57 protein-coding genes and 3 pseudogenes (1 of these 60 only partly in view) are annotated in these 56007 nt (G+C 71.9%); 39 read left to right on the top strand and 21 right to left on the bottom strand.

Translation table 11 applies throughout. The features are described 5' to 3' along the window. The 3 genes from RIN75_RS23685 to RIN75_RS23675 all read left to right on the top strand — a co-directional run. Positions 1-832, top strand: the 3' portion of a protein-coding gene (locus RIN75_RS23685; protein ID WP_309114190.1) for a geranyl diphosphate 2-C-methyltransferase. It extends 41 nt beyond the left edge of the window; 832 of the gene's 873 nt are visible here — the last part of the coding sequence; its start codon lies beyond the left edge, outside the window; its stop codon occupies positions 830-832. Positions 833-894: 62 nt separating this feature from the next. Continuing rightward, on the top strand, positions 895-1983 hold the full coding sequence (locus RIN75_RS23680; protein WP_309114189.1) for a family 2 encapsulin nanocompartment cargo protein terpene cyclase: 1089 nt from the start codon (positions 895-897) through the stop codon (positions 1981-1983). 66 nt (positions 1984-2049) lie between these two features. Further along, a complete protein-coding gene (locus RIN75_RS23675; RefSeq protein WP_309114188.1) occupies positions 2050-3453 on the top strand; it encodes a serine hydrolase in 1404 nt (467 codons plus the stop codon). Here the strand turns inward: RIN75_RS23675 and RIN75_RS23670 are convergent. After that, complete coding sequence (locus tag RIN75_RS23670) at positions 3434-3994, bottom strand: 3'-5' exonuclease (protein WP_309114187.1); 561 nt, start codon at positions 3992-3994, stop codon at positions 3434-3436. The two genes, RIN75_RS23675 and RIN75_RS23670, sit on opposite strands and share 20 nt — an antisense overlap. A gap of 31 nt (positions 3995-4025) precedes the next feature. Here RIN75_RS23670 and RIN75_RS23665 point away from each other — a divergent pair, with 31 nt between their 5' ends. Beyond that, a complete protein-coding gene (locus RIN75_RS23665) occupies positions 4026-4712 on the top strand; it encodes a hypothetical protein (protein ID WP_309114186.1) in 687 nt (228 codons plus the stop codon). Between the two features lie 253 nt (positions 4713-4965). Here the strand turns inward: RIN75_RS23665 and RIN75_RS23660 are convergent. Together RIN75_RS23660 and RIN75_RS23650 are read right to left on the bottom strand one after the other, a co-directional pair. Beyond that, positions 4966-5034, bottom strand: a pseudogene (locus RIN75_RS23660) (hypothetical protein); the annotation flags it as partial. Positions 5035-5274: 240 nt separating this feature from the next. Beyond that, entirely contained in the window at positions 5275-5478 is a 204-nt protein-coding gene (locus RIN75_RS23650; RefSeq protein ID WP_309114203.1) for a hypothetical protein, read from the bottom strand. A gap of 121 nt (positions 5479-5599) precedes the next feature. Here RIN75_RS23650 and RIN75_RS23645 point away from each other — a divergent pair, with 121 nt between their 5' ends. After that, a complete protein-coding gene (locus RIN75_RS23645; protein WP_309114185.1) occupies positions 5600-5818 on the top strand; it encodes a hypothetical protein in 219 nt (72 codons plus the stop codon). 5 nt (positions 5819-5823) lie between these two features. Here RIN75_RS23645 and RIN75_RS23640 read toward each other — a convergent pair whose 3' ends face one another. Then, entirely contained in the window at positions 5824-6303 is a 480-nt protein-coding gene (locus RIN75_RS23640) for a nuclear transport factor 2 family protein (protein WP_309114184.1), read from the bottom strand. Positions 6304-6392: 89 nt separating this feature from the next. Between RIN75_RS23640 and RIN75_RS23635 the strand changes: the two are divergent. The 3 genes and pseudogenes from RIN75_RS23635 to RIN75_RS23625 form a co-directional block, all read left to right on the top strand. Beyond that, positions 6393-6569 (top strand): annotated as a pseudogene (locus RIN75_RS23635) (LysR family transcriptional regulator); the annotation flags it as partial. After that, positions 6488-7264, top strand: coding sequence for a LysR family substrate-binding domain-containing protein (locus RIN75_RS23630; protein ID WP_309114202.1), 777 nt, complete (start codon positions 6488-6490; stop codon positions 7262-7264). The pseudogene RIN75_RS23635 and the gene RIN75_RS23630, both read left to right, overlap by 82 nt. A gap of 60 nt (positions 7265-7324) precedes the next feature. Beyond that, positions 7325-8605, top strand: a complete 1281-nt coding sequence (locus RIN75_RS23625) for an RICIN domain-containing protein (protein WP_309114183.1) — start codon at positions 7325-7327, stop codon at positions 8603-8605. A 6-nt stretch (positions 8606-8611) separates the two neighbouring features. On the opposite strand, the gene RIN75_RS23620 is transcribed toward RIN75_RS23625, so the two are convergent. Continuing rightward, on the bottom strand, positions 8612-9922 hold the full coding sequence (locus RIN75_RS23620; protein ID WP_309114182.1) for an MFS transporter: 1311 nt from the start codon (positions 9920-9922) through the stop codon (positions 8612-8614). A 160-nt stretch (positions 9923-10082) separates the two neighbouring features. On the opposite strand from RIN75_RS23620, the gene RIN75_RS23615 reads away from it, so the two are divergent. The 7 genes from RIN75_RS23615 to RIN75_RS23585 all read left to right on the top strand — a co-directional run bounded on the left by RIN75_RS23615 (position 10083) and on the right by RIN75_RS23585 (position 18209). Beyond that, on the top strand, positions 10083-10652 hold the full coding sequence (locus RIN75_RS23615) for an NAD(P)H-dependent oxidoreductase (protein ID WP_309114181.1): 570 nt from the start codon (positions 10083-10085) through the stop codon (positions 10650-10652). Between the two features lies 1 nt (position 10653). Beyond that, positions 10654-11637 (top strand): zinc-binding dehydrogenase, encoded by a 984-nt coding sequence (locus tag RIN75_RS23610; RefSeq protein WP_309114180.1) that lies wholly within the window; start codon positions 10654-10656, stop codon positions 11635-11637. 2 nt (positions 11638-11639) lie between these two features. Next, a complete protein-coding gene (locus tag RIN75_RS23605; RefSeq protein WP_309114179.1) occupies positions 11640-14294 on the top strand; it encodes an AAA family ATPase in 2655 nt (884 codons plus the stop codon). 87 nt (positions 14295-14381) lie between these two features. Beyond that, positions 14382-16151 (top strand): family 20 glycosylhydrolase, encoded by a 1770-nt coding sequence (locus tag RIN75_RS23600; RefSeq protein WP_309114178.1) that lies wholly within the window; start codon positions 14382-14384, stop codon positions 16149-16151. 44 nt (positions 16152-16195) lie between these two features. Beyond that, a complete protein-coding gene (locus tag RIN75_RS23595; protein ID WP_309114177.1) occupies positions 16196-16765 on the top strand; it encodes a TetR/AcrR family transcriptional regulator in 570 nt (189 codons plus the stop codon). A 254-nt stretch (positions 16766-17019) separates the two neighbouring features. Continuing rightward, entirely contained in the window at positions 17020-17538 is a 519-nt protein-coding gene (locus RIN75_RS23590; protein WP_309114176.1) for a hypothetical protein, read from the top strand. Next, on the top strand, positions 17526-18209 hold the full coding sequence (locus tag RIN75_RS23585) for a nitrilase-related carbon-nitrogen hydrolase (protein ID WP_309114175.1): 684 nt from the start codon (positions 17526-17528) through the stop codon (positions 18207-18209). The genes RIN75_RS23590 and RIN75_RS23585 overlap by 13 nt, the downstream gene beginning before the upstream one ends. On the opposite strand, the gene RIN75_RS23580 is transcribed toward RIN75_RS23585, so the two are convergent. Together RIN75_RS23580 and RIN75_RS23575 are read right to left on the bottom strand one after the other, a co-directional pair. Beyond that, complete coding sequence (locus RIN75_RS23580; protein ID WP_309114174.1) at positions 18164-18979, bottom strand: hypothetical protein; 816 nt, start codon at positions 18977-18979, stop codon at positions 18164-18166. The two genes, RIN75_RS23585 and RIN75_RS23580, sit on opposite strands and share 46 nt — an antisense overlap. Positions 18980-19047: 68 nt before the next feature. Then, positions 19048-19293 (bottom strand): hypothetical protein, encoded by a 246-nt coding sequence (locus RIN75_RS23575; protein ID WP_309114173.1) that lies wholly within the window; start codon positions 19291-19293, stop codon positions 19048-19050. Between the two features lie 350 nt (positions 19294-19643). Here RIN75_RS23575 and RIN75_RS23570 point away from each other — a divergent pair, with 350 nt between their 5' ends. From RIN75_RS23570 to RIN75_RS23540, 7 genes are all read left to right on the top strand, one after another. After that, positions 19644-20621, top strand: a complete 978-nt coding sequence (locus RIN75_RS23570) for an XRE family transcriptional regulator (RefSeq protein WP_309114172.1) — start codon at positions 19644-19646, stop codon at positions 20619-20621. Beyond that, positions 20618-21796: a hypothetical protein gene (locus RIN75_RS23565; protein WP_309114171.1), complete on the top strand. Its 1179-nt coding sequence runs from the start codon at positions 20618-20620 to the stop codon at positions 21794-21796. The genes RIN75_RS23570 and RIN75_RS23565 overlap by 4 nt, the downstream gene beginning before the upstream one ends. 233 nt (positions 21797-22029) lie before the next feature. Next, a complete protein-coding gene (locus tag RIN75_RS23560) occupies positions 22030-23154 on the top strand; it encodes an acyl-CoA dehydrogenase family protein (protein ID WP_309114170.1) in 1125 nt (374 codons plus the stop codon). Then, the gene (locus RIN75_RS23555) at positions 23154-24164 is read left to right on the top strand and encodes a s-methyl-5-thioribose-1-phosphate isomerase (protein WP_309114169.1); all 1011 of its coding nucleotides are present in this window, start codon (positions 23154-23156) and stop codon (positions 24162-24164) included. Before RIN75_RS23560 ends, RIN75_RS23555 begins: the two co-directional genes overlap by 1 nt. Next, positions 24157-24822 carry an acireductone synthase gene (gene mtnC, locus RIN75_RS23550; protein ID WP_309114168.1) on the top strand — a complete coding sequence of 222 codons (666 nt, stop codon included), beginning with the start codon at positions 24157-24159 and terminating at the stop codon, positions 24820-24822. Before RIN75_RS23555 ends, mtnC begins: the two co-directional genes overlap by 8 nt. Beyond that, a complete protein-coding gene (gene mtnB / locus RIN75_RS23545) occupies positions 24819-25412 on the top strand; it encodes a methylthioribulose 1-phosphate dehydratase (RefSeq protein WP_309114167.1) in 594 nt (197 codons plus the stop codon). The genes mtnC and mtnB overlap by 4 nt, the downstream gene beginning before the upstream one ends. After that, entirely contained in the window at positions 25409-25972 is a 564-nt protein-coding gene (locus tag RIN75_RS23540; protein ID WP_309114166.1) for a cupin, read from the top strand. The genes mtnB and RIN75_RS23540 overlap by 4 nt, the downstream gene beginning before the upstream one ends. On the opposite strand, the gene RIN75_RS23535 is transcribed toward RIN75_RS23540, so the two are convergent. After that, positions 25956-28643, bottom strand: coding sequence for a BTAD domain-containing putative transcriptional regulator (locus tag RIN75_RS23535; RefSeq protein ID WP_309114165.1), 2688 nt, complete (start codon positions 28641-28643; stop codon positions 25956-25958). The genes RIN75_RS23540 and RIN75_RS23535 overlap by 17 nt on opposite strands. A gap of 463 nt (positions 28644-29106) precedes the next feature. Here RIN75_RS23535 and RIN75_RS23530 point away from each other — a divergent pair. Further along, a pseudogene (locus tag RIN75_RS23530) lies at positions 29107-29400 on the top strand (iron chelate uptake ABC transporter family permease subunit); the annotation flags it as partial. Between the two features lie 76 nt (positions 29401-29476). Beyond that, positions 29477-29830 (top strand): iron chelate uptake ABC transporter family permease subunit, encoded by a 354-nt coding sequence (locus RIN75_RS23525; RefSeq protein ID WP_309114164.1) that lies wholly within the window; start codon positions 29477-29479, stop codon positions 29828-29830. Between the two features lies 1 nt (position 29831). Here RIN75_RS23525 and RIN75_RS23520 read toward each other — a convergent pair whose 3' ends face one another. From RIN75_RS23520 to RIN75_RS23510, 3 genes are read right to left on the bottom strand one after another with little or no spacing between them, the layout of a single operon-like run. After that, positions 29832-30434: a hypothetical protein gene (locus RIN75_RS23520; protein WP_309114163.1), complete on the bottom strand. Its 603-nt coding sequence runs from the start codon at positions 30432-30434 to the stop codon at positions 29832-29834. Continuing rightward, positions 30370-31755: a HAMP domain-containing sensor histidine kinase gene (locus tag RIN75_RS23515; RefSeq protein ID WP_309114162.1), complete on the bottom strand. Its 1386-nt coding sequence runs from the start codon at positions 31753-31755 to the stop codon at positions 30370-30372. Before RIN75_RS23515 ends, RIN75_RS23520 begins: the two co-directional genes overlap by 65 nt. Continuing rightward, a complete protein-coding gene (locus RIN75_RS23510) occupies positions 31752-32432 on the bottom strand; it encodes a response regulator transcription factor (protein ID WP_309114161.1) in 681 nt (226 codons plus the stop codon). Before RIN75_RS23510 ends, RIN75_RS23515 begins: the two co-directional genes overlap by 4 nt. A gap of 333 nt (positions 32433-32765) precedes the next feature. Here RIN75_RS23510 and RIN75_RS23505 point away from each other — a divergent pair, with 333 nt between their 5' ends. The 4 genes from RIN75_RS23505 (at position 32766) to RIN75_RS23490 (ending at position 37584) form a co-directional block, all read left to right on the top strand. Continuing rightward, complete coding sequence (locus tag RIN75_RS23505; protein ID WP_309114160.1) at positions 32766-33485, top strand: hypothetical protein; 720 nt, start codon at positions 32766-32768, stop codon at positions 33483-33485. 310 nt (positions 33486-33795) lie between these two features. Further along, positions 33796-35583 (top strand): cytochrome c oxidase subunit I, encoded by a 1788-nt coding sequence (gene ctaD / locus RIN75_RS23500; RefSeq protein ID WP_309114159.1) that lies wholly within the window; start codon positions 33796-33798, stop codon positions 35581-35583. 76 nt (positions 35584-35659) lie between these two features. Then, positions 35660-36886, top strand: a complete 1227-nt coding sequence (serB, locus tag RIN75_RS23495; protein ID WP_309114158.1) for a phosphoserine phosphatase SerB — start codon at positions 35660-35662, stop codon at positions 36884-36886. A 14-nt stretch (positions 36887-36900) separates the two neighbouring features. Then, entirely contained in the window at positions 36901-37584 is a 684-nt protein-coding gene (locus tag RIN75_RS23490) for a peptidyl-tRNA hydrolase (RefSeq protein WP_309114201.1), read from the top strand. A 10-nt stretch (positions 37585-37594) separates the two neighbouring features. Here the strand turns inward: RIN75_RS23490 and RIN75_RS23485 are convergent, their stop codons facing one another. From RIN75_RS23485 to xrtP, 8 genes are all read right to left on the bottom strand, one after another. Further along, positions 37595-38215: a hypothetical protein gene (locus RIN75_RS23485; protein ID WP_309114157.1), complete on the bottom strand. Its 621-nt coding sequence runs from the start codon at positions 38213-38215 to the stop codon at positions 37595-37597. 94 nt (positions 38216-38309) lie between these two features. Then, positions 38310-39104 (bottom strand): ABC transporter permease, encoded by a 795-nt coding sequence (locus RIN75_RS23480; protein WP_309114156.1) that lies wholly within the window; start codon positions 39102-39104, stop codon positions 38310-38312. Continuing rightward, the gene (locus tag RIN75_RS23475; protein ID WP_309114155.1) at positions 39097-39861 is read right to left on the bottom strand and encodes an ABC transporter permease; all 765 of its coding nucleotides are present in this window, start codon (positions 39859-39861) and stop codon (positions 39097-39099) included. The genes RIN75_RS23480 and RIN75_RS23475 overlap by 8 nt, the downstream gene beginning before the upstream one ends. Beyond that, positions 39861-40778, bottom strand: a complete 918-nt coding sequence (locus RIN75_RS23470; RefSeq protein WP_309114154.1) for an ABC transporter ATP-binding protein — start codon at positions 40776-40778, stop codon at positions 39861-39863. Before RIN75_RS23470 ends, RIN75_RS23475 begins: the two co-directional genes overlap by 1 nt. A 104-nt stretch (positions 40779-40882) precedes the next feature. Beyond that, positions 40883-42817: an ATP-dependent DNA helicase gene (locus tag RIN75_RS23465; RefSeq protein WP_309114200.1), complete on the bottom strand. Its 1935-nt coding sequence runs from the start codon at positions 42815-42817 to the stop codon at positions 40883-40885. A 364-nt stretch (positions 42818-43181) separates the two neighbouring features. Continuing rightward, positions 43182-43754 (bottom strand): biotin transporter BioY, encoded by a 573-nt coding sequence (locus RIN75_RS23460; protein ID WP_309114153.1) that lies wholly within the window; start codon positions 43752-43754, stop codon positions 43182-43184. 89 nt (positions 43755-43843) lie between these two features. Then, on the bottom strand, positions 43844-45154 hold the full coding sequence (locus RIN75_RS23455; protein ID WP_309114199.1) for a glycosyltransferase family 2 protein: 1311 nt from the start codon (positions 45152-45154) through the stop codon (positions 43844-43846). Between the two features lie 59 nt (positions 45155-45213). Further along, complete coding sequence (gene xrtP, locus RIN75_RS23450) at positions 45214-45732, bottom strand: exosortase P (RefSeq protein WP_309114152.1); 519 nt, start codon at positions 45730-45732, stop codon at positions 45214-45216. A 340-nt stretch (positions 45733-46072) separates the two neighbouring features. Here xrtP and RIN75_RS23445 point away from each other — a divergent pair, with 340 nt between their 5' ends. The 4 genes from RIN75_RS23445 (at position 46073) to RIN75_RS23430 (ending at position 49982) form a co-directional block, all read left to right on the top strand. Further along, entirely contained in the window at positions 46073-46831 is a 759-nt protein-coding gene (locus tag RIN75_RS23445; protein ID WP_309114151.1) for a choice-of-anchor P family protein, read from the top strand. 12 nt (positions 46832-46843) lie between these two features. Next, positions 46844-47011: an LPXTG cell wall anchor domain-containing protein gene (locus RIN75_RS23440; protein ID WP_309114150.1), complete on the top strand. Its 168-nt coding sequence runs from the start codon at positions 46844-46846 to the stop codon at positions 47009-47011. A gap of 983 nt (positions 47012-47994) precedes the next feature. After that, complete coding sequence (gene wecB / locus RIN75_RS23435) at positions 47995-49155, top strand: non-hydrolyzing UDP-N-acetylglucosamine 2-epimerase (protein WP_309114149.1); 1161 nt, start codon at positions 47995-47997, stop codon at positions 49153-49155. Positions 49156-49325: 170 nt separating this feature from the next. Then, a complete protein-coding gene (locus RIN75_RS23430; protein ID WP_309114148.1) occupies positions 49326-49982 on the top strand; it encodes a hypothetical protein in 657 nt (218 codons plus the stop codon). A 242-nt stretch (positions 49983-50224) separates the two neighbouring features. Here the strand turns inward: RIN75_RS23430 and RIN75_RS23425 are convergent, their stop codons facing one another. Continuing rightward, a complete protein-coding gene (locus RIN75_RS23425) occupies positions 50225-50794 on the bottom strand; it encodes an isochorismatase family protein (RefSeq protein WP_309114147.1) in 570 nt (189 codons plus the stop codon). 10 nt (positions 50795-50804) lie between these two features. Continuing rightward, positions 50805-52079 (bottom strand): nicotinate phosphoribosyltransferase, encoded by a 1275-nt coding sequence (locus RIN75_RS23420; protein WP_309114146.1) that lies wholly within the window; start codon positions 52077-52079, stop codon positions 50805-50807. Positions 52080-52169: 90 nt separating this feature from the next. Between RIN75_RS23420 and clpS the strand changes: the two genes are divergently transcribed. Genes clpS through RIN75_RS23385 form a run of 7 tightly spaced genes read left to right on the top strand, consistent with a single transcriptional unit; the run spans position 52170 to position 55903 of the window. Beyond that, a complete protein-coding gene (gene clpS / locus RIN75_RS23415; protein ID WP_121222535.1) occupies positions 52170-52469 on the top strand; it encodes an ATP-dependent Clp protease adapter ClpS in 300 nt (99 codons plus the stop codon). Then, positions 52466-53023 carry a DUF2017 domain-containing protein gene (locus RIN75_RS23410; RefSeq protein ID WP_309114145.1) on the top strand — a complete coding sequence of 186 codons (558 nt, stop codon included), beginning with the start codon at positions 52466-52468 and terminating at the stop codon, positions 53021-53023. Before clpS ends, RIN75_RS23410 begins: the two co-directional genes overlap by 4 nt. Beyond that, positions 53023-53577, top strand: coding sequence for a P1 family peptidase (locus RIN75_RS23405; RefSeq protein ID WP_309114144.1), 555 nt, complete (start codon positions 53023-53025; stop codon positions 53575-53577). Before RIN75_RS23410 ends, RIN75_RS23405 begins: the two co-directional genes overlap by 1 nt. 15 nt (positions 53578-53592) lie before the next feature. Continuing rightward, the gene (locus RIN75_RS23400) at positions 53593-54108 is read left to right on the top strand and encodes a DUF2231 domain-containing protein (RefSeq protein WP_309114143.1); all 516 of its coding nucleotides are present in this window, start codon (positions 53593-53595) and stop codon (positions 54106-54108) included. A gap of 51 nt (positions 54109-54159) precedes the next feature. After that, positions 54160-54615: a M67 family metallopeptidase gene (locus RIN75_RS23395; RefSeq protein WP_309114142.1), complete on the top strand. Its 456-nt coding sequence runs from the start codon at positions 54160-54162 to the stop codon at positions 54613-54615. 59 nt (positions 54616-54674) lie between these two features. Continuing rightward, complete coding sequence (locus RIN75_RS23390; RefSeq protein WP_309114141.1) at positions 54675-54947, top strand: MoaD/ThiS family protein; 273 nt, start codon at positions 54675-54677, stop codon at positions 54945-54947. A gap of 5 nt (positions 54948-54952) precedes the next feature. Beyond that, the gene (locus RIN75_RS23385; RefSeq protein ID WP_309114140.1) at positions 54953-55903 is read left to right on the top strand and encodes a cysteine synthase; all 951 of its coding nucleotides are present in this window, start codon (positions 54953-54955) and stop codon (positions 55901-55903) included. Positions 55904-56007 lie beyond the last annotated feature (104 nt).

Here is a 56007-nt window from a genome sequence, read left to right as displayed (position 1 = left end):
GCTGCGCAGCGCCTACCAGCGCTCGGTCGCCGAGTACTGGAACCAGGAGAAGGACCCGGTCAACATCAAGCTCGGCGAGGTCGACGGGCTGTACCACCACCACTACGGCATCGGCGCCTACGACCCGTCCGTGCTGGAAGTCCCGGCGGGCCAACGCGACCAGGCGATCATCGCCGAGCTGCACCGGCTGGAGACCGCGCAGGCCGACGTCCTGCTCGACCACTTCGGCACCGTCGTCGGCCGCGGCGACCGGATGATGGACGGCGGCTCGGGCCGCGGCGGCACCAGCTTCATGGCCAACCAGCGGTTCGGCGCGCGGGTCGACGGGGTCAGCATCTCCGAGGCCCAGGTGGAGTTCGCCAACGACCAGGCCCGCAAGCGGGGCGTGGACGACCAGGTCCGGTTCCACTTCAAGAACATGCTCGACACCGGGTTCGAGACCGGTTCGATGCGCGGCATCTGGACCAACGAGACCACGATGTACGTGGACCTCCAGCAGCTCTACGGCGAGTTCAGGCGGCTGATCGCGCCCGGCGGCCGGTACGTGTGCATCACCGGCTGCTACAACGACGTCACCGGCGGCCGGTCGCGCGCGGTCAGCCAGATCGACCAGCACTACATCTGCAACATCCACCCGCGCAGCGAGTACTTCCGGGCGTTGGCGGACAACGGTTTCGTGCCGATCAACGTGGTGGACCTGACCGCCGCCACCATCCCGTACTGGGAGCTGCGCGCGAAGTCCTCGGTCGCGACCGGCATCGAGGACCCGTTCCTCACCGCTTACCGCGAGGGCAGCTTCCACTACCTGCTGATCGCCGCCGACCGCATCTGACCGCCGTGGCGCGGGGGCGGAGCGCACCCGTCCCCGCGCCCGAACCCAAGGGGCGCAAGACGATGACGGAGACCGTTGCCGCGGACTGGACCGTGCCGAGCGGGCTGGGCACGTCCGCCGCGCGGGTCGTGGCGGAGCTGACGAAGGTCGAACAACCACCGCCGGAGCCGGGTTACCTGGAACGGCCGTGGGGCGACGGGACCGCGTCGCCGCTGTACGTCCCGGTCGCCGAGCGGATCGACGACGCGCTCACCGAGGTCGTCGAGGACGGCCTGGCCGCGTGGGCGGAGGAGATCGGGTTCGAGGGCGACGACCTCGACCACATGCGCCGGGCCGGGTTCGGCCGGCTGGCCGTGCTGACCCACGTCGACACCGCGGACCCGGACCGGCTGCTGATCGCGGCCAAGCTCAACGCGGCCTGGTGGGCCGCCGACGACCTGTACGCCGACGACAGCGGCATGGGCGCGGAACCCACGCAGCTCCCGCCGCGGCTGGCGATCGCGATGGCGGCCATGGACCCGCTGCCCGACGCGGGCGAGTTCTCCGCGCCGCTGGACGAAACCCTCGCCTCGGACGTGGTGCTGCGCGCGCTGCGCACCGGCATCGACCACCTGACCCGCTACGGGACCCCGTCCATCGTGCAGCGGGTGAACTACTCGACGTTCGCCATGTTCGTCAGCTGGACCAGCTACGCGGCCTGGCGGCACACCGGCGAGTACCCGCCCGCGTGGAAGTACCTGGCCACCCGCCAGCACGACACGTTCTACACGTCGATGACCCTGATCGACGCCGTCGGCGGGTACGAGGTGCCCGCGAACCTGTACTACGAGCCGAACGTCCGCCGCGCCGCGTTCCAGGCCGGCACGGCGTCCGTGCTGGTCAACGACCTGCTGTCGGTGAAGAAGGACGCGGCCGACGAGAAGCCCGTGGTCAACATGGTGCTCCAGGTCGCCGCCGACCGGGGCATCTCGCTCGAAGAGGCCACCGAGGTCGTGGTGGAGCTGCACAACAAGGTCGTCCGCGACTTCGAGGAGCTGCACCGCTCGCTGCTGCCGCTGCCGTCGCCGGAACTCCAGCGGTTCCTGCGCGGCCTGAAGTCCTGGATGGGCGGCGGTTTCGAGTGGCACAACACCAACCCGCGATACCGGTAGTAACGCATCGGTCACTTATGCACTAACTTCCCTCTCATTGCGTTGTTTTCCGATGGGGGAGTGTGCATGAGACTGCTCAGGTTCGCGGCCGTCCCGGCGCTGGCGGCGCTGGTCGCGGCGACGGTCACCCCGGTCGCCGCGGCCGACGCGTCGGGCGATCGGGCGGCCCGGCTCGCCGAGGCCGTCCGGCAGGCCGTGGTGGCGCAGGACTTCAAGGACGTCATCGACCTGACGCCGCCGGAGCCGGGCCTGACCGCGCGGTCGGCCGAGCCGGTGGAGAAGTACGACGGGTACCCGGCGGCTTCTGCCCGACTGGCCGCCGCCGCGGGCAAGCCCTTGCACCAGACGCCGAACCTCGACGTCGCGGTGATCGAACTCGACGACGCCGGCCGGCCCCGCGCCATGGCCGACGTGCTGCTCAGCCCGCAGTACCCGCAGGGCGTCGTGGTGCCGGTGGACCGGCGGACGCTGTCCACCGACCAGGTCCGCTACCGGTGGTGGGACGACACCGAGTGGGACGTCAACGGCGGTCGCGGCACGCGGGACGTGCTGGCCGGCCGGGAGGGCGCGCCGATCGACTTCTCCTCGCCCTACCCGGCGTCGGTGCTCAAGCTGATGGTCGGCTTCGGCGTGCTGCGGCTGGTCGACCAGGGCCGGGTCGCGCTGGACGGCGACTACGTCTACGACCCGACCGTGCCGCGGCCGGCGTGCGGCGGCAAGCAGACCAAGACCGTGCGGCAGTTCTTCGACGAGATGATCACCAAGTCGCAGAACGAGTCGACCTGCGCGTTGATCAAGATGATCCACGACCTCAAGGCGATGGACGAGCTGAACAAGTCGTTCGTGGACCTCGGGATGCCGACCCTGATGATCACCGGGACGCTGCCGGAGAACGGCGGCCGGTGGATCGGCTCGAACATGAGCGGCATCGACACCGCGAAGCTGTTGCTGCTGGTCAACGGTGGTCCGGGTGTGCTGTGGAAGACCGGGTCCGGCAAGGCCGTCACGCGGGAGGCGTTGAGCTGGTCGTCGCGGAAGTTCTTCCTGAAGACGCTGGGCGACCAGGGGCACAACGAGATGCTGTCCACGACCAACTGGTGCGGGCGGGACTACCCGGCCCAGGGCATCCCGCAGCGGACGCCCGCGCGGTGGGTGCAGCCGGACGGCACGGTGACCGTGGGCGACGCGGTGTACGGGCAGGACGTGCGGCCGTGCGACGCGCGGGCCGAGGTGACCTACGCGCACAAGAACGGCTGGGTGGACACCACCGGCAGTGACGCCGGCATCGTGAAGTCGTTGCGCGGCAAGGACAAGCGCAACTACATCGTGGTCGTGTTCGGCAACCTGGGCACGGACTACGTGGACACGTACCGGCCCGCCGACCCGCCCGGCCTGTTCCCGGTGCTCTACACCGAGAAGTACGCCAAGCTCGGCAAGGCGATCGACGGGATCATGACGGACCTGCGCTGACCCAGGCGCCTCCGTCCCGCAGGTGCAGGACGAGGGCGGCGATGTTCCACGCGTCGTCCTCGCCACTGTGGTGCCGTCCCTCCAGCGGGAGACCGGCGATCTCCAGCGCCTGCGCCATTCCCGGGCGCTTGCGCAGGCCGTGGGCTTCGGTGAAGACCAGTTTGGCGTTGGTGTGGTCGTGGCTGAACGGGTACGCGACGCCGGTCGCCTTGCACTGGCGCGTGAACTGGTTGCGGTCGTAGTCGCCCCAACTGGTCCACGGCAGGCGGTTGGCGTTGTGCTCGGCGGCGAGGATCTTGCACGCCTGCGCGAACGTGACGCCGGTGTCCACCTCGGCTTGGGTGAGGCCGGTGAGTTCGGTGCAGAACGGGCTGACCCGGCTGCGCTGGGGCCGCACCAGGATGCGGTGGCGGGCGGTGCGGACGCCTTCGGCCAGGTCGACGACGGTGAGGCCGATCTCGATGATCTCGTTGGTCTGGCCGGGCGGCGGGGTGCCCTCCCAGCAGGTCGCCTCGACGTCCACCACGTTGATGATGCTCACGACGGCACGGTAACCCGCCTAGCATCGCCGCATGGTGGGGATTTCCGCGGTGGTCGAGGTGGACGGTCGCGGGTTGCGGCGGTTGGTGGCGGACGGGGCGGAGTTCTGGACCCGGTGGTGTGCGGTCGGGTTCGGCGCGGACGGGGTCGCCGAACTGCCCGGCCGGCGCGGGCTGCGGCTGGTGCGGGGACGGCACCTGGCCGTCGGGTCGCGGTACTCGGTGGAGATGGCGAACCCGTACCTGGTCGACGTCGTGAGGGCCGACCGGGACTTGGTCGAGTACCTCGTCGAGGGGCCGGACTCCGCGATGACCCTGCGCGTCCATGACCCGGACTTGCCCGGCGAGGTGCACATCGGGTTGCGGGGCGAGGTGCGCGAGTTGCCGGTCATGGGGTCGGACTACACCTTCACCGGGTCGGTCTTCCCGTCAGCTTTGCTCTCCGGTGGTCGGGCGGTCGTCGGCCGACTGCGGTTCAAGCGGGTGCGCTGCCGGGTCGAGGTCGGCGTCGAGGTGCGCGGGGACGTGTCCGTGCTGGACGTCCGGGTGTCGGGGTCGCCGCGGGGTCTGCTGCTGCCGGTGCTGGCGGTGTGGCCGTTCGTGCGCGGGCAGGTGGAGAAGGGTTTCCACCAGGAGTTGGCGGAAGCGGTCCGGGACCTGCCCGAAGGGCTCTGGGACGACTTCGTGGAGAACTTGGCGAACTCGACCGCAGCGGCGTGAACGTGGCTGTCGTGCCTGTGGGTAGGCCGGTTGCCGTGAAGTGGACCTTTTGCGGTGAGCCGGCGGTGGTCGTGCTGCCGCCCGCCGCCGTCGTGCTGCCGCCCGCCTGCGCGGTGCCCGCCGCCGGGTTCAGCGCCAGGCTGAAGTCGTCCACCGGCACCGGGGTGCACGTCGGCTCACCGGACTGCGCCGGCACGCTCACCGCGTTCCACGCCGCCCTCACCGCGTTGTACTGCTTGCACGTCGGGTCGAGGTTCTTGGCCGCCGTCAACGTGGCGATGCGGTACCTGAAGTGCGTCATCCCGGACGTCTTGAGCAGCATGGCGTTGTAGAACACCCGGCCCGCCGCCTGGACGCCGATGCCGCTGCTCAACAGCAGACCATCGCCGAGTTGGCGCACGAGGTGACCATCGTGATCGTCACGCACAACATGCAGCAGGCGGCGCGGGTGTCCCACCAGTGCGCGTTCTTCCTGGCGGAGCAGGGGACGCCGGGCGTGATCGTGGAGGCGGGGGGCGACGAAGACGATCTTCGAGTCCCCATCCGACCAGCGCACCGCGGACTACGTGCACGCCGACCGCTCGCGGTGGCAGGTCGACGCGCCCGCCGGGTACCGGCTGGAGCGCTGGACCGGCATTACGCCCGAGCACCTGGTGGAGTCCTCGGCGCGGGCGCGGGCGGCGATCCACGACGCGCCGACCGGGGACAGCGAGTCCGCGAGCCGGAGTGGACCGCGCAGCGGGTGCGGGAGACCGAGGCGGAGCACCGGGCGTCCCGGGTCGAGCAGCGGGTCGTGGCGGTGGTGTTCGAGGGCGAGGTGGTGGGGCTGACCGAGGTGATCCAGCTCGTCCCGGCCCGACGAGTTCTACCAGGGCTACACCGCCGTGGTGGCCGCCCACCGGGGCCGGCGGATCGGGGCGTGGCTCAAGGGCGAGTTGCTGCGGTGGATGGCGGAGGACCCGGCGGCGGTCCGGGTGTCGACGGCGACCGAGAGCGACAACCACCACATGATCCGGGTCAACCGCGAGCTGGGCCGGCAGGACCTGCCGACGGAACTGGTGCTTGCGCACGACACCGCGGCACTGGCGGCGCGGGTTCAGCTGTAGCGGGTTCAGCTGTAGCGGCCGATCACGTCCCGGATGAGGCCGTCGCGGACCAGGAACTCGTAGTAGAAGACCTCGCGCGCACCGCTGCGAGTGGTGAAGGTGTAGTCGACGCGGTAGCGGTCGCCGTTCCACCGGGTGCCGGTGACCTCGTACCGGCCGCCCGCGTCGATCACCTCGGGGTCGAGGAACCGGTCCATGATGTCCCGGCGCGACGGGTAGATCCGGCCGACGCTGTCGAACCGGGCGTCCTCGGCGAAGGTGGCGGCGACGGCGGCCGAGTCGCCCGCGTTGGCCGCGTCCACGAACCGCTGCGCGACCTGGGGAGCCGCCGCACGATCAGCCTCCGACAGGTTCTCCGACCGGGGTGCCCCGGTCGACGCCGGTGCCTGGGTCGAGGTTGCCCGGGTCGACGGCGGGGTCGAGGTGCCGCACGCGGTGGCGAGCGCGAGGAGTGCGGCGGCGGTGAGGCGCTGGTAGGTCCGCATGGTTCCCAGGAGACACGCGATCCCCGCTCCACGTCCAAGACCTCCGGCCATACCCTGGGCGCATAGATCGCACCGAGGGGGCCGAACCGGTGGACGTCGACACCCGCGTCCTGCGCTACTTCGTGGCCGTGGCGGAGGAGCTGAACTTCACCCGCGCCGCCGAGCGCCTGTTCGTGTCGCAGCCATCGCTGAGCAGGCAGATCCGGCGGCTGGAGGAGGACCTGCGGCTCACCCTGTTCGAGCGGACCAGCCGCGAGGTCCGGCTGACCGCCGCCGGCGCCGCGCTGCTGCCCGCCGCCCGGCGCGTCATCGAGGACTGGCAGGCCGCGCAACGCACCGCGCGCGGTGTCGCGTCGGTCCTGCGCATCGGGTTCGAGGCGACCGGCGCGGGACCGCTGACCACCAGGGCGCCGAGTTCAGCGCGCGCCACCCGGAGGTCGTCGTCGAGCCCAAGCGGTTCGACTGGGGCGGCGAGGTCGACGCGCTGCGGGACGGCGTGGTGGACACGGCGTTCGTCTGGCTGCCCGCCGACACCTCGGGCCTGCGCACCGAGGTCGTCGCGCTCGAGCACCGGCTGGTCGGCGTCGCGGCGACTCACCCGCTGGCGGCCCGGTCCGCGGTGACCATCGCCGACCTCCGCGACGAACCGCTGGTGTGGACGAGGAAAGCGCCCCGGCACTGGGTGGACTGGTGGGCGGTCAACCCGCGCCCGGACGGCTCGGAACCGGTGTGGGGCCCGGAGAACGACAACGTCGAGGAGATGCTGGACCACGTGGCCGCCGGCGCGGCGGTGTGCATCGGCCCGGCGTCGATGGCCGCCTACTACGCCCGCCCCGACCTGGCGTGGCGCCCGATCACCGACATCCCGCCGCTGCGCATCGCGCTGGCCCGGCCGGTCACGTGCACCAACCCGCTGGTGACCGCGTTCACCGAGGTGGTCCGCGAACTGGCCGGCACCTGACCGCCCACGGCCGTCCGCCGGTTGTGCCATGATCTGCGGCGCACCTTGGGGGAGGGATCAGTGGAGTCACACCACTTGAGGCCGCCGGAGGCTGAGGACGCGGCGGAGTTCGTGGCCGCCATGAGGGCGCTGCGCGTGCGGTCCGGGTACAGCTTCAGGGTCTTGGAACGGCGTGCGGCGAACCTGGGCGAGGTCCTGCCGACGTCGACGCTGAACTCGGCTTTGTCGCGTTCGACGTTGCCGCGCGAGCAGATCGTGGTGGCGTTCGTCCGGGCGTGCGGCGGGGATGAGGAAACCGCTGCGGCGTGGGCTCGGGTACGCGCCGACCTGGCGGCGGCCGAGTTGGATGCGGCGATCCCGGACACCGAGCCGAAGCCCGGGGAACCGGTAGCGGCCGAACCCGAACCCGAGCAACCGGCCGAACCTGCGGAGCCGGCAGCCGCCGAGCCTGAGAAGGCGGCAGCCGCCAAGCTTGAGCAGCCGAAAGCCGCCGAGCCCGAGGAGCCGAAGGCCGCCGGGCCGGAGCAGCCGGCAGCCGCCGAGCCGGAGCGCCCAGTTGCGCCCGAGCCGCCGCCGGCACCGGTGGCTCCAGCCGTCTCGACCCCTGCTGTCGTGCGCCGGAGCAGGGCGGTGGCGGTCGTGTCGGGTGTCGCGGCGGTCGTGCTGGCGGCGGTCCTGGTGGCGGTGCTGACCAACTCGCCCCCGTCCGCCGCGCCGAACGCCGCCCCCACCCCGACCACCACGACCACCCCCACCACCACGGCCGAGATGACGACGTCCACCACCACGTCCACCGCCCCCGCCGAAAACCTCGCACCCGCCCCGCAGCACCCCAACCCGCAGCCACCCGCGCCCACCACCGTCCCCACCACGGAGAACCGCCCCCAACCGCCACCCAACCGCGGCCCCCGGGACGGCATCCAGCGCATCCGCCTGGGCCACACGGGCCTGTGCGTCGGGGAAGGCCAGGAGGCGTTCACCACCAAGCCACGGATCGTCCTGGGCCAGTACGACTGCGCCACCGCCACCCCGCCCACCGAGCTGGAGCGCCTGCCGGACGGCTCGTTCCGGATCAAGCTGCACAACATCCAGTACGGCGTCGGCTGCGCGACCGTGGACTACGAGGGCACCGACGTGGGCGTCCTCCTCGCGGGCGACACCTGCGCCGACCGCGCCGACCAGAAGTTCACCCTCGAACCGGTCGCCGCCGGGTACCGCCTGCACTCGGTGCCGGGTGCGCGCTACTGCATCGGCGTGTACGGCGGCAGTCGGCAGGCGGGTGTCCAACTGATCCAGGACCCGTGCGACGGCGGCGCCCACCAGATCTTCCAACTCGGCTAGCCCGGGTCAGCGGCTGCGGGCGGGGAGCAGTGCGGCCCCGCCCAGCACCACGACGACGGTGAGCACGGCGACCCCGGTCCGGAACCCGGCCCCGCTGTCCGCGGCCTGCGACACCACCAGGGCCGCGACCGCGGGTCCGACCGTCGAGCCGACGGTCCGGGCGGTCGCGCTCAAACCACCCGCCGCGCCCGCCATGCCCTCGGGCGCCATGGACATCAGCAGCGTGTTGATGGCCGCGTTGAACAGGCCCTGACCCAGGCCCATGACGGCCAGCCGCCACGACAGGTCGACCATGCCGGTCACCGGCGGCAGCAACAGCACCAGGCCCACGATCGTCACCGCGAGACCGACCACGGCCACCAGCCACGGGCCGTACCGGTCGGCCAGCGAACCCGCCACCGCCGACAACAGGCCCACTCCGGCGACGAACACGAGCAACGCCACGCCGACGTCCTCCGGGGTGCCGGCCAGCACGTCGGTCACGAAGTACGGCAGCAGCAGGAAGAGCAGCCCGCCGGACATCGCGACCAGGGTCAGCGTCAGCAGCGGCAGGGCGAACACCCGTTGCCGCAGAAGGCCCAGCACCGGCCGGGACGCGGGCAGCCTGCCCCAGGCCACGCCGAGCACCACGGCCACCGCGACCAGCCACGGCATGTCCTCGAACGCCAGCAGCACCGCCGTGATCGCCCCGCCCAACAGCAGCGACTCCAGCCACAGGCCGCGGTCCGGCATCGCCAGGCCCCGCCCGTCGCCCCGCAGCGTCCGGAACGCCATCCACAGCACCACGACCAGCACCGGCAGCTTCATCAGGAACACCGCCCGCCAGCCGAACGCGCCCACCACGACCCCGCCCAGCGGCGCGCCGGCCAGCCCGCCGACGGTCATGATCGTGATGACGTACCCGATCGCCCGGCCGCGCTCGGTCGGACCGACCGCATCCAGCACGATCGGCATGTACGCGGCCAGCACGAGCGCCGCCGCCACGCCCTGCACCACCCGCCCCGCCACCAGCACCCAGAACACCGGCGCGGCGGCCGTCAGGACGCTCGCCACCCCGATGCCGAGCAACGCCAACAGGAACGCCGACCGCACGTCGATCCGGTCCACCCACCGCCCGGCCGGGATGGCGATCGCGGCCATCGGCAGCGTGTACGCCAGCAGCACCCACGCGGTCGCGGCCGGGCCGACCGCCAGTTCGGCGCCCATGCTGGGCAGCGCGACCGCCGCCACCGTCATCTCGGTGGCGACCACCAGCATGGCCAGCGCGAGCGTCACCACCGGTGTCCACCGGGTCTTGACCTGCACATTCGTCGTCATGATCGGCAACCTACGGAGCGCACCCGCCCGCGCGAATCAGTCGCGTGACCGGTCGTCCCGGTCGGTCGTGATGAGCCGGTCGACCAGTCACCTGACAGATGCCCGGCCGGTCGACCGGCTCCTAGCGTCGGTGCCACCGAACGAGGAGGGAACTCGGATCATGATCAAGCTCGCGGTCATCGTCGGCAGCACCCGCAAGGGCCGTTTCGCGCCGGTCGTGGCGAACTGGTTCGCCGCGCAGGCCGGGCAGCGCACCGACATCGAACTGGACGTGCTGGACCTGGCCGACGTCGGGCTGCCGGACGTGCTGCACGGGTTCGGCGAGGAGCCGGCGGACGAGGTGAAGGCGGTCTCGCCGCGGCTGGCCGAGGCGGACGCGTTCGTGGTGATCACCCCGGAGTACAACCACAGCTTCCCGGCCCCGCTGAAGAGCGCGATCGACTGGCACTTCACCGAGTGGCAGGCGAAGCCGGTCGGGTTCGTGTCCTACGGCGGGCACGGCGGCGGGCTGCGCGCGGTGGAGCAGTTGCGGCTGGTCTTCGCCGAGCTGCACGCCGTCACGATCCGGGACACGGTCAGCTTCCACGGCGCGTGGGCGCGGTTCGACGACGAGGGCGACCCGGTGGACGCGGAAGGCGTCAACGGGGCCGCGAAGACCATGCTGGACCAGCTGGTCTGGTGGGGCACCGCGCTCAAGGACGCCCGCGCGAAGCAGCCGTACGAGGTCTGACGTGCACGCCATCCGCCTGCGCGGGTTCGGTCCCGCCGACGTCCTCGAACCGGTCGAGGTCGAGGACCCGAAGCCCGGTCCCGGGCAGCTCCGGATCGCGGTGCGGGCCGCCGGGGTGCAGCTCGTGGACACCGCGGTCCGGCGCGGCGACGGCCCGTGGCGGCCGGAACCGCCGTTGGTGCCGGGGAGCGAGGTCGCCGGGGTTGTGGACGCGGTCGGGGCGGGGGTGCCCGACGAGTGGCTGGGGCGGCGGGTCGTCGCGCAGCTCGGGCTGGCCAGCGGCGGGTACGCGGAGCTGGCCGTGCGGGAGGCCGACGCGGTCCACGTGGTGCCGGAGGGGTTGTCGTATGGCGCGGCCGTGGCGATGGTCTGCACGGGGGCCACGGCTGTCGGTGTGCTGGACGCGGCGGCGCTGCAACCCGGCGACGTGGTCCTGGTGACGGGGGCGGCGGGCGCGGTGGGGCACCTGCTGGTGCAGGGCGCGGCGCGGTCGGGTGCGTTCGTCGTGGGGGTCTCGGGGTGCGGGGAGAAGCGGCGGACCGTGCTGCGGTCGGGTGCGGCGGTCGCCGTGGACTACCGGGAACCGGGGTGGGAGGACCGGGTGCGGTCGTCGCTCGGTGGTCGGGAGGTGGGGGTCGTGCTGGACGGGGTCGGCGGCGCGGCCGGGCGTTCGGCGCTGGAGCTGGTCGCGCCGGGCGGTCGGGTGGTGATGTTCGGCACGTCCTCGGGTGAGCCGACGTCGGTGTCCACTTCGGACCTGTTCGAGCGGGGGTTGAGCGTGACGGTTGCGGTGGGGCCGCACGTGGCGCGGCGGGCCGGTGGGGTGCGGGCGTTGGAGGCTCGTGCGCTGGCCGAGGCCGCCGCGGGCAGGTTCACGCCGGTGGTCCAGAGGTTCCCGCTCGCCGAGGCCGCCGCCGCGCACGCCGCTCTGGAGGACCGGAGGACAGCCGGCAAGGTCGTCCTCGTGCCGGGGTTAGGGTCGTGAGCATGCTGTACGGACGCTCGGCCGACTTGGCGCGCCTGGAAGAACTGCTCGCCGAGGCGCGGGCGGGGCGCAGCGGTGCGCTTGTCGTGCGTGGCGAGGCGGGGATCGGCAAGTCGGCGTTGCTGGACCAGGTCGCGGAGCGCGCCTCGGACTTCCGGGTGTTGCGGGCGACCGCCGTCGAGTCGGAGTCGGTGGTGCCGTTCGCCGGGCTGAACCTGTTGCTGCGGCGGGAAGTCGGCGCACTTGATCGGTTGCCGGTCAAGCAGGCGGGGGCGTTGCGGTCCGCGCTGGGGTTGGCCGCGCCGGACGGCGGCGACTGCTTCCTGGTCGGCCTGGCCGTGCTGACCCTGCTCGCCGACCTCGCCGAACGCGGGCCGGTGCTGTGCCTGGTGGACGACGCGCACTGGCTCGACCCAGGGTCGGCCGACGCCCTGCTCTTCGCCGCGCGGCGGCTGGACGCGGACGGGGTCGCGCTGGTCTTCGCGGCCCGCGATCTGCACGCGCCACCGTTCCCGGCACCCGGGCTGCCCGAGTCGCGGCTGACCGGGCTGTCGGCGGAGGACTCGGCCGTGCTGCTGGACGAGCACGCGGGCGACCTGCCCCGGTACGTGCGGGACCGGATCGCCGACGAAGCGCGCGGCAACCCGTTGGCGCTGCTGGAACTGCCCGCCGCGCAGCGGGAGGGGCACATCCCGGCCGCGCACGGCCTGCGGGTGGCCGCGCTGCCCACGCACAGCCGCATCCAGCAGACGTTCGCCGACCGCATCGGCACCCTGCCGCCCGCCACCCGCGACCTGCTGCTGGTCGCCGCCGCGGACGACACCGGCGACCCGGGCGTGGTGTTCAAGGCGTCCGAGCTGCTCGGGGCGGGGGTGGGCGACCTGGAGGCGGCCGAGCAGCGGCAGTTGCTGCGGTCCGACGAGGGGCGGCTGGCGTTCCGGCACCCGTTGATCCGCGCGGCGGCCTACCAGAGCGCGCCGCTGGTGCGGCGGATGGCGGTGCACCGGGCGTTGGCCGAGGTGTCCGAGGACGCCTACCGCGCCGCCTGGCACCTGGCCGCCGCGGTGACCGGGCCGGACGAGGAGGTCGCGCGGGCGTTGGCGCGGTCGGCGGAGGACGCCCGGAACCGGGGCGGGTACGCCGCCGTGGCCGCCGCGTACCAGCGGGCGGCCGAGTTGAGCCCGTCGGTGGTGGACCGCGGCAAGCGGCTGACCGAGGCCGCCCGCGCGGCCTTGGACGCGGGCCAGTACGACCGCGCCGCCGCGCTCGCCGACCAGGCGGGCGACCTGCTGGACCAGCCGTTGGAACACGCCCGCATCGCGCGGGTCCGGGCGACCGTGGCAGCCGAGCGCGGACGGTCCGGGGAGGCCGCCGCGGTGCTGGCGCGGGCCGCTCACTGCGCCGCGGAGGGGGACCCGGTGCTGGCCGGCGACCTGTTGTTCGCCGCCGCGAGCAGCGCGTGGAGCGTCCGCGACCTCGACGCCGTGCGGGCCATCGCCGACCAGGCCGCCGACCTGCCCGGCGCCGCGGACGTGCGGGCCGTGGCGCGGGCCGCCACCGGGCTGGACGGCGGTGACCTGGCGGACGCGCTGGACGCGTTGCGCACGCTGGTGGCCGGCCGCCGCGTCGACCACGCCCAAGCCGCCTGGTGGCTGCTGGTCCTGGGCGACGACGAGGCCGCGTACGAGCAGGCGGCGGCCGTCGAACGGGAGAGCCGCGCCACCGGCCGGCTGGGCACGCTGCCCCGCGCCCTGGCCTACCTGGCGCGGGGGCGGCTGCACCTGGGCCGGCTGCGCGACGCGCGGGCAACCGCCGAGGAGGGGCTGCGGATCGCCGCCGACATCGGGCAGGTGTTCAGCGTCGGCTACCTGCACAGCGTGCTGTCCGAGCTGGCGGCGGTCGAGGGTGACGAGGAGCGGTGCCGGGTGTCGGTCGCGATGCTGGTGGGCGACGCGCCGCGGTCGATCCGCGCGGCCTGTGCGCTGGCCCTGCTGGACCTCGGGTTCGGCCGGTACGACGCGGTCCTGGACCGGTTGGCGGACGTGGCTTCGGGCGCGCACCGGCTGTACGCGATCTCCAGCCTGCCGGACCTGGTCGAGGCGGCCGTGCGGACCGGAAACCCCGACGCGGCAAGGGATTCGTTCGACTGGTACGAGAAGTGGGCGGAGCACTCGGGTCGGCCGTGGGCGCGGGCGGTGGCGTTGCGCTGCCGGGCGTTGATGACCGACGAGGAGCGCTGGTACGCGGAGGCCGTCGAGCTGCACCGCACCGACAGCAGGCCGTTCGAACGGGCCAGAACCGAGCTGCTGTACGGCGAATGGCTCCGCCGCGCCCGCCGCCGCAACGACGCCCGAACCCACCTGCGCTCGGCCCTGGACGCCTTCGACCGGCTGGGCGCGGCGCCGTGGTCCGCGCGCGCCCGAACCGAGCTGCGGGCGACCGGCGAGAGCCGCGCCCTGCCCGGCCCGGACCCGTTGAGCGCCTTGACGCCGCAGGAGTTGCAGGTGGTGCGGCTGGCCGCGGAGGGCCTGAGCAACCGGGACATCGGGGCGCAGCTCTTCCTGAGCCCGCGCACCGTCGGCTACCACCTCTACAAGGCCTACCCGAAGCTCGGCGTGGCCTCGCGGGTGGAGCTGGGCAAGCTCGACTTGGGCTGAGGTGGTCTAGACCCATTGACACGGGTCGCCGGGATGCCGACGCTGGACGCCAAGTGTGGCCGCCGCCCGCTTCCCGAGGAGGTCCACGTGAAACTCCGAGCGAGGGTGGCCCGCGCGCTCGCCGTCCTGGCGCTGCTGCTCGGCGCGACCGTCGTGTGGCACGCCGCGTCCGCGCCCGTCACCGCGACGGCCGCGGAGCCGTTGCAGAGCATCGTGCCCGTGCCGGTGTCCGTGCAAACCAACGCCGGTCAGTCGCACACCCTGACCGCGTCGACGAAGATCCGCACCACGCCGGCCGCGCACGCCGTGGGCGACTACCTGGCCGGCGTCCTGCGCCCGTCCACCGGCTACCCGCTGCCGGTCGAGGACACCGCCGGGACCCCGACCGACGGCATCGCCCTGCTCATCGGCGGCGCACCGGCCAGTGTCGGCGACCAGGGCTACCAGCTGACCGTCACCACCGGCGCGGTCACGTTGCGCGCCAACACCCCCACCGGCCTGTTCGCCGGCGTGCAGACCCTGCGCCAGTTGTTGCCCGGCAAGGTCGAGAGTTCGTCGCCGCAGACCGGCCCGTGGACGATCCCGGGCGCGACCATCACCGACCACCCGCGCTTCGGCCACCGGGGCGCGATGCTCGACGTGGCCCGGCACTTCCACCCCGTCGCCACGGTCAAGCGGTACATCGACCAGCTCGCGCTGTACAAGGTCAACTACTTCCACCTGCACCTGACCGACGACCAGGGCTGGCGGATCGTGATCGACAGCTGGCCGCGGCTGGCCACCTACGGCGGCAGCACCCAGGTCGGCGGCGGCCCCGGCGGGTACTACACCAAGGCCCAGTACCAGGAGATAGTGGCCTACGCGGCGGCCCGGCACATCACCGTCATCCCCGAGGTGGACCTGCCCGGTCACACCAACGCGGCGCTGGCCAGCTACGCCGAGCTGAACTGCAACGGCGTCGCCCCCGCGCTGCGCACGGACATCGCCGTCGGCTACAGCTCGCTGTGCGTGGGCAAGGAGATCACGTACCGGTTCGTGGAGGACGTGATCCGCGAGATCGCCGCCCTCACGCCCGGTCCGTACTTCCACATCGGCGGCGACGAGGCCAACGCCACCACCGACCAGGAGTACCAGACCTTCATGAACCGGGTCCTGCCGCTGGTCGGCAAGTACGGCAAGAAGGCGATGGGGTGGCACGAGTTCGTCAAGACCACCACGGACACCACGGCCGTCCCGCAGTACTGGGGCACGACCACGTCCAACGCGGTCGTGCAGGCCGCGGCGGCGCGGGGCAACAAGGTGCTCATGTCCCCGGCCAACAAGGCGTACCTGGACATGAAGTACAACTCCAGCACCCCGTTGGGCCTGAGCTGGGCCGGGTACATCGAGGTCCAGGACGCGTACAACTGGAACCCCGGCACCCACTTGTCCGGTGTCCCGGAATCGGCCGTGCGCGGTGTCGAGGCTCCACTGTGGACGGAAACCATCGTGACCCCCGCCCACATCGACTACATGGCCTTCCCGCGCTTGGCGGTCATCGCCGAGTTGGGCTGGTCCCCGTGGTCGACCCACAACTGGGACGCCTTCAAGGTCCGCTTGGGCGCCCAGGCCCCGCGCTGGACCGCCCTGGGCATCGAGTTCTACCGCTCACCCCAGGTCCCGTGGGACAACGGCGGAACCACCACCACCACGACCACTACTTCCAACCCGCCTTCCGGCACGTGGGCACCTTGGGTGAGCTACGCGACCGGTGCCCAGGTCACGTACAACGGCTCCACCTACCGCTGCCGCCAACCGCACACCTCGCAACCGGGCTGGGAGCCCCCGAACGTCCCGGCCCTCTGGGAACGCGTCTAGTCACCTGGTCTACACCGTACACCTCATCGGTGTACGGTGTAGACATGACTGCGGAAAGCACCGCCGCCCGCCTGGCTCTCGCGGCGGCCCGGATCCTCCGCGAGGAGGGCGCCCAAGCCGTGACCATGCGGCGCGTGGCGGCCGAGGCCGGCGTCACCGCCATGGCCACCTACCGCCACTTCCCGAACCGGGAAGCCCTGCTGCGGACCGTCGTCGACCAGGCCGTAGCCGAGGTGACGGCGGATTGGGGGAAGCGGCGCGCCCGGACGTTCCGGAGCCGGATCGACTTCTTGACGGACGAGTTCCTGGACTTCGCGCTGGGGGAGCGCAACCTCTACGCGTTCGTCATGGCCGAACGCTGGGAAGGCGCCCGGCGGCTGGACGACTTCGCCGACTCCCCGGCGTTCCGCCCGGTCTTCGAGGCCGTGCGGCAGGGCATCGAGGACGGCGTGCTGCGAACCGGCGATCCACTGGAAATCACTTTGGCCGTGACCACTCCGGTGCTCGGCTTGGTCCAGCTCTACCACGGTGGACGCATCGAACTGTCCGAAAAGGACTTCAGGGGACTGTGCAAGCGCACGGTGGGGAGGGTTCTCGATGGTGTTGCGGCTTAGCGCGACGGCGGCTTCGGCGGTCTTGTTCTACTTCGGGACGGGATGTCGGCGTTACCCGCGTTGACGTGGCTGGCCCCGTTACCGGTGCTGTTGCTCGCTTCCCGGACGAAGTGGGCGCCGGCGTTGGCGTTCGTGGCATACCTGCTGGGCACCACCAACAGTTGGGCGTTCCAGCTGCGCTCGCACGACGTCCCGATGGTCCCCGCCGGACTCTTGATCAACGTCGGCGGATCGGTCACCTTCGCCCTGGTGGTGTGGGTGTTCCGCCACCACATGACGCGGGCAGGCCACTCCTGGCTTCCCTTGCCGCACCCGCGCTCTGGAACGGCGTGCTCTACGTGGTGTCGTTGCTCAACCCGATGGGCGTCTCGGGAACGTTCGCGAACGACGTCGCCGACCTGCCGGTGGTGATGCAGGCAGCGGCCGTGACCGGCATGTGGGGCGTCGAATTCCTGGTCCTCTACCTCCCCGCCGCCCTAGCCGCCACCACCACAACCCCGCCCCAGCCCGCGCCCCAGCCCGCGCCCGCCCCGACTCCCGCCCGGGTCCGCCTCCACCTCCGCCCCGCCGCCGTGGCCATCGCGGTAGTCGCACTGGTCCTCGGAGGCGGCCTGATCCGGTTGTCAGCCGACCCGGGACAGGTTCGGAAGGTGGCCGCCATCGCCACCAACCAGAAGCAATGGGCGCCCGACCTGGCGACTCCGGAAACCCGCGACCTCGTCACCACCTACGTCCGCGAGATCGAAGCCTCCCACCGGGCGTGGACACCGTAGTCCTCCCCGAAGGCACCATCGGTTCCCGCGAAGCCAACCCACCCGCCCTGGTCGACCCGCTGCGCAAGGTCGCCGCCGACCGCGACCTGGACATCGTCGTCGGCTACATCCACCGCACCGACAAGGCCAAGTACAACTACGCCCTCGTCATCCCGAAGGACGGCGGCGAGCCCTTGACCTACCTCAAGCACCACGACAGCGCCAGCCCACCCGGCCGCGCCCTCCTGGTCGGCGCGGACGCCGCCATCGCGATCTGCGCCGACGTCAACCTCCCCGACCCGATCCGCGACTACGCCGCCACCGGCACCGGCCTGGTCCTCGTGCCCGCGTCCGACGAGACCGAGAACGGGTGGCAGCACAGCCGGACCCTGCTGATCCGGGGCGTGGAGCACGGCCAGGCCACCGCGTGGTCGGCCCGCACCGGCACCTTGATGATCGCCGACGGATACGGCCGGGTGAAAGCCGAAGCGAACACCGGCGGTCCCGGCCCGGCCACCACGATCGTGGCCGACGTGCCCACCGGACCGGGCGCGACGCCGTACACGCGGCCGGGTGACTGGTTCGCCTGGCTCTGCCTGATCCTGGCCCTCGGCGGCCTGCTCGCCGACCGACTGACCCGCGGCCGTCAGACGATGCGCGCGGCGGAGACCGGGCGTTCGGCGAGCGAGTAGGTGCCCGCCGAGTTCGTGTTCACGCTCCACCGGTACCGGGTGAACTCACCGGTCTCGTCCGAGGCGTAGAACATCATGTGGCCGTAGCCCGCGCCGTCGGTCGCCGCCGTGGCGTTGAAGATGCGGCTGTCCGGGAACGCGAAGTAGCTGCCCACGCCGTGCAGGCCGTGCGGTTCGGCGGTGCAGTCGACGACCTCGACCGCGTACTGGGTCTCGCCGGGGAAGTTCAGCCCGCCGGACGGCGCCACGTACGTGCCGCGCAGCGAGCGGACCATGACGATGTGGCCGGTGTTGGTGTCCTGGTCGTTGTCGTAGTCGATGGCGATCAGGTCGCCGGGCCGCAGGTCGGCGACCCGGGTGATGCGCTGGAAGTGCGGCACGTCGTCCCGGGCGAACGCGGCCTGGTAGTCCCGGGCGAACGGGCTGGCGAGCCCGAAGTGGGTGGCGAAGAACTTCGACGTGGCCCACTTGTAGGTGCGCTTGAGGACGGCGGTCTGGAAGGAGGCGCACTGGCTCTGGTTCACCCAGGTCGACGCGTCGCCGGGCGAACCCCAGGTCACCACGTTGGGCTGGTCGGGGGTCTTGTACCGGTTGTTGGCCAGCGGGCACGTCGGCAGCGACAGGTAGCCGACGAGCTGCTCCGCCTCCAGCAGGTGCGGTGTGGACGTCCGGTGTGGACGCGGCTCGCGGCTCGCGGTCGTCCCCGGAGCCGCGGCGACTTCCACCGCGACGGCGGTCGCCCCGGAGAACGATCTGCGGGACAGGTCCATCGTGCGACTCCCCCCTTCGATACGGGCCCGCACACCGTAGTCGAAGGGACCCGGCCGCACCCGTCGGTTCAGCGGGCGTACACCAGGACGAGAGTGGTCAGTGCGGTGCACATGGCGAGCATGGTCGCGATCCCGGTCATGGCCGCGCCCGCCGACAGCAGCACGCGGGTGAGCATGCCGAGCAGCCTGCGCAGCAGCCGGGCCAGGCCCAGGACCAGCGCCATCGCGCCCATGAGGAGGATCAGGACCAGCGGGGTCCACTCGGTGGTCCCGGCGGATTGAGCCGATTGAGCTAAAGCGGTGAGCGTGTTCATGGTTACCCCCGGATGGCTTCCTGGGTGAACTTCACTTAGCTCACTGAAGTTGACTGAACCTCAGCAAGGTTCAGAGTAGGGGGAGGGTTCCGGCCTGACAAGAGGTGCAATGGGCGTATCGGGTTCAACTAGGGGTGTGTCGACTTCGGCTGGCGATTGCTCGTCGTGTATGTTGCCCTCTTCAGCTTGTATGCTGAAGTTAACTGAAGGGCGCGGGCAACGTGGTCGGTTCGGATGACACCTTTGCGCTCGCGCACCGCCTCCGGGCGTTGCGCGAAGAGCAGTGGCCGGACAAGGTGATCACACAGAGTGATCTTGCGGATGCGTTCAGTACCGAGAAGCGGGCCAGCGTGCCCCTGCTGTCGTCGTGGGAGAGCCGGACCCACCCCAAGGCGCCGCCGCTGACCAGGCTCGCCGCGTACGCCACGTTCTTCGCCACCCGGCGGTCGGTGGTCCGCTACCCGTACCGGCTGCTGCCGTTGAGCGAGCTGACCCCCGAGGAGTCGCAGCGCCGCGAGGAACTGCTCGCCGAGCTGACCGAGCTGCGCGCCGCCGCGCTGCGCAGCGCGCGACCGGAGAGCGGAACGGTGTCCGAACCGGACCGACCCGGCCGCGACGACTTCTGGTTCTTCCCGGACCGCAACAACATCACCATCGTGGTCGCCCAACTGCCCAAGGCTATGCGCGACCAGATGCCCTACGCCGACCCCACCAAGCCGGACTACGTCGAGCTGTACACCTACGCCGACCTGGACGCGCTGATCGAGCTGCACGGCCACATCCGGGCGCTCAACCCGCGCAGCCGGGTGCACTTCCGCATCGCCTCCGGCCTCGCGCCCGACGACTACACCTCCCACCTGGTCCTGCTCGGCGGCGTCGACTGGAACGTCGTCACCCGCGAGCTGCTGGAACGGGTGGACCTGCCGGTCCGCCAGGTCACCCGGCACGACGAGTCCGAGTCGGGCGGGTTCGTCGTCGGCCACGGCGGCGACCAGCGCGTGTTCGCGCCCAAGCTGGGCACCTCCGGCGAGCACGAGGTGCTCCAGGAGGACATCGCGCACTTCTACCGCGGACCGAACCCGTTCAACCACAAGCGGACGGTCACGATCTGCAACGGCATGTACGGCCGGGGAACGCTCGGCGCGGTCCGTGCCCTCACCGACGAGCGGTTCCGCGACCGCAACGCGGAGTACCTGCGGAAGACCTTCGCCGGGCTGGACGCCTACAGCGTGCTGACGCGGGTCACCGTGGTGAACGGGCGGGTGGTCACACCGGACTGGAACCTGCCGGAGTCCCGTCTCTACGAATGGCCGGAGGGCCGGCGTTGAACCCCACCGCATCGGTGGCCGACGAGCAGCACCAGGCCGCTGAGCACCACGAGTCGCACGACAAGCTGCTCATGGCCGTCGAGCCCGACGTCCGCGCCCACGTGGACGCGATCATCGTGCCCACCAACCGGGAACCCGCGTACCTGGCCGAGGCGGTGTCCCTGGCCCGCCGGCTGGGTTCAACGCTCGTCGTGCTGTGCAGCGGGGACGCATCACCCGGGGCGACCAAGGAGCTGGCGGCGGGCCTGGACCTGGTCGTGGTGGACGTGACCGGGCTGCCCGCCCGCGTCCTGCCCGACTTCGCGACCACCCGGCTCATCGAGGGCACCGGCTTCGACCGGCGCACCGACACCAGCCTCAAGCGCAACCTGGGCCTGGTGATCGCCCGCCTGATGGCGTGGGAGCGGATCGCGTTCCTGGACGACGACATCACCGTGCCGATCCCGGAGGACCTGGAGCTGGCGGCGGGCGCGGTGACCGCGTCCGTGGCGGCGGTGGGCCTGCACGTCGGCGGGTTCCCGGACAACTCGGTGGTCTGCCACGCCAACCGCGAGACCGGCGGCAAGCAGGGCACGTTCATCGGCGGCGGCGCGCTGGTGGTCGGGCCGGAGTCGACCGAGTCGTTCTTCCCGACCATCTACAACGAGGACTGGTTCTTCCTGCTCGACGACGTGGGCCTGCGCGGGTCGGCCCTGGTGGGGTCGGTGGAGCAGAAGCCGTACGACCCGTACGCGAGCGACGCGCGGGCGCAGGTGGAGGAGTTCGGCGACACCCTGGCCGAGGGCGTGTTCGCCCTGCTCGACGAGGGGCGGTACGCGTCGGCGACGGACACCGCCTACTGGGAGGGCTTCCTGGTCGCCCGGCTGGCCCTGATCGACGACGTCCTGGGTCGGGTGCGGGCGGGGGTGCGCGGGGACGACGGCGAGTTGCTGCCCGAGCCGGTGACCCGCCGCATGGAGGACGCGTTGCTGGCCGCGCGCGGGCGGTGCGAGGCGATCGCGCCGGACCTGTGCGTGCGGTATTTGGAGGCGTTGCGGGCGGATCGGGAGCAGTGGCGGGAGTACGTGCGGCGGTTGGGGAAGCGGCACGCGTGGCGGATCTCCGACGCGAAGCACGTGCTGGACGTCCTGCGCCTGACCGACTGCGCCGAGTACGTGCCCGGTAGCCACGCCTGACCGGTTGCGGCAGGCTCCCATGTGGCGGAACGCTCAGTGACGGCCGGCCGGCGGCGTTTACGCTTGGCGGGCTGGAGGCAGGCGACATCACCGCGAGGCCGCCGTCGGCTTGTCACGTCGCCTTGCCCGACGATCACGCTTTTCGATCGGCGGGAAACGCGGCGCGACGAGCCGACCTCCAGGGCGGCCGAGCCGCGCGCCGGAGGCGCGCCACGCAACACAGAGGGGTGTCGATGACGAGCAACGATGGTCGCCAGAAGTGGCTGACTGTCGCCGACGAGGTGGCCGGCGGGCTGCGGCTGGACGCGGCGCAGCGGGACCGGGTCGGGGCCGAGCCGGTCGCCGAGGTCGAGGTGTTGCGGCGGTCCGGGTTGTTGTCGGTCCGGGACTGGGGCACGCAGCAGGCCGTGACCCGGGTCGTCGGGGCCGCGGACGGCAACGTCGGGCACCTGCTCGGGTACCACTACCTCCAGGTGTGGCGGAGGGGGTTGTTCAACAATCCTGTGGTCGAGGAAGAGGACGATCTCTTCTGGGCCGGGGTGAGCAACCCGCTGGACGCCGCGCTGCGGCTTGAGCCGGTCGACGGTGGCTTCAAGGTCAGCGGTCGGAAGACGTTCGCGACCGGGGCCTCCGTGGCCGACCGGCTGGTGGTCAGCGCCACCCGCACGGACACCGGCGGCAAGGTCACCTTCACCCTGGACGCCAAGACCGACGGCATCACCTACCACGGCGACTGGGACAACATCGGCCAGCGCCTCACCGCCAGCGGCGGCGTGACGTTCGACGGCGTCCACGTCCCCGCCGACCGCGTCCTGGGCGCGCACGACGAGCACAGCCCGCGCCAGTCCCTCGCCGCGATCGGCTTCCAGCTCGTCCTCGCCCAGCTCTACGTGGCCCTCGCCGAGGGCGCGCTGGCCGAGGCCGCCCAGTACACCCGCACCACCACCCGCCCGTGGTTCCTCTCCGGCGTCGACACGGCCACCGCCGACCCGTACATCCTCGCCACCTACGGCGAACTCGTCGCCGACGTCGAGGCCGCGGGCCTGCTCGCCGACGCCGCCTCCGAGGCCCTGCGCGAGGCCAGCGACCTGGGCGCGGACCTCACCGCCGAGCAGCGCGCCACGGCCGCCGCCCGCATCACGTCGGCCAAGGTCGTCTCCACCAAGGTCGTCAACCACACCACGAGCAAGGTCTTCGAGCTGTGCGGCGCGCGGGCCACCGCCGCGGGGTACGCGTTCGACCGGTTCTGGCGCAACGCCCGCACCCTGACCCTGCACGACCCCGTGTCCTACAAGGCGCGCGAACTCGGCGCCTACTACCTGACCGGCGAGCGCGCGCCGTTCACCGGGTACAGCTGATGGAACCCGTCCTCGCGAACAGCGTCCGACTGGAAGACGACGGCGTCCACATCCTCGACCGCCGCAACTTCCCGTTCGAACGGGTCTGGGTGCGCTGCGCGACCGTCGCCGAGGTGGCCAAGGCCATCGAGGACATGGTCACCCAGTCGTCCGGCCCGTACTTCGCGACCCTCTACGGCATGGTCCTCGCCGCCCGCGAGGCCAGGCACCTGCCGCACGACGAGGGCCGCGCGCGCCTGGAGAGCGCCGGGCAGCTCCTGATCAACACCCGCCGCACCAACAACGCCCTGCGCAAGGCGGTCGCGGCGGTGCTGGCCGGGGTCGACGCGTCCGACGACCTGGAGGCCGGTGCGCTGGCCGGCGCACGGCAGGGTGACGAGCGCTACCGCGGCCGGAGCCGGGCACTGGGCGAGCACACCGCCGCCCTGCTGCCCGACGAGGGCGCGGTGCTCACGCACTGCTGGGCCGACCTGTACCTGACCGAGACGGTGAAGGCCGCCCAGAACGCCGGCAAGCGCTTGCGGTTCTTCTGCACGGAGACCCGCCCGTACCTGCAGGGCGCGCGCCTGACCGCCGAGACGCTGGCCGAGATGGGCGTGGAGACCACGCTCCTCACCGACGGCATGGGCGCGGCGGCCTTCGCCGAGAAGCAGGTGGACGTGCTGCTCACCGCCGCCGACCGGGTCACCATGGACGGCCATGTGGTCAACAAGGTCGGGACGCTCGGCCTGGCCGTCGCCGCGCACGCGTTCGACGTGCCGTTCCTGGCCATGGTGCAGGCCCCGGACCGGCTCGCGCCCACCGCCGCCGACGTGCCGATCGAGTACCGGCCCGGTGACGAGGTGCTGCACACGCTGGGCCGGCGCACCGCCACGGACCGGGTCCGGGGCTGGTACCCGGCGTTCGACGTGACGCCGCCGAGGTTCGTCACCACCGTGGTCACCGACCGCGGCGCGTACGCTCCCGACCGGCTCGCGGAGTACTACGACAGCAAGGACGTTCATGACTGAGTGGGTCGTGCTCGACATCGAAGGCACCCTGTCCGCCACGGACCAGGTGCTGGTCACCCTCTACGACTACGCCCGGCCGCGGCTGGGGCCGTGGATCGACGACCACGCCGACGACCCGGCCGTGGTCGAGGCCGTGGCCCAGATCCGGGAACTGTCCGGTGTGGACGGTGGCACCGACGAGCTGGTGCGCGTGCTGCACGGGTGGATGGACGCCGACCAGAAGGTCACACCGCTGAAGACGTTGCAGGGCCTCATCTGGCAGCGCGGGTACGCGGTCGGCGACCTGGTCGCGGAGTTCTTCCCGGACGTGGTGCCGGCGTTGCGCAAGTGGCACGAGGACGGGGTCAAGCTCGCCGTGTTCTCCTCCGGCTCGGTCGCGGGCCAGGTCGCGTTCTTCGGCCACACCACCGAGGGCGACCTGCGCGGCCTGTTCGAGCACCACTTCGACACCGTGAACGCGGGTCCGAAGCGCGAGGCCGCCTCGTACCACAAGATCGCGGAAGCGTTGGGCTCCAACGACATCACGTTCTACTCCGACGTCCCCGCCGAGCTGCACGCCGCCGCCGAGGCGGGTTGGCGGACCGTGGGCGTGGCGCGTCCCGGCGAGCCCTACGGCGACGCGGACTTCACCCCACACCGGACGGTGAGCGCCCTGTGACCCCCGGCGAGGCGCTGGCCGCCGAGTGCGCCCGGTTCACCGCGATGGGCTGGATGCGCGGCACGTCCGGCAACCTGTCCGTGGTCGTCGACCGCGACCCGCTGCGGCTCGCGGTCACGGTCAGCGGCAAGGACAAGGGCGAGCTGACGCCCGAGGACGTCGTGATCATCGATGAGCACGGCGAGACCGACGACCCGGTCCGCGTCCCGTCCGCCGAGGCCGGTCTGCACGGCCGGATCGCGGCGGTGGCCGGCGCGGGCGCGGTGATCCACGTGCACGCCCTGGCGCCCGTCGTGGCCGCCGAGTTCTGGCCCGAGGGCGTGGAACTGCGCGACCTGGAGATGCTCAAGGGCTTCGGCCGGCAGGCCCACGACGACGTCGTGACCGTGCCGGTCGTGCCCAACAGCCAGGACATGCGCGTGCTGGGCGACGCGTTCGAGGCGGGCTTCCACAAGGACGTGCCGGCGCTCATCGTGGCCCGGCACGGCGTGTACGTGTGGGGCGACGACCTGCCCCAGGCCCGCCACCGCCTGGAGTGCCTGGAGTGGTTGCTGCGCTTCAAGGTCGAGACGAGGAGGGACCTGCGATGACGCTGCTGACCGTCTGGCCGGACACCGACCCGGGGACCGTGCTGGTGCGCACCGCCGACCCGGCCGAGATCGCCGCCGAGCTCAAGCGGCTCGGCGTGCGCTACGAGCAGTGGCCGGTGATCCCCGGTGTCACCAAGGACAACGCCCTGGAGGCCTACCGGGACCGGGTCGCCCGGGTCACCGAGTCCGAGGGCTACGTCCTGGTGGACGCGATGGAGATGACGCCGTCCGACGACCCGGAGTGGCTGGCGTCCGCGGCTCAGGCCCGGCTCAAGTTCCTGGCCGAGCACACCCACGACGACGACGAGGACCGGTTCTTCGCGCGCGGCTCGGGGATCTTCTACCTGCACGTGGACGACCGCGTGTACGCGATCCTGTGCGAGGCCGGGGACCTGTTGAGCGTTCCGGAGAACACCACGCACTGGTTCGACATGGGGACGCGGCCGGACTACGTGTCGATCCGGTTCTTCCACGACGACGACGGCTGGATCGGCAACTTCACCGGCAGCGACATCGCGACGAAGTTCCCGACCTTCGACGAGATCACCGCGTCCCGCTGACCTCACCGCCGGGTGCCGGGGAGAGGAGCTTGGTCACCTCGTCGGCGTCCTTGACGCGGCCTTGCGCTTCGAACAGCGTCAACGCCTGCCGCCAGGACGACCGGGCTTCCTCCCCGTGCCCCAGCGCCGCGTGCACGTCTCCCAAGTGCCGCAACACACTGGCCTGCTCGTAGGAGTTGTCCAGCTCCCGGTACACGTCCAGCGCGTGGTGGTAGTGCTCCAGCGCGTCGGCCGCGCGGCCGTGGTGGTGGGCGATGTAACCGAGGCTGTCCGAGGTCGCGGCTTCGCCGTCCCGGTGGCCCAGTTCCTTGTTCAACGCCAACGCTTCCGAGCAGTGCCGTTCGGCGCGTTCGTAGTCGCCGAGCCGCGCGGCCCGGTAGCCGACGTCGTTCAGGGCCTCGGCGATGCGGACCGGGATGTCCAAGGCCCGGAACAGGGCCAGTTGCGCGTCGGCGTGTGCCAACGCTCCGGCGATGTCGCCTTGGTGTTCGAGAGCCCAGGCCATCGCGCGGTGGGTGGCGGCTTTGCCGTAGTCGTCGGCGACCAGGTCGAGGGCCCGGCGCAGGTGGTGGTTGCCCTGCTCGTAGACGCCCACGTCCACCAGCGCCATGCCGACGAACCTGTGCGCGGCGACCTGCTTTTCCCTGTCCTCCAACGCTTCGGCCGCGTCGAGGGCGGCCCGCCAGACGGCCAGGTCCTCGGCGGCGTGGCCGCGGCGCAGGTGGTAGTTCGTCAAAGCCCAGGCCATGTGCCAAACCAGGTCGTGCCGGCCGAGGGCGATCGCTTGGCGGTGGGCGGCGAGGAGGGATTCGTACTCGCGGTCGAACCAGTCCATCGCCGCGGTGACGTCTTGGAGAGGGACGGCTTCGCCCGGGGGCGGCGTGATCGGCGGGCGGTGGGGTTCGATCAGGCGGTCGCCGGCGTGGGCGGTGGCGACGAAGTAGGTGATGAAGCGGTGCAGCGCGGCGGGGTCGTCGGGGGCGGTCTCGGCGGCGTAGAGGCGGACCAGGTCGTGCATCCGGTAGCGGCCGACGACGTGTTGCTGCACCAGGTGGGCGAACTCCAGTTCGCGCAACAGGGTTCGCGTGCGGGGCGGGGTGAGGCCGGCCAGGGCGGCGATCGAGCGCAGGCTCAGGTCCGCGGCCGTGGTCAGGCCCAGCAGGCCGAACAGGGCCCGGCTGTCCGGGGACAGGACCCGTAACGAGCACGCGAACACCGTGCGGAGGCTGGAACTCAGGTCGTCGAGGGCGTCCAGGCGCTGCTCGGCGAGTTCCTCGGCCAGGGCGGCCAGTGGCAGGTCGGGCTGGGTCAGGGCGCGGGCGGCGATGATGCTCAGGGCGAGGGGGAGGCCGCCGCACAGGTCCAGGAGGGCTTCCACGACGTCGGGTTCGGCGTTGATCCGGTCCGGTCCGAGGCGGGCGGTGAGGAACGCGCGGGCGTCGTGCGGGTCGAGGACGTCGAGGGAGACCGACTTCGCGCCGTTCGCGCTGACCAGGCCGACGAGCTGCTGGCGGCTGGTGACCAGGACCGCGCAGCGGGGGCCGCCGGGCAGCAGCGGGGTGACCTGGGTGGTGTCGCGGGCGTTGTCGAGGACGACCAGGATGCGCTTGTCCGCGACCAGGCTGCGGTAGAGGGCGGCTTGGGCGTCGAGGTCGGTGGGCGGGTCGGTGGCGCCGAGGGCGTCGAGGAAGGCGCGCAGGGCGTTGCCGGGCGGGACGGGGTCGCTGGTCGGGTCGAAGCCGCGCAGGTTGACGTAGAGCTGGCCGTCGGGGAAGTCGTCGGCGTGCAGGTGCGCCCAGTGCAGGGCGAGGGCGGTCTTGCCGATGCCGCCGGCGCCGCCGATGGCCGTGATGACGACCGTGCCGCCGGGTTCGGTGAGGTCGTGCAGTTCCTTGGCGCGGCCGGTGAAGAAGCGTTGCGGGGCGGGGAGTTGGCGGGGGACGGCCGGGTCCGGGCCGAGGAGCTTGAGGTGCAGGTCGCGGAGCGGTTTGCCGGGGTCGGTGCCGAGCTGGTCGGCGAGTTCGCGGCGGAGGGCGTCGTAGTGGCGCAGGGCTTCGGACGTGCGGCCGGCGCGGTGCAGGGCGGTGATGAGCTGGCCTGCGAGGCGTTCGTCGAGGGGGTGTTCCTGGGCCTGGGCTTGGAGTTCGGGCAGCAGGGCGCTGTGCCGGCCGAGGTCGAGGGCGACGTCGTTGCGGTCGAGTTCGACGGTCCGGCGCTCGGCGTGCAGGGCGTCGCGGGTGGCGTCGAACCAGGGGGAGTCGAGGCCGGCCAGCGCGTCGCCCCGCCAGAGGCCGAGGGCCTGGTCGTAGAGCGGGGCGGCTTGTTCGGGCGGGCTGGTGCGGGCGCGTTTGACCAGGTCGCGGAACCGGTGGAGGTCGGTGGTGGCGTCCAGCCGGTAGCCGGTGGGGCGGCGCTCGATGGGGAGGTGGCCGCGGAGCTTGGAGACGTACCCGTAGAGCGTTTCGCGGGCGCGCAGGGGCGGCCGTTCGCCCCAGACGCGGTCCACCAACCGGTCGACGGCGACGGCCCTGCCGTCCTCCAACAACAACGCCGCCAACACCGCCCGCTGCCGCGCGTGCCCGAGGTCGACCACCCGGTCGCCGTCCCGCGCCTCGACCGGTCCGAGCAGTCCGAACTCCACCCTTGCCGCCCCCTTGACCTGCCGGTTCAAGGTTCATCCTAGGTTCGTCCCGGATCATGGCGGCACGCTGGTTCCCACGCGGCAGCCGACGCGCACCGTGGAAAGTACGGCGGAGTCCCCCCACGATTCCGCCTTCGCAGGAGGGGACCGAAGATCCCGGCCGAGCGCCCCCCGCCGGCCGGGACCTTCGGTTGCGAACTCGCTTCCCCCGACCACCGCATGGGGGTGCGGTAGTCGGGGGAAGCGGTTTGTAAGCCAATACGCTCGCCTCATGTCTCCTTTGACCGGCCTGGCCAGGAATCCCGCCGCCCCGGCGTCCGTGCTGCCGCGGCTGCTGCCGGTCGAGGACGCGGTCATCTGGCTGCGCAACCGGGGCGCATGCTGAGGCGACGAGACCTCAGCGGCAAGCACCCGAGGATCTGCGCGCCGAGCCGGTCGCCGACCCCGCGACCCCTGGACCGCGCGGGCCTCTGACTGCAGTTACCGATGCGTAATGATGGTCGGGGTCACACCCGTCTGCGCTAACGCCCTGAAGGTGCGGCGGTCGCGGGTTTCGGCGGTCCTGTTGACCGTCGCGCTCACGGCCGCCGCGGTCACCGTGGTCGGTCCGGTCGGGTTCGTCGGCCTGGCCGCGCTTGTGATCACCAAGCTGCTCACGCCCATCGTGCCCAAGCTCGGCGTGCACCGCGTGCTGCTGCCGGTGTCCGGGCTGGTCGGTGTGCTGCTGGTGGTCGGCGCGGACGTCCTGCTGCGCGCGGCGCTGGGGTCGGCGGAGGCACTGCGCGTGCCGACCGGCGTGCCCACGACCATCATCGGCGCGGCCCTGCTGGTGTGGCTGGCTCGCCGAGGCCGGTCGTCCGGCGGTGGCGCGCGGCAGGCCCCGGGCTGGCCGGGTCGGGGGCGCCGGTTCACGCCGCCGGCTGGTCGCGGTCGGCACGGTCCTGGCGGCGCTGCTCGTCTCCGCGCCCGTCGTCGGCCTGATGTTCGGCGACCGCCTGCTGCTGCTGGGAGACCTCGTGGCGCGGTCGTTGGTCGGCGGGCGGAACGTGCGGGTGCTGCCGGTGGCGGCGGCGGTGGGGGCGGTACTGGTGAGCGCGGCGGACACGTTGGGGCGCACGGTGATCTCGCCCGCGCAGGTGCCCGCCGGACTGGTCATCGCACTCCTTGGCACGCCGTACTTCGTCCTCGTCCTGTGGCGCACAAGGGAAGCCCGCTGAATCAGGCCCTCAGGGTCTCCAGTTCGGCGGCGATGTTCGCCTTTGCCTGCGCTTCCCAGCGCTCTCGGGCCTGCGGGGTCTGGTAGAGCGGATTTCGCTGGTACAGGGCCTGAAGCACGTGGGTTCGGCCGGTTCGCCAAGCATCGTCGGAGACGTGGGCGTATTCCTCGCGAACAGCCTGCCGGTACCGCTCGTAGGACTCCGGGGACGTGCCCAGGATGGCCAGGTCGGCGTCCATCAGCAGGGCGGTCGGTTCGTCGTCGGCGGTGTGGTCGATCGTGGCGAGGACGAGGGCCGCGACCGGGGTGGGGTCCACGCCCGCTTCGCGCAGGCGGTCGGTGACCCAGGCGGCGCTGTCGCGTTCGTCCTCGCCCGGTCGGCCGTTGTAGACGACGTCGTGGGCCAGGGCCGCCAGGGTGAGGATCGCCCGGTCCTCCGGGGTCCGGTGGCCGGCCAGCGCGGCGACGTCCCTGGTCACGGCCAGGACGTGGGTCGTGTTGTGGTAGCCCCGGTGCGGTTCGGCGTACCGGGCGGCCAGGTCAGCCGACGTGCCCGGGCGCCCGCCCAGGGTCTGGACCGCCTTGTCCCACAACGCTTCCAGCATGGGGCAATCGTACGGTGAAGGCCGCGCCGCCCTCCGGGGCCGGACCGGCGGTGATCGTGCCGCCGAGCTTGGTCACCAGGCCGTGCACCAGGGCCAGGCCGACGCCCGTGCCGACCGGCCGCGACCGCTCGTACTTGGCGTGCAGGGCACCGCGTTCGAACGCGATCCGGTAGTCCTCTTCGGACAGACCGGGGCCGCCGTCCCGCACTTGAAGCACGTCGCTCAGGGCCAGCACGATCGGCCGGCCGGGCGGGGTGAGGCGGAGGGCGTTGTCCAGCAGGCCGTCCAGCACCTGGCGGAGGCGGCGCGGGTCGGTGTGGGCGGGGCGGGGGTCGGGCGGGAGTTCGAGGTGGAAGTCGACGCCCTTCGCCGCGCACCGCGCGTGCCAGACCTGCGCGGCGGACGAGACCAGGTCCCGCAGGTCGACGTCGGCGAGGTCGACGCGGAAGTCGTCGGCGCCCAGGCGGGCCAGGTCGAGCAGGTCGGTGACCAGGCGGTCGAGGCGGTGGGCCTCCTCGCCGATGGTGCGGCCGACCCGGGGCACGTCGTCACCGGACACCACGCCGTCGGCCAGGGACTCGGCGAACCCGGTGACCGCCGTCAACGGGGTGCGCAGTTCGTGCGAGACGGACAGCAGGAACTCGCGCTGGCGGGCCTCGCTGCGGGCCAGGGCGTCGGCGAGGGCGTTCACCGCGCCGCCGACCTCGGCGACCTCGGCCGGCCCGTGCTCGGGGGCGCGCAGGTCGCGGCGGCCGGTGCTCATGGTCTGGGCGACGTTCGCGGTCTGCCGCAGCGGGCGAGCCACGAGCTTGCCCAGCAGGAACCCGGCGACCGCCGCCACCAGCAAGCCGACACCCAGCGCGAACAGGATGTTGCGGACCAGTTGGCGACCCGGTCCGGCGGTCTCGGCGGGCTGCACCAGGGCGACGTTCTCCCTTACCTCGACCAGCAGGTCCCCGACCGTGCCCGACTTGCCGCCGGCCTGCCGCACCGCCCGCACGGCCTGCGGGGCGCCGGTCATCCGCCCGTTGGGACCGATCGCGACCACGTCGATGTCCTGCCCGCGCAACACCTCGACCACGCGGAGGCGGGCGTTGCGCCCCATCTCGCCGAGCTGCTCGGTGACCACGTCCGCCTGGTCGGACAGCGACGCGCGCGCCACCTCGCGGGACGCGCTGAGCACCAGCCGCGCGGACACCAGCCCGGCCACGATCACCGCCACCCCGGCGACCGCCAGGCACAGCGCCGTGATCCGGAACGCCAGACTCGTCCGCCTGTTGCCGGCCACGGGCGCGGTGCTCGTGGCGTTTGCCGTGCTCATGGCCCCTCCGCCGAGTAGCCGACGCCGCGCACGGTGCGGATCGGGTTCGGGTCGCCGAGTTTCGCGCGCAGCTGCGCCACGTGCACGTCGACGGTCCGCGTCCCGGCCGCCGCCGCGTACCCCCAGACCGCGCTGAGCAGCTGTTCCCGCGCGAACACCCGGCCCGGGTGGCGCATGAGGTGGGCGAGCAGGTCGAACTCGGTCGACGTCAGCGCCACCTCGGCCTCGTCCACCCACACCCGCCGCCGGTCGGTGTCCAGCCGGACCCGGCCCAGCACGTGCACCGCCGTGACCTGGGGCGTGCCGCGCCGCAGCACCGTCCGCACCCGGGCCACCAGCTCGCGCGGGCTGAACGGCTTGGTCACGTAGTCGTCCGCGCCCAGCTCCAGCCCCAGCACCCGGTCCACCTCGTCGTCGCGGGCGGTCACGAACAGCACCGGCGTCCAGTCGCCCGCCGCGCGCAGCGCCCGGCACACCTCGACGCCGTCCATGCCCGGCAGCCCCACGTCCAGCAGCACCGCGACCGGCTTGAGCCGCCGCACCGCCGCGAGCGCCGCCTGCCCGTCGGTCTCGACGTGCACCCCGAACCCGTCGCGGCGCAGGTAGAGCGTGACCAGCTCGGCGATCGCCCGCTCGTCCTCCACGACCAGCACCAGCCCACGGCCCTCGGGTTGCACGGCGGGAATCGTGGCACGGCGGCGGTCGCGTTCAGGTCGCCGCGCGCGTTCGGGTTCGGTAAATGTCCAGCGCGCGCTGCCAACACCGGCCGAACAAGTCGCCCAGCGAGCCGGTGGGTCAGCCCGTCGGTCGGAACCCGTGCCGACCAGCCGAAGTGAACACTTCTCGCACCACATCGGACGTCCGCATAGGCCGATCGTCGTAACGTCGGCCACGGGCGCATAACGAATTGATGGCAACCCGTATCGCCCGATCGTCCTAACCCGATAGGAGGGCGAGCGGTGGAGTTTGATGCCCACCGTCATCCCTCGACACCCTGCCGGAGTACAACCATGCGCCAGACGGCCCGCCGCCTCCTCGGAGCAGCCGCCCTCCTCGTCGCTGTGACGTCCGCCACCACCGGGGTCGCCCTCGCCGGCCCCGGCGACATCGACCCGGACACGCGGATCAGCGACCCGCGCGCCACCGTCTACGTGGGCAACCTGGAGATCAAGGACAACGTCAACGCCTGCGAGCTGGCCGGCCTGCCCGGCACCCCGTTCGACGAGAACCACGGTGTCAAGTTCGAACTCGACGGCTCGACCAAGATCGACGTCCTGGGCTTCGAGGGCCACGTCATCACCGGTGTCGTGGTGAAGGGCAGCAACGTCGCGAACATCTACGACGCGTCGAAGGTCGACCCGCTGACCGACCTGATCTCCCCGCTGAACGAGGGCGGCAACGTCCCGGACATCAGCCACTGGTTCATCTGCGCCATCGAGGACGAGGAGGAGACGCCGTCCAGCGAGACCACCACCCCGACCACCCCGACCAACCCGGGCGGCGAGAACCCGACCTCCACGCCGACGTCCACGCCGACCTCCGAGTCGTCCAGCGCGCCGGCCACCAGCGTGACCACGACCACGCCCGCCGCGGCGGCCGGGTCGAACAACGACCAGCTCGCCAGCACCGGCTTCGGCTCGATGTGGCTGCTCGTCGTGGGCCTGGCCCTGGTGGGCGCGGGTGCCGCGTTCGTGGCCTCGCCGAAGCTGCGCGGCCTGATCAAGCGCTGACCAGCTAGCCCGATGGCCCGTCCCGCACGCCGGGGCGGGCCATTCGCGCGCCCGGCGAGGCCGCGTCGGCTTGTCGCGTCGCCTTTCCCGCCGATCACGTTTTCGATCGGCGGAAAACGCGGCGCGACGAGTCGACCTCCAGGCGGCCTCGCCCGCCGCGACGCCAGTCGCGGCCGTTCAACACTGTGACGTGCGCTACCTCCCTTGATCCAGGGACCGGCCCAAACGCACCGCGCTGAACCGGTCCGTCTACGATCCGACAAGGCCTGCCCCCAGGCCTACGCCAGAACCAGACAGTGCAGGAGGCACCGTGACGGCCGTAGCCCCGCAGCCGATCGCAACGCGGCCCTTCGGGACTCGCGAGGCGGTCAAGGGTTCGTTCCTGCTGCGGATGTTCCGCACCACGGACCACAAGCAGATCGGGATCATGTACCTGGTCACCTCGTTCGCCTTCTTCATGGTGGGCGGCGCGATGGCCATGCTCATGCGGACCGAGCTGGCCCGGCCGGGTATGCAGTTCCTCAGCCAGGAGCAGTTCAACCAGCTGTTCACCATGCACGGCACGGTCATGCTGCTGCTCTACGCGACCCCGATCGTGTTCGGCTTCGCCAACTTCGTCCTGCCGCTGCAGATCGGCTCCCCGGACGTGGCGTTCCCGCGCCTGAACGCGTTCTCCTACTGGCTGTACCTGTTCGGCGGCCTGATCGTGATGGCGGGCTTCATCACGCCGGGTGGCGCGGCCGACTTCGGCTGGTTCGCCTACACCCCGCTCAGCAACGCCATCCACTCGCCCGGCGCCGGCGCCGACCTGTGGATCTCCGGTCTGGTCGTCGGTGGTCTGGGCACCATCCTCGGCGCGGTCAACATGATCACCACCGTGGTCTGCCTGCGCGCGCCCGGCATGACCATGTTCCGGATGCCGATCTTCACCTGGAACATCCTGGTCACGTCCGTCCTGGTGCTGCTGGCGTTCCCGATCCTGACCGCCGCGCTGCTGGGCCTGCTGGCCGACCGGCACCTGGACGCCCACGTGTTCGACCCCGCCAACGGCGGCGTGATCCTGTGGCAGCACCTGTTCTGGTTCTTCGGCCACCCCGAGGTCTACATCGTCGCGCTGCCGTTCTTCGGCATCGTGTCCGAGATCTTCCCGGTGTTCAGCCGCAAGCCGATCTTCGGCTACAACGGCCTGGTCTACGCCACCCTGGGCATCGCGGCCCTGTCCGTCGCCGTGTGGGCGCACCACATGTACGCGACCGGCGCGGTGCTGCTGCCGTTCTTCGCCTTCATGACGTTCCTGATCGCCGTGCCGACCGGCATCAAGTTCTTCAACTGGATCGGCACGATGTGGAAGGGGCAGTTGACGTTCGAGACGCCCATGCTGTTCAGCATCGGCTTCATCGTCACGTTCCTCTTCGGCGGTCTGTCCGGTGTGCTCCTCGCGGCCCCCGCGATCGACTTCCACGTGTCCGACACGTACTTCGTGGTCGCCCACTTCCACTACGTGCTCTACGGCACGATCGTGTTCGCGACCTTCGCCGGCATCTACTTCTGGTTCCCCAAGATCACCGGCCGGATGCTGGACGAGCCGCTGGGCAAGCTGCACTTCTGGACCACGTTCCTGGGCTTCCACGCGACCTTCCTGGTCCAGCACTGGCTGGGCAACGAGGGCATGCCGCGCCGGTACGCCGACTACCTGCCCTCGGACGGCTTCACCACGCTGAACACGATCTCCACCATCGGCGCCTACATCCTGGGCGCGTCGACGCTGCCGTTCATCTGGAACGTGTTCAAGTCCTACCGCTACGGCGAGACCGTGACCGTGGACGACCCGTGGGGCTTCGGCAACTCCCTGGAGTGGGCGACCTCCTGCCCGCCGCCGCGGCACAACTTCAAGGAGCTGCCGCGCATCCGCTCCATCCGCCCGGCCTTCGAGCTGCACTACCCGCACATGATCGAGCGGCTGCACGAAGAGGCGCACGTCACGTTCACCGGCAAGGCCATCCCGCACGAGAAGGCGACCAAGGCGCCGTCCGAGCTGGCGGGTGCGGCTGTGCAGTCGGGCACAGCGTCGGAGTCCGAGCACCCCGACCACCGGTAACCTTCAGCTCAGGTTCAACGACGAGCCCCGATCGCGCGCGGTCGGGGCTCGTCGCTGTTTGGCAGAGGAGCCACCAGTGAGCAATCCCGGCGCGACGCCCGTCCTGATCACCGTGACCGGCCCGGACAAGCCCGGCGTGTCCTCCGTGCTGTTCGCGGTGCTGACCCGGCACGGCGTGGACGTCCTGGACGTCGAGCAGGTCGTGATCCGGGGCCGCCTGGTGCTGGGCGTGCTGGTGTCCGCCGCGCGCGACCCGGAGGGGCTCCAGGAGGCCGTCGAGCAGGCGATGGCGACGGTGTCCATGCACGTCGAGGTGGAGATCGGGGCGGACTCGAAGCGGACCGCGCGGCTGGAGTCCAGCCACGTGGTGATCCTGCTGGGCCGGCCGGTGACCGCGCGCGGGTTCACCGAGGTGGCGCGGCGGCTGGCGTCGCTGGGCGTGAACATCGACGCGATCCGGGGTGTCGCCGACTACCCGGTCACCGGCCTTGAGCTGCGGGTTTCCGTCGCCGACGACACGGTGGACGCGGACGCGGCGCTGCGCGAGGCGCTGGCCGAGGTGTCCGTGCGGGTGGACCTGGACATCGCGGTCGAGCGGGCCGGGTTGCAGCGGCGGGCCAAGCGGCTGGTGGTGTTCGACGTGGACTCCACGCTCATCCAGGGCGAGGTCATCGAGATGCTGGCCGCGCACGTGGGCGTCGAGCCGCAGGTCCGCGAGATCACCGAGGCCGCGATGCGCGGGGAGCTGGACTTCGCCGAGTCGCTGCGCCGCCGGGTCGCGCTGCTGGAGGGCCTGGACGAGGCCGTGCTGGACGAGGTCGCCGGGTCGCTGGAGCTGACGCCGGGCGCGCGCACGACGGTCCGGACGCTCAAGCGGCTCGGGTTCCGGGCGGGCGTGGTGTCCGGCGGGTTCACCCGGGTGATCAAGTCCCTCGTGGACGACCTGGGCCTGGACTTCTGCGCGGCCAACGAGCTGGAGGTCGTGGACGGCAAGCTCACCGGGCGGGTGGTGGGCGACATCGTGGACCGGCCGGGCAAGGCGGTGGCGCTGCGCCGGTTCGCCGAGCAGGAGGGCGTGCCGCTGGCGCAGACCGTGGCGGTGGGCGACGGGGCCAACGACATCGACATGCTGGGCGCGGCCGGGCTGGGCATCGCGTTCAACGCCAAGCCCGCGCTGCGGGAGGTCGCCGACACCGCGTTGTCGCACCCGTTCCTGGACGCGGTGCTGTTCGTGCTGGGCGTGACGCGGGCCGAGGTCGAGGCCGCGGACGCCGCCGACGGGCTGGAGGCGGTGCGCCTGTGAACGAAATCCTGAAGATGCTGGTCGACCGGCACTACACGACCGACGAAGAGGACCCGGCGGCCGTTCGCGCGATGCCGATGGTGCTGCGCATCGAGCGCACCTCGCCGCCGTGCCGGACCGACGTGCTGGAGGCATCCGCCGCCGCCGCGATCGCCGTGTGCCTGGACCCGCGGTCCGAGCCGGGCGGCGAGTGGCACGACGAGGTCGTGGCGTGGGTGCGGGGTCGCATCCGGAAGGTGTCGCGGCGGGCGCGTGGCGCCCACTGGGAGGCCGTGCAGGCGCTGCCCGGGGTGACGATCACCGTGGGCGGGGCGCAGGTGCGGGCGTTCGTGCCGGGGCGGGTCGGCGACCTGCCCAAGGAGCTGTCCCGGTTGCAGATCTCGGGCAGCGAGCTGCCGACCGACGAGCCCGGCGAGATCCCGCCGGGGGCGCAGGTGCTGTGGCTGAACCCGCGCGTGGAGATGACCGCGGGCAAGGCGGCGGCCCAGGTGGGCCACGCGTCGATGCTGCTCGCGCCGACGTTGACCGAGGACGAGCTGGAGGAGTGGGCGGCGGTGGAGTACCGCTGCGCCGTCCGCACGCCTTCGCCCGCGGACTGGGACGCCCTGGTGGCCCGGCCGGACACGGTCGTCGTGCGGGACGCGGGGTACACCGAGGTGGACCCGGGCACGCCGACCGTGGCCGTCTTCCGGGGCTGATCAGGGCTGGTCAGACCGCCACCAGCCCGTTGAGCACGTCGACCGGGCTGACCAGCTCGACCTCGCCGGACCCGTGGAACAGCGCGTCGCCCGCCGCGAACAGGTCGTCGCCGAAGGCCTGCGCGAACTCGCGGGCGACGTCGTCGGTGGCGGGCAGCACGGTGCTCATCGACACGCCCACCGGCTCGACGGTCGGCGTGGCGGCGATGTCGGTGACGGGCACGGCGAAGAACTCGACGGTGTCGTCCCGGTCGTTCACGGTGGCCCGCGCGACGATCCGGCCGTTCTCGTTGCGCGCGTGGACGCTGTGGAAGCGCAGCTCAGCCCCGTCGGACCGGACGAACCGCAGGCCGCCGTCCGCGGTCACGTCCACCGCGCTGAGGTCCAGGGCCATCCGGCCGGTGACCGGCATCCGCACGCACCGCTGCCCGCGGACCTCCACGTCGACCGCGGGCTCGACCGCTTCGAGCGCGATCCCCTCCTCGGTCAACTCCTCCTGCGCGTCGGAGGTCGGGCAGAGCGTCGCGGTCGCGGTGCGGACCTCCAGCGACGGGAGTGGTGCCTCGGCGGCTTCCGCGACGCCGGGGGACAGCAGCAGGACGGCGACGACCGCCGCCAAACGGGCCTTCACGGTGATGGCTCCTTCCGTCTACAGTGGACGGTGGCTGAACCTAGCGGCTCCCGGCACCGACCACCGCCGGCCACGCGCGCCACGTTCCGGTGAATCAGCTCGCGAACTCGATCGTCCCGTCCCGCCGCCCGCGCGTGACCATCCGCCCGAACCCCAACGCCGCCACCGTGATCCACCCCGCGCCGACCGCCAACTCCAGTGCCAGCTCCCCAGCCACCACCGACACCGGTCCGCCGTCCACAAAGGACCGGATCGCGGCCAGCCCGTGCGTCATCGGCAGCACTGAAATGGCCCCGCGCACCCACTCCGGCCAGAACGACGTCGGCACGTTGACCCCGGTGAACGTCATCAGCACCAGGTAGCCGAGGTTCAACGCCACCCACCGCGCCGACGGGAACCCGAGCACGAACGCCGCCACGCACGTCCCGTAGCAGTAGCACGACACCCCGACCACGAAGATCATCAACGGCACGAGCCCCGCCCACGGCCACGGCAGCGCCACCCCGAACAGCGGCGGCAGGGTCAGGAACGCGATCGTCGACGCCGCCACCCCCGAACCCAGGTGCACCAGGCCCTTGCCCAGGTAGACGGTGAGGTGGGTGGCGGGCGCGGCGACCATCAGCGCCAGCGTCCCGGACTGCCGCTCGCCGACCGCCAGCAGGACGACCACGGTCGCGTCGATCGCCATGATCGCCACCAGGTTGCCGATCAGCAGGTAGTCCACCTGCTCCTGCGAACCCAGCATTCGACCGATGAGCGCGTAGAAGCACGCTTGGATCAGCAGCCGGGACAACCACCCGAACGTCCACGTCTTCCACGTGTGGAAGCCCCGGAACAGCAGCCACTGCACGACGAGCCCGTGCCGCAGGACCCTGAGCTGGTCACGCATACGCCACCGACCCCTCCGCCCGCGCCCGGCGCAGCGTCAACTCCAGTGACAGCCGCCCGCCGACCAGCGCGACCGCGCCCAGCGCGAAGATCACGGCCAACCGCCACCAGACCGCCGCGACCGGCGCCGGCGCGAGCGCGTCCCGCATGAGGTCCGCCGACCACGACAGGAACACCGCGTGCGACAGGGGTTGCAGGAAGTCCGGCAGGTACTCGACCGGCACCATCACGCCGGACAGCACGTAGACCGGGAAGCTCAGGAAGTTCTGGTAGTGCCCGTTGTCGTTGACCAGCATGAACGCGGCCAGCAGCAGCCCGGTCCCGGCCATCGCGAACAACGACGCCCCCACGGCCGCCCAGAACACGCCGGGGTGGTGCAGCGTCGGCGTCACCCCGAACACCAGCCGGCCGAGCACCCAGGTCTCCAGCAGCGGCACCACGCCCAGCACCAGCACGGCCGCCACCCGTCCCAGGTACACCGGGTGCAGGGAGGTCGGCGCGGCCAGCCCGAGTTCCAGCGACCGCGTCCACCGCTCGGTGAGCAGCACCTCCGCCGCGAGCCCGGTCGCGAAGCCCCACAACCCGATCAGGACGGGCGCGAGGAACGCGTTGGCCAGCAGGTCGGTGCGCCCCGAGTGGACCACGATCGACATCAGCATCAGGACGGTGAACGGGATCGTGCACAACGTCAGCAGGTCGTCGGGCTGCCGCCGGACCAGCCACAGCTGCATCCGCGCCCCGGTCAGGAAGAGCCGCATCAGACCCCCATCCCGCGCCGCCCGACCAGGTCCAGGTACACGTCCTCCAACCGCGGCGGCACCGCCCGCACCGACCGGACCCCGCGGTCCAGCAGGAAGTCGATCACCACCCGAGCCGCCGCCGCGTCCACCACCCGAACCCGCAACACCCCGTCCCGCCGCTCGGTGCCCACCACCCCCGGCAGCCCGTCGACGTCCACCGAGGTCTCGGCCTCCACCCACTGCTGCAACCCGGACATCTCCGCCAGCCCGCGCGGCGTCTCGGTGGCCAGCACGCGGCCCTTGTCGATCAACGTGACCCGGTCGCACACGGACTCGGCCTCGTCCATGTCGTGCGTGGTGATCAGGATCGTGCGCCCTTCCGCGCGAAGCTCCCCGATCAACCCTCGAAAATCATGCGCCGCAACCGGATCCATCCCGGTCGTGGGTTCGTCGAGCAGTATCAACCGCGGATCACCGATCAACCCCCGCGCCAGGTGCAGCCGCTGCTTCATCCCCCGCGAGTACGTCTCCACCAGGTCATCGGCCTTCTCCGCCAGCCCCAACCGCTCCAGCAGCTCGTCGACCCGACCCTTGGCCCGCGCATCGGGGATCTTGTAGAGCGCCGCCCAGTACCGCAGCGTCTGCCGAGCGGTCAGCTTCCAATAGAGCCCCCGCTCACCCCCGAACACGATCCCGATCTGCCGCCGAACGTCATCCGCCCGCGCAACGACATCCAGCCCGAACACTTCGGCAGTACCGGAGGTCGGCAGGAGAACGGTGGAAAGGATCTTGCACAACGTCGTCTTGCCCGCCCCGTTGGGTCCGAGCAACCCGTGGACCTCGTTGGACGGCACGTCGAGGGACAACCCGTCGAGCGCAACGACTTCCTCGTTCTTCCGCCGCCCCTTCCGGTAGGTCCGACCGACTTCACGCACACGGACACCCATCCGCCTCACCCCCGCACGTCACGCGGGAGAAGGTAGGCGGCCAACGCCGAGGATTTGTTGAATCCGCAGGTCAGCCCGGTACAGCCGGAGGCTTAAGACCCCTGCGCGGCGTCCAACCGCTTCAGCGCCGCCCGCACGACCTCCGGGTCATAAGTGGTCCAGAACGGCGGCAGCGAAGCCCGCAAGAACCCGCCATACCGGGCCGTGGCCAATCGCGGATCCAGAATCGCCACCACACCCTTGTCGTTCATCGACCGCAACAACCGCCCCGCCCCCTGCGCCAACAGCAACGCCGCATGCGTGGCCGCCACCGTCAGAAACCCATTACCCCCACGCGACTCCACAGCCCTCTGCCGCGCCGAAGCCAACGGATCATCCGGACGAGGGAACGGAATCCGGTCCATCACGACCAACTGCAACGCCGGCCCCGGCACGTCCACCCCCTGCCACAACGACAGCGTTCCGAACAAGCAGGTGCGCGGGTCCTCGGCGAACCGCTTCACCAACTGCCCGGTCGAGTCGTCGCCCTGGCACAGCACCGGGTACTCCAGCTTCCCCCGCAACGCCTCGGTCGCCGCCTTCGCCGCCCGCATGGACGAGAACAGCCCCAGCGTGCGCCCGCCCGCCGCGTTGACCAACTCCTCCAATTCGTCCACATAGGACGGTGGCAGCCCGTCCCGCCCGGGCGGCGGGAGGTGCCGGGCCACGTACAGGATGCCGCTGCTGCCGTGCTGGAACGGCGACCCGACGTCCAGACCCTGCCAACGCGGCTGACTCGCGTCCGACGGCGGCTCCTTGTCCGTAGCGGTCCCCTCGGCCTTCCGAGAAGCCGACGACGTGGGCAAACCCCACTGGCGCGCCAAGGTGTCGAAGGTGCCGCCCAACGTCAAGGTCGCCGACGTCAGGATCGTGGTCCGCTTGCCGAACAGCCGCTCCCGCAACAACCCGCCGACTCCCAACGGGGCGACGCGCAGGGACGGCGTCCGGTTGACCCCGGAGTCGCCGGACACCCACACCACGTCGTGGTCGTCGTCGAACGCCTCCAGGATGCGCGCCGCGCTGTCGTGCACCTCGTCCAGCAGGGACAGGGCGAGCTTGCGCGCGGTGGCGCCCTCGACGTCCTCCTTGCGGTCCGGGCCCAGGGACGTGATGCACGCGTGCGCCGCGTCCTTGGTCGCCCGCAGCGCGCCCGCCAGGGCCTGGGGGAGCGAGTCGAGGCGGCCGACCGGCGCGTCCTCCAGGATCATGCCCAGGCCGTCACTGGCCTCGGCCATCCGGTCGGCGACGGACTGGTCGATCAGCCGCCCGCACCGCCGCGCGGCCGTGGCCACCAGGGACGCGCTCAGCTCCTCGGTCGCCACCGACGTGACCCGGTCCACCAGGTCGTGCGCCTCGTCGATCACGACGACGTCGTGGTCGGGCAGCACCTGGTAGCCCTCCAACGCGTCGATCGCGAGCATCGCGTGGTTGGTGACGACGACGTCCGCCTTGCCGGCCTCGGCGCGGGCCCGTTCGGCGAAGCAGTCCTGGCCGACGGGGCACTTCGCCGCGCCCAGGCACTCGCGGGCGGTGACCGAGACCTGCTTCCACGCCTGGTCGCTCACGCCGGGGACCAGTTCGTCGCGGTCGCCGGTCTCGGTGTCGGAGGACCACTCGTGCAGCCGCTTCACCTCGCGGCCCAGGCGGGACACGGCGAACGGGTCGAACAGGCCCGCGTCCTCCGGCTCGTCCGGCGCCCCGGTGTGGACGCGGTGCATGCACAGGTAGTTGCGGCGGCCCTTGAGGATCGCGAACCGGGGCTCGCGGCCAAGTTCCTTGCGCAGGGCCTGGCCCAGGCGCGGCAGGTCGCGGTCCACGAGCTGGCGCTGGAGCGCGATGGTGGCCGTGGAGATGACGACCGTGGACTCCTCGGCCACCGCGTGCCGGATGGCGGGCACCAGGTAGGCCAACGACTTGCCGGTGCCGGTGCCCGCCTGCACGGCCAGGTGCTCGCCGGTGCGGATCGCGTGCTCCACCGCCTCGGCCATCGCGAGCTGGCCCTCGCGCTCGGCTCCGCCCACCGCCTCCACGGCGACGGCGAGCAGCGTTCTGGTGTCGGGGATCGCGGTGGTGGACGGCACGGCGAAGACGGTACCCGGCGACACCGTCAGAACTCGGCCGGCACTCGCCTTCCACATCGGAACTCGGCCGGCACTGGTTCCCGGCCGGTACTCGCCTTCCCACGCCAGTACCCGGCCGAAGCACGCCCTCCCCGCGTCAGAACGCGGCCGGCACGCGCCTTCCCACGTCGACCGCGGCCTCCCGGTGCTCTTCGCGGAGCGCGCGGCCCGGGTCGTGGCGCGCCACGACCCAGGCCGGGTGCCGTCTCGCCCGGTAAGGCGACGTGGTCGGTCACTTGCGCTTCACCAGCGCCCACGCGGCCGGCAGCAGGCCCGCGGCGAGGGCGATCTTGACGGCGTCGCCGATGAGGAACGGCGTGACACCCAGGGCCAGCGCCTTGCCGAAGCCCACGTTCGCGGCGGCCATCAGCCACGGCACGCCGAACGCGTAGATCACCAGGTTGCCCAGCGCCATCGTGCCGACCGTGCGCAGCGGCGTCCGGTCACCACCCCGCGCGGCCAGGTGGCCGACCAGCACGCCCGCGAACACGAAGCCCACGACGTACCCGAGCGAGGCGGGCATCCCCGAGGACGCGCCCTGGAACCACGGCACCCCGGCGACCCCGGCGATCAGGTACAGCACCATCGACGCCCCACCGCGCTGCCACCCGAGGGCGGCCCCCACCAGCAGGGCGGCGAACGTCTGCCCGGTGATCGGCACCGGGCTGCCCGGCACCGGCAGCGCGACCTGGGCCGCCAAGCCGGTCAACCCCGCGCCGGCCACGACCAGCGCGACGTCACGGGCCAGCGAACCCGGCACGAGGTCGGCCAGCACGCGGCGACCGGGGACAGCGAGGACGGACACAGTGACCTCCCGTGGATCGACTTCGTCTGCGGAGGTTAACCGCCGATCACATGTTCGGTCTTTGTCGAAGCTCTACAAAGTCGCGGATCTCACGTGTCCAGCGCCACCTTCCCCGTGGCGCGCTCGGTGTTGCGCCGGGTCTTGGTCCAGCCGTTGCGACCGCGCACCAACCGCGTCAGTGCACGCCACGACGTGATGTAGAAGGTGTAGATGTACAGGGCGTAGCCGAAGCCGTAGACCAGCGCCCGGCTCCTGCTGACGGTCGGCTCGCAGCGCGCCCGGTACACCGGCCCCCACAGCACGAACGGCAGCAGCCCGAACGACCCGTACACCGCGAACAGGATCCACGCGCCCTCCGCCAGCCACTGCCACACCTCGGCCGGTGACGTCACCGCCCGGTGCGCCAGGAGCACCAGCGGGACGGGGTAGATCAGGGTGCCGAGCAGTTGCAGCCACGGTTGGGCCAGGTAGTACATCATCTCCGCCGCGCCCAGCGTGGTCAGGTGCGGCGATTCCCAGATCCGGCGGACGTACCGCATGCACTGCATGGTGCCCTGGCCCCAGCGCGTCCGTTGCGCCAGGAACCGCCGCAGGCTGTAGAGACCTTCCTGCTGCACGTGGGTGTCCATGGAGAACCCGGTCCGCCAGCCGGCGGTGAGCAGGTGCACGCCCAGTTCGAAGTCCTCCAGCAGCGACCCGCGCCACGGCCGACCACCCGGCCCGGCGATCGCGTCCAGCGCGGACAGGCGGGTGAACTGGCCGTTGCCGCCCATGGAGATCGTGCCGGTGACCCCGCGGGACAGTTGGATCGCCGCGATCGCCGTCCGGAACTCCAGGTCCTGCATGCGGACCAGCAGCGCGCTGAACACCGACCGCCACCACCGCACACCGCTCTGCCGGACGCCAGTGTTGACCATCCGGACGTCGACCTGCACGGCGCCGATCGTCGGGTCGCCGAACAGGTGGTCCGCCGCGCACACCTCCAGGCAGTTGGGCGCGGGCCGGCCGTCGGCGTCCACCACGACCACCACCGCGCGGTCGGCGTCGGCGTGCCGGCCCATCCACAGCTTGAGGGTGCGGTAGGCGTCGTTGAGGGCGTCGCCCTTGCCGGTGCGGGCGTTCGGGCGGTAGCGCCGGACGAGGTGGATGTGCTTGTCACCGCGGAAAGCCCTTACCACGCCGACGGTGGCGTCGTCGGAGTCGTCGTCGATGACCCAGACGTGCGCGATGGGGAACGTGCTGCGCAGGTAGCGGACGGTGTCGCCGATGACCGCCTCCTCGTCCCGGCAGGGCACCAGGAAGTGCCACTCGAACCGGTCGGGGCGGCCGGTCGGCGCGGGCTTGTGCCGCAGGTAGGGCACGACGATGAGGAAGACGTAGGTCAGGAACGCGACGCTCATCGTGAGGGCGAGGGCCTGGGTGAAGCCCAGGACGACGTCGAGGCTCACGTCCGGGGGGCTCACTTCCGGGTGGCCAACCAGACGAACGCCACCAGTGCCGCCGCGCCGCCGAAGACGCTGACCATCGAGCCGAGCAGGGTGTGGCCCCAGTAGTAGCCGGTGTCCACGCCGAGCGCGTCGACCAGGCCCACCAGCGTCAGCACCCGCAGCTGGTTGACCACCACGACGGCCGTGGTGGCAACGGCAAGCGCGGAGAGCACCCGTCTGGTGATGCGCGGTCGCAGGGCGATCATCACCGCGCCGACCAGCAACAACGGCAGGACGAGGAACGCGGACGTGCACTCCGGCGTCATGCGCAGGCCCAGCGGCGTGTCCGAGCCGAGTCCGAAGTAGACGGTCTGGCGCTCCGCGACCACCGCGACCCCGTCGTTGCTCAGGACGGTCAGGACCAGTCCGGACAACGCGATCTCGACCGTCCGGTAGGCGCGGTGCAGCAGCACCAGCCCGGCGGCGGCCACCACCAGTGCGACGACCACCACCCGGTTGAGGTGTTCGGTCCGGGGCACGGCAAACGCCACGGGAGAGTCCTTTCATCCGTCCGGGGACCGCCCGATCGGGCTACCCGAAAGGTCATCGGCGGCTTGGCTGGTGGTCCTCACTGCCGGATCGGGTGAGAACACGAGGGACTTTCAGGCGGCTGATCGACTCTGCGTGTCCGCAGTTGGGCGGTTCGAGTGGACGCCGTCCCCCTTTACGGTCAGCAACCCTTAATCCGACGGGTGGAACGCCGATAGGGGCAATTGCTCGCACCGTGCACTCCCCGAGGTGCCCGACGCGCCCCGCCTGGCCCTGCTTCTCCCGGTTGATCGGTGGGGACGTCGAGTCGCGAGCCCGAGAACGTCCCGAGAGAGGAGATCCATGCGTGTGCGAATGACGGGCTTGGCGGGTCTGACCGCCTTGGCCGCCCTGCTGGCCGGCGCCACGCCCGCGTCCGCCGCCCCCGGTGACGCGTCCGCCTACGCAGCGAAGCTGGAGCTGGCGTTGCTGGGCGGGAGCGCGGTGTCGGCGGGTCCGTTCGCCGCCGCCGACGCGAACGGCCCGACGTCGGGCACGTTCGCCGCGGTCGACGTGCCGGGCGTGCTGAAGACCGGCGTGCTGGACGCGTCGGCGACCCGCGACGACAAGACCGGCGGCGTCCACTCGCGGGCGGTGACGGCTGACGTGCGCCTGGACCTCCTGGCGTCGGCGGCGGGCCCGATCACCGCCGAGGTCGTCGAGGCCCGGTGCGACGCGACCCAGAAGGGCGTGACCGGCGGCAGCGAGCTGGTCGGCCTGTCCCTGGGCAAGCTGGGCACGGTCGATGCGGAACCCGCGCCCAACACCGTGGTCGACGTCGACCTGCTGGGCGTGGACATCGCGAAACTGGTGTTCAACGAGCAGATCCGCAACAAGGACGGCAGCCTGACGGTGAACGCGGTCCACCTGACGTTGATCGGCGGCGTGCTGGGCGCGTTGGGTTCGGGTGATGTGGTCGTGTCGTCGGCGACGTGCGGCCCGGCCGGCCTGCCGATCCCCATGGCGTCGGGTGCGGGTCTGTGGATCGGCCTGGGTCTGCTGGGCCTGGTCGCGGTGCCGACAGGTGCGGTGGTCCTGCGCCGCCGTCAGGCGATGGCCTGAGGGGCGGTCGGCGTGTACAAGGTCCCCGGAACCGGGGTCGCCGTGGGGACGGGCGTGGGCTCGTTGGCGGCGACCGGTGCGAGCGTGACGTGGTGGGTGGTCGCAGCCGTGGTGCTGCTGGTGGCAGGCACCCTCCTGACCCACGCCACCCGCCGCCGCCGATCCCCCCAAACCCCCTGATGCCGGCGGCGCCCGGCGGCACTGCCCCAACTCCCCGGGCGCCGCACCCCACCCGTACTCCGACCACACCCCGCGTCTCCCATACCCCACCCCGCCGCCGCTGCACCCACGCCACCTCCCTCGGCGTGGGCGCAGCGCGGCCCCACCCAGTCCCACCACCCGCTCGGGCCACCCGCTCGGGCCACCCGCTCGGGCCACCCGCTCGGGCCACCCGCTCGGGCCACCCGCTCGGGCCACCCGCTCGGGCCACCCGCTCGGGCCACCCGCTCGGGCCACCCGCTCGGGTGGCTCGCTCGGGCGCTCGCTCGGGTGGCTCGCTCGGGCGGCCCGCTCCCGCCCCTGTGCTCCGGCGTGGGTGCGGGGCGCCATCACAACCGGGTGCGCGTCCGGAGCACCCCGCCCCACGCCCGCCATGCGGAGCACTTCCGCCCCGCTCCACTTCCGGCGTGCGTGCGGGACAGGTCCGCCCCACTACCGGCGTTCGCCGCCGCCCCGCGCCCCGGCGGTCGCCTCCACCCCACTACCGGCGGTCGCCGCCGCACCGCGCTCCAGCGGTCGCCGCCGCCTCGCCTCCACGCCCCGTCCCGCACCTGGTCCCGTCGCGCTGGCAGGCCCAGCCCCACCGGGCTCGCGACCTCTGTCTGCCCAACCCGGCCCCTCGATTCGCGCATTCCGCCCGGTGCCTGCGGTGGGCGAGCCCAGGCGGGCGGGGGTGGTCGGCGGTGGCGTGTGCCGGGGGCGCTGGCGGGGCGCAGGTGGCGGCGGGGTGCTCGGTCGGGAGGGTGCGGCGGGTGGTGGGAGCGGGTGGCCGGTGCCGGGCCCGCGTTCCTTTCTCTCCACGGGACGCGTGGCGCGTGGTTTGGTCGCAGATCCTGTATGTCGCTCGATGGGGTGATGTTGCGCCGACTGTCCTGAGTGGTCTGTGAAGTGCCTTCCACCGTACCCGAGATGGGTGGGAGGTTCCCTGCTGACAGAGGAGTCTGGTGAAGGAAGTTCTGCTGCTCGCGGGTACCCGACCCGAAGCGGTGAAGATCGCACCGGTGGCCCTGGCGTTGGCCGACCACCCGGTGCTGCGGCCCACGATCGTCCACAGTGGACAGCACGTGGGCATGGTCGAGCAGGCCCTGAATGCCTTCGATCTCAAGGCCGATGTCGTCCTCGAAGTCCCGCGGATCACGGGTAGTCAGGCCGAGTTGTTGTCACGGCTGGTGCCTGCGTTCGACGAAGTGTTGCGGGTCCGCGATCCGGCCGTTGTCGTTGTGCAAGGGGATACCACCACTGCCCTGGCGGGCGCGTTGGCCGCGTTCTACCGGGGGATCGCGGTCGTGCACCTCGAAGCGGGCCTGCGGACGGGGGATCTCGGTGGGCCGTTCCCGGAAGAAGGCACGCGGCAGATGATCGCCCGGATCGCCGCCCTCCACCTCGCGCCCACGGACGACGCCGCGTCGGCGTTGGTCAGCGAGGCCCCGCCCGTCGCGGAGATCGTGGTCACAGGGAACACCGTGGTGGACGCGGTGCGGCTGGTGGCCGAAGCCGATCTGCCCGCACGGGACCCGGTGTTGGTGGACCTGGAAGCGCAGCTCGACGCGACCGGTGGCCGGTTGGTGCTCGTGACCGTGCATCGGCGTGAGTCGTGGGGTGCACCCCTGGAACGGGTGCTGCACGCGGTCCGCGCGCTGGCCGACCGGCACCCGGACATCCGCGTGCTCCTGCCCGTCCACCCCAACCCCACCGTTCGCACGGCGGTCCGACGCGTGCTGGGCGACCACGGGCGGATCGTCGTCTGCGAGCCGTTGGACTACCCCGACATGGTGCGCGCCCTGCGACGCTCCTCCTTGATCATGACCGATTCCGGCGGCCTGCAAGAGGAAGCGCCGACGTTCGGCGTGCCGGTGCTGGTCCTGCGGTCGACCACGGAACGGATGCCGGCGGTCGACGCCGGGTGCGCCTGGCTGGTCGGCACCGACGTCACGCGCATCCTCGCCGAGGCCGGCTGGGTGCTGGGCTCGCGGCTGCGGCTGCCGCCGGGGCGCAACCCGTTCGGCGACGGGGCCGCCGCGCGCCGGGTGCGGGCGGCGTTGGAAAGGCTGGTCGGGTTGCCGGTGGCGTTTTCGACGGCATTGCCGATGCGCATTCCGTCCTGATCGTCCTGATCGACCCGCTTGTTGCACAGAACTGGCCGATTGCGGGGCGTTATCAGTCACCCGATCGTGTATTCCATTTCCACTCCCGAGTGATGTCCCCGGCGAATCGTCAGCGCGCGTCGGCCCACTGACGATTACTTGGGGGAATAGCGTCACGAGAAGGGCAACCCATGATGCACATCATCGCGCGCCGGGCCGGGGCGGTGGCCGCGGCGCTCGCGATCGGCGCGGCGGGCACACCCGCGCTCGCGGCGGGACCGGCGGGCGTCGCGTCCACCGGCTCGGCCGACTTCACCAAGGCGGACCAGCAGGTCGTCCTGCCGCCGCAGGCGCGTTGCGCGGTCGAGGGTCCGACGACCGCGTCGTCCCCGGCGATCACCCGGCCGGGCATCAAGTTCGGCCCCGGCGAGTCGTCGTGCACCACGACGGTGGTCAACCCGGACGACCAGACGACCACCACGAAGTCCGAGGCCAACGGCACCGGCTTCGAGTTGTCCGCGCTGATGTCCGCGGGCGGCCCGCGCCTGAAGGTCGGCAAGTGGAAGGTGACCTGCGACGCGACCGACGCCGGCACCACCGCGGGCTGGTCGCTCGGCGGGCTCAGCGGGTTCCCCGGCCTGCCCGAGCAGATCCCGAACAACTACGTGCACGAGGTGAAGAGCACGGCGGGCACGGTGCTCGCGCGGGTGACGTTCAGCGAGGTCGTGCTGCCCGAGCCGAACGACGGCAGCATCGCGCTGACCCTGATGCACTTCCGCTTCACCGAGGAGTCCGGCGTGAGGGGGACGGTCAAGGTCGGCGAGACCGCCTGCGCGCCCACGCCGTAAGAGCAACGAGGGCAGCGCGTCGCGGGGGTGCTCCCGAGCTGAGCACCCCCGTACGCGCACTCAACCACCGGGGTACGACAAAGCCAGGCATGGCGGTCAGGGAAGCACGCGACGACCGCCAAGCGGTTACGGAGGTGCGCGGCGACCGGCCAAGCGGTTACGGAAGCGCGCGGCGACCGGCCAAGCGGTTACGGAAGCGCGCGACGACCGGCGAGGCGGTGACCGGCGTGCCGGTCAGGGAATCACGCCACGACCGGGGTGCCGGTCAGCGAAACGCCTGCCTCGCGGAGCTGGGTCAAAGCCGTGTCCACGGTCGGCGCCGCCACGCCCGCCGTCAGGTCCAGCAACACAGTGGTGCTGAAGCCCGCCGCCGCCGCGTCCAGCGCCGTCGCCCGCACGCAGTGGTCGGTCGCGATCCCCACCACGTCCACCGACGTCACGCCGCGCGCCCGCAGCCACTCCGCCAAGCCCTCACCGCTCCGCGCCGTCCCCTCGAACCCCGAGTACGCCGCCGCGTGCGCCCCCTTCGAGAACACCGCCTCCACCGGCGTCACGTCCAACTCCGGGTGGAACGAGGCGCCCGGCGTCCCGGCCACGCAGTGCACCGGCCACGAGTCCACGAAGTCCGGGTTCGCGCTGAAGTGCGCGCCCGGGTCGATGTGGTAGTCCCGGGTCGCCACCACGTGGTCGTAGCCGCCCGACGCGAGGTGCGCCGAGATGGCCGCCGCCACCGCCGCGCCCCCGGCGACCGGCAGCGACCCGCCTTCGCAGAAGTCGTTCTGGACGTCCACCACGATCAGTGCCTTGGCCATCTGCAACTCCCTACAGGAACGTGGTCGGGATGGCGGGTTCGCCGCGGGACAGCTTCAGACCCTCCCACGGCACGCTCACCAGCGCGGCGCGCAACCGCTCCCGGCTCTCCGCCAGCGTGTCGAGCCCCTCCACCCGTTGTCCACCGCGGATCAGCGGCACGGGCAACACCCGGTCGTGCGGCCCCAGCGACAGCGGCTCCGCGGCGGGGTGCACGACCTCCTCCAACGCGGTCCCCGTCTCCTTGTGCCGCCGCACCGCGCTCTTGCCCCCGCCACGGGACTCCTTGTGCGACGAGCGCTTGGCCACCGGACGACCGCCGACCTCGACCAACTTGTAGACCATCCCGGCGGTCGGCGCACCCGACCCCGTCACCACTGACGTGCCCACGCCGTAAGCGTCCACGGGCTCGGCGCGCAGCGCGGCGATGGAGTACTCGTCCAGGTCGCCCGACACGACGATCCGCGTGTTCCGCGCACCCAGGGAGTCCAGCTGGTCACGGGCCTGCCGCGCCAGCACGCCCAGGTCGCCCGAGTCGATCCGGATCGCCCCCAGCTCGGGACCGGCGACCTCCACCGCGGTCTTGATGCCGTTGGTGATGTCGTAGGTGTCGACCAGGAGCGTCGTGCCCGGCCCCAGCGCCTCGACCTGGCTCCGGAACGCCGACTCCTCGCTGTCGTGCAGCAGGGTGAACGCGTGCGCGCACGTGCCCGCGGTCGGGATGCCGTGCCGCCGCGCCGCCTCCAGGTTCGACGTCGCGGTGAACCCCGCCAGGTACGCGGCGCGCGCCGAGGCCACCGCGGCGTCCTCGTGGGTGCGGCGCGAGCCCATCTCGATCATGCGGCGGCCGTTGGCGGCGCCCACCATGCGGGCGGCGGCGGAGGCGATCGCGCTGTCGTGGTTGAGGATCGACAGGGCCAGCGTCTCCAGCACCACGCCCACGCCGAACGGGGCCCGCACGGACAGGATCGGCGACCCCGGGAAGTACAGCTCGCCCTCCGGGTACCCGTCGACGTCGCCGGTGAAGCGGTAGCCGGCCAGCCAGTCCAGCGTCGCCCGGTCGACCACCCCGGTGCGCGCCAACAGTTCCAGCTCGGCCTCGCCGAAGCGGAACGCCTCGATCGCGTCCAGCAGCCGCCCGGTGCCCGCGACCACCCCGTACCGCCTGCCCTCCGGCAGCCTGCGGGCGAAGACCTCGAAGACGCACGGCCGGTCGGCGGTGCCGTCGCGCAGGGCAGCGGCGAGCATCGTCAACTCGTAGTGGTCCGTGAACAGCGACGTCGACATGAGCCAGAAGCCTAGGCTCGGGCGCCGCGCGGAGGCGGCAGGTGGCCCTATGGGCTCCGCCACGGACCGGAACATGACACCATTGGCGGTATGACCACGCCCGTCGAGCATGAGCGGACGCAGGTTGACCCGTCGCCGGTGGACGTCCGCACGGAGGACCGTCCCTGGCAGACGCTCGTCTGGAACGACCCGGTGAACCTGATGTCCTACGTGACGTACGTGTTCCAGAAGCTGTTCGGGTACAGCCGGGACCACGCGACGAAGTTGATGCTGGACGTGCACCACAAGGGCAAGGCGATCGTGTCATCCGGTTCGAAGGACAAGGTGGAGGCGGACGTGGCGAAACTGCACGCGGCCGGCCTCTGGGCGACGATGCAGCGTTCGTCGTGAGGAAGTGGACGCGGGCCGGCGACGCGGTGGTCGGCCGCTTCGACCGGCAGGAAGCCGCCGTGGTGCGCGGTCTGGTGAGCCAGATCCAGGACATGCTCCTGGCCCGCGCCGAGGAGGCGCCCCAGGACGAGTTGGCGCAGCTGACCGGCATCCGGACGGGGCCGTCGACCCCGCCGGACGACCCGATCCTGGGCCGGCTGCTGCCCGACTTCCACCGCCTGGACCCCGACGCGCCCGATCCGGCCGAAGTGGACTCGGCGAACGCCCTGCGCTCGCTGCACGAGCCGGACCTGCTGGACGCCAAGACGGCCGCCGCCGCGGTGGTGCTGGAGACGTGCCCGGCCGACGGCGGCGAGGTGCGGCTGGCGTCCGCGCAGGCGGAGGCCTGGCTGGCGGCGCTCAACGACGTCCGCCTGGCGCTGGGGACGGCGCTGGACGTCCAGGAGGACATGCCCGACGAACTCCCGCCCGACGACCCGCGCTCGCCGCACCTGGGCGTCTACCACTGGTTGACGTGGGTGCAGGAGACGCTGGTCGAGGCGGTCATGGACTGATGCTGTTCGGACGGGTGGCCGGGGCGGCGGTCGTGCTGGCCCCCGGCGGGGTGGTCGCGGGCGTCGACACCCGCGGCGCGCCCGTGGGGACCCGGGAGTTGGACCTGCTCGACCCGTCCGCGCTGGTGCAGCGGGTCCACGGGGTCGTCGTCTCGGAGTCGGCCGCCTCGGCCAACGGGGTCGTGCGGTGGCTGGCCGAGCGCGGGCACGGGTTCCCGGTGGCCGGCGGGGTGGTGCCCATCGTGTGCGGGGCGTCGGTCGGCGGGGTCGGCGAGGACGTCGGGTACCCGGCCGGCGAGGCCGCGGTCGAGGTCGCGGTGCCCCCTGCGGTCGTCCTGGTGGGGGACACGGCGGCGACCGTCGTCGTGGTGGACGCCGACCTGGACAAGGCCGGGTGCCGGCGGGTGGCGATGTCGGCGCAGGACGGGCTGGTCCGGGCCGGGGTGCGGGTGCCGTCGACGGTGTTCGCGCTGGCCACCGGGGTGGCGACCGGGGTGCCGCTGGACGCGCTGTGCACCGCGGCGGCGAACGACGTGTTCGCGGCGGCCGGCTGAGGTACCCCGTCCGGTATGAGCCGGGTATCGCGGGTTTTGCGGTGGGTTGAGGAGAACAAGGCGCTCGACCGGGCGGCCGGGGCGTTGGCGGAGGCCATCCCTTCGGGCATCCGCAGTTCCCGGTTGCTGCGCGGTGAGCCGTTGGGCCACCCCGCGCACCCGGCGGCGGTGCTGGTGCCGTTGGGCATGTACGCCGCGTCCAACGTGCTGGACCTGCTGCCGGGGGAGGGCAAGGCCGCACGCCTGCTGATCGGGGTGGGGCTCGCGACCGCGCCGGTCGCGATCGCTACGGGGTTGGCCGAGTACGCCACCCTCGACGAGCGGCAGCGCCGGACCGCGTTCGTGCACTTGGCGACCAACGTGGCAGCCAACCTGCTCTACCTGACGTCGTTCCGGCTGCGCGGCCACGGCTTCGGGGTCGTCGGGCGGGCCGTCTCGGGGATCGGGATGGGCGTGCTCACCGCCGGCGGGCTCCTCGGCGGGCATTTGGCCTACTCACAGGCGGCGGGGGTGGAGCGCGAACCGGCGTAGTGCGGGTTCTCACACAGCGGGACACCTTCCGCCACCACGTAGGATGGAGGCGTGCTGGTGATCCGCCGTGACCTCGTCGACGCGATGGTGGCGCACGCCCGTCGTGACCACCCCGACGAGGCGTGCGGCATCATCGCGGGCCCCGAGGGCTCCGACCGCCCCGAGCGGTTCATCGCCATGGACAACGCCGAGCGCTCCCCGACCTTCTACCGGTTCGACTCGATGGAGCAGCTCCGCGTCCACCGCGAGATGAGCGCCAACGACGAAGAGACGATCGTCGTCTACCACTCGCACACCGCGACCGAGGCGTACCCGTCGCGGACCGACGTGTCCTACGCGAGCGAGCCGCAGGCGCACTACGTCCTCATCTCCACCCGGGACCCCGAGACGCACGAGCTGCGCTCCTACCGGATCGTCGACGGTGTCGTCACCGAAGAACCGGTCGAGGTCGTCGAGTCGTACATGTTCGCCCACACGGGCGCGGACGACACCCCCGACTGTCCCTGAGCGCGCGTCCTCACGCTCGATCCCGAAAAAGTCCCGGCTCCTCTACCGGAGGTCCCAGCATGGCTGTCACCGTCTCCATCCCCACGATCCTGCGCACCCACACCGGCGGGCAGAAGTCCGTCGAGGCCACGGGCACCACGCTCGCGCAGGTCATCGACGACCTGGAGAACAACCACGGTGGTTTGAAGGCGCGCCTGGTCAAGGAAGGCTCGCTGCACCGGTTCGTCAACGTGTACGTCAACGACGAGGACGTCCGCTTCGCGGGCGGTCTCGACGCGACGGTGAAGGACGGCGACACCGTCACGATCCTCCCGGCCGTCGCCGGGGGCTGATCGCGGTGGCCCGGTACGAGTCGCTGCTCGACGCGGTCGGCGGCACGCCCCTGGTGGGGCTGCCCCGGCTGTCGCCGTCCAAGGACGTGCGGCTGTGGGCGAAGCTGGAGGACCGCAACCCGACCGGCTCGATCAAGGACCGCCCCGTCCTGATGATGGTCGAGGAGGCCGAGCGGGAAGGCCGCCTGCAGCCCGGCTGCACGATCCTGGAACCGACGTCCGGCAACACCGGCATCGCGCTGGCGATGGTCGCGAAGCTCAAGGGCTACGGGCTGGTCTGCGTGATGCCGGAGAACACCTCCGCCGAGCGCAAGCAGCTGCTCCAGGCCTACGGCGCGCGGATCGTGTTCTCACCGGCGGCGGGCGGCTCCAACCAGGCCGTCGCGCGGGCGAAGGAACTCGCCGCCGAGCACCCCGACTGGGTGATGCTCTACCAGTACGGCAACCCGGCCAACCCCGGTGCGCACTACGAGAGCACCGGCCCGGAGATCCTCAAGGACCTGCCCACGATCACGCACTTCGTGGCGGGCCTGGGCACCACCGGCACGCTCGTCGGCGTCGGCCGGTACCTGCGCGAGCAGAAGCCGGACGTGCAGGTCATCGCCGCCGAACCGAGGTACGGCGAGCTGGTGTACGGCCTGCGCAACCTCGACGAGGGCTTCGTGCCCGAGCTGTACGACGCCGAGGTGCTGACGGGCCGCTACTCCGTCGGCTCGTACGACGCCCTGCGCCGGACCCGGCAGCTGCTGGAGGTCGAGGGCATCTTCGCGGGTATCTCGACCGGCGCCATCCTGCACGCGGCGCTGGCCGTGGCGGAGAAGGCCGCGCAGCGCGGTGAGCAGGCCGACGTGGCCTTCGTCGTGGCGGACGCGGGGTGGAAGTACCTGTCCACCGGCGCGTACGCGGGGACGTTGGACGAGGCGGCCGAACGGCTCGACGGCCACCTCTGGGCGTGACTTCACCCGGTGGGGAGCCCTTCGCCGGGCTCCCCACCTTTCACGTTCGGCTGCGTTCCCGGATGCGTTACCGGGATGCGTTCGGGATGCCGGAGTGCTTTTCC

Source organism: Saccharothrix sp. (assembly GCF_031180885.1).
In the GTDB taxonomy this organism is placed as follows: domain Bacteria; phylum Actinomycetota; class Actinomycetes; order Mycobacteriales; family Pseudonocardiaceae; genus Actinosynnema.
This window is presented reverse-complemented; position numbering and strand designations above follow the sequence as displayed.

Bases quoted from the DNA above. Each gene is read 5' to 3' on its own strand.
- RIN75_RS23575 (WP_309114173.1), bottom strand. From the start codon at position 19,293: ATGAACACGCTCACCGCTTTAGCTCAATCGGCTCAATCCGCCGGGACC.
- RIN75_RS23400 (WP_309114143.1), top strand. From the start codon at position 53,593: ATGAGCCGGGTATCGCGGGTTTTGCGGTGGGTTGAGGAGAACAAGGCG.
- RIN75_RS23465 (WP_309114200.1), bottom strand. From the start codon at position 42,817: ATGGCCGAGGCGGTGGAGCACGCGATCCGCACCGGCGAGCACCTGGCC.
- RIN75_RS23615 (WP_309114181.1), top strand. From the start codon at position 10,083: ATGATCAAGCTCGCGGTCATCGTCGGCAGCACCCGCAAGGGCCGTTTC.
- RIN75_RS23430 (WP_309114148.1), top strand. From the start codon at position 49,326: ATGATGCACATCATCGCGCGCCGGGCCGGGGCGGTGGCCGCGGCGCTC.
- RIN75_RS23445 (WP_309114151.1), top strand. From the start codon at position 46,073: ATGCGTGTGCGAATGACGGGCTTGGCGGGTCTGACCGCCTTGGCCGCC.
- RIN75_RS23595 (WP_309114177.1), top strand. From the start codon at position 16,196: ATGACTGCGGAAAGCACCGCCGCCCGCCTGGCTCTCGCGGCGGCCCGG.
- RIN75_RS23480 (WP_309114156.1), bottom strand. From the start codon at position 39,104: ATGCGTGACCAGCTCAGGGTCCTGCGGCACGGGCTCGTCGTGCAGTGG.
- RIN75_RS23405 (WP_309114144.1), top strand. From the start codon at position 53,023: ATGCTGTTCGGACGGGTGGCCGGGGCGGCGGTCGTGCTGGCCCCCGGC.
- RIN75_RS23490 (WP_309114201.1), top strand. From the start codon at position 36,901: ATGCTGGTCGACCGGCACTACACGACCGACGAAGAGGACCCGGCGGCC.
- clpS (WP_121222535.1), top strand. From the start codon at position 52,170: ATGACCACGCCCGTCGAGCATGAGCGGACGCAGGTTGACCCGTCGCCG.
- mtnC (WP_309114168.1), top strand. From the start codon at position 24,157: ATGACTGAGTGGGTCGTGCTCGACATCGAAGGCACCCTGTCCGCCACG.
- RIN75_RS23675 (WP_309114188.1), top strand. From the start codon at position 2,050: ATGAGACTGCTCAGGTTCGCGGCCGTCCCGGCGCTGGCGGCGCTGGTC.
- RIN75_RS23680 (WP_309114189.1), top strand. From the start codon at position 895: ATGACGGAGACCGTTGCCGCGGACTGGACCGTGCCGAGCGGGCTGGGC.
- RIN75_RS23665 (WP_309114186.1), top strand. From the start codon at position 4,026: ATGGTGGGGATTTCCGCGGTGGTCGAGGTGGACGGTCGCGGGTTGCGG.
- RIN75_RS23640 (WP_309114184.1), bottom strand. From the start codon at position 6,303: ATGCGGACCTACCAGCGCCTCACCGCCGCCGCACTCCTCGCGCTCGCC.
- RIN75_RS23455 (WP_309114199.1), bottom strand. From the start codon at position 45,154: ATGAGCGTCGCGTTCCTGACCTACGTCTTCCTCATCGTCGTGCCCTAC.
- RIN75_RS23390 (WP_309114141.1), top strand. From the start codon at position 54,675: ATGGCTGTCACCGTCTCCATCCCCACGATCCTGCGCACCCACACCGGC.
- RIN75_RS23475 (WP_309114155.1), bottom strand. From the start codon at position 39,861: ATGCGGCTCTTCCTGACCGGGGCGCGGATGCAGCTGTGGCTGGTCCGG.
- RIN75_RS23515 (WP_309114162.1), bottom strand. From the start codon at position 31,755: ATGAGCACGGCAAACGCCACGAGCACCGCGCCCGTGGCCGGCAACAGG.
- RIN75_RS23580 (WP_309114174.1), bottom strand. From the start codon at position 18,979: ATGGACCTGTCCCGCAGATCGTTCTCCGGGGCGACCGCCGTCGCGGTG.
- RIN75_RS23425 (WP_309114147.1), bottom strand. From the start codon at position 50,794: ATGGCCAAGGCACTGATCGTGGTGGACGTCCAGAACGACTTCTGCGAA.
- RIN75_RS23420 (WP_309114146.1), bottom strand. From the start codon at position 52,079: ATGTCGACGTCGCTGTTCACGGACCACTACGAGTTGACGATGCTCGCC.
- RIN75_RS23620 (WP_309114182.1), bottom strand. From the start codon at position 9,922: ATGACGACGAATGTGCAGGTCAAGACCCGGTGGACACCGGTGGTGACG.
- RIN75_RS23555 (WP_309114169.1), top strand. From the start codon at position 23,154: ATGGAACCCGTCCTCGCGAACAGCGTCCGACTGGAAGACGACGGCGTC.
- RIN75_RS23560 (WP_309114170.1), top strand. From the start codon at position 22,030: ATGACGAGCAACGATGGTCGCCAGAAGTGGCTGACTGTCGCCGACGAG.
- RIN75_RS23520 (WP_309114163.1), bottom strand. From the start codon at position 30,434: ATGCTGGAAGCGTTGTGGGACAAGGCGGTCCAGACCCTGGGCGGGCGC.
- RIN75_RS23605 (WP_309114179.1), top strand. From the start codon at position 11,640: ATGCTGTACGGACGCTCGGCCGACTTGGCGCGCCTGGAAGAACTGCTC.
- RIN75_RS23540 (WP_309114166.1), top strand. From the start codon at position 25,409: ATGACGCTGCTGACCGTCTGGCCGGACACCGACCCGGGGACCGTGCTG.
- RIN75_RS23505 (WP_309114160.1), top strand. From the start codon at position 32,766: ATGCGCCAGACGGCCCGCCGCCTCCTCGGAGCAGCCGCCCTCCTCGTC.